Here is a 57,062-nt window from a genome sequence, read left to right as displayed (position 1 = left end):
CGCATGGCCGGCAGCAGCACGCGGTAAATCTGCAGGAACGCCGGCCCCATCAGCACGACCATCAGCGAGGGGAAGATGAAAAAGATCAGCGGGAACAACAGCTTGAGGGCGATCCTTGCCGCCGTTTCCTCGGCGCGCTGGCGCCGCTTGGTGCGCAGCTGGTCGGACTGCACGCGCAGCGACGCGGCGATGCTCGTGCCGAAGCGCTCGGCCTGGATCAGCAGGGTCACCAGCGCGTCCACATCCTCCACTCCCGTGCGCAGGGCCAGGTTGCGCAAGGCCTTGTCCTTGGCGCTGCCGGCGCGCAGCTCCAGCGTCACCAGTTGCAGCTCTTCGGCCAGGACGGCGCTTTTCAGGCCGATTTCCTGCGCCACGCGCGCCAGTGCCGCATCCATCGCCAGCCCCGCTTCGACACACACCGTCATCAGGTCCAATGCATCGGGAAAGGTCTCGAACACTTCGCGCTGACGCTGTTTCAGGCAGTGCGACAGCCAGACATTCGGCAGGTAGTAACCGAGGGTGGCCGCCGCGACCAGCCACAACAGCATATTGTGTCCGCCCTGGCGCAGCAGAAAATACGCCAGCAGCGGCAAGCCCACGAACAAGCCTGTCTTGGCCGCGTAAAACAGCGCGGGCGCGGCCTGGCTGCGCCAGCCGGCATGGACGAAGCGGCTGCGGATGGGCGAACTTTCCCAGCCTTCGTCCGGCAGCGACAGCCTGGCCAGCGGACGCGTCAGGCTGACGGCGTGCACCAGCCAGCGCCGCCTGGCATGGCGCCCGCCATCGCCGCCGGCGCCGGCATCGCCCAGCGCCTGCAGCCGCTCCTGCACCGCACTGCCAGTGAGCAGGCGCAACACCAGCAAGGCCAGCGCGAAGACAATCAGGAACAGCAGGCCCAGCAAAGCCAGCTGCGCCGCACTCATCGTGTTCATCGTATCTTTTCTTTCATCTTATACCCGGATATTGATAATTTTTCTGATGCAGATCACGCCCAGCATCAGCAAGCCCAGCGATACGCCGACCATCTTGCGCCCGCCCCCATCCGTGTACAGCACGGCAATAAACTGCGGATTCATCAAATGCATCATCAGCGCCGCGCCGAACGGCAGCAAGCCCAGGACCCAGGCCGACATGCGCCCTTCGGCCGACAGCACGCGCACCTGGCCCAGCAATTTCAGGCGGTCGCGGATGATGGCGCTGATGCTGCTCAGCAATTCAGTCAGGTTGCCGCCCGTTTCGCGCTGGATCAGCACGGCGATGACGAAATAGCGCAAGTCCGTGCTGGGCACGCGCGCGGCCAGGTTGCCCAGCGCATCGGCCATCGCGACGCCGAAACTGACTTCGTCGAACACGGCGCGGAACTCGTCGGCCAGCGGTCCCGTCATTTCCTCGCCCACCATTTTCAGCGCGGTGGGAAAGGCGTGGCCGGCGCGCATGGCGCGGCTCATCAGGTCGAGCGCGTCCGGCAGTTGCTGCTCGATGAGCACCAGCCGCTTGCTCCTGGCGCGGCGCACCAGCAGATACGGCAGCGCGGCGCCGCCCACGCCCAGCCCCAGGCGTACATACCATGGCAGGGGCAGCGCGCCGGACAGCAGCAGGCCGGCCGTCCCGCCAAGTGCGCAATAGCCGAGGAAGCCGGCCACCAGCCAGCGCATGCCCGCCTGCAGCAGCAGCCGATCGAGGCGCCGCGCGCCGGGCAAGCCTTCCAGCACGCCGTGCAGCAAGGAATGGGCGCTCAGCGGGCGCTGCTTGGTGATCGACAGCGCCTGTTCGCCATCGCTGGCCGTGTACATGCCCTGCAGGCGCCGCGCCACCCGCGCCGCGCCCGCCCCCCGCGCCGCTTGCCACGCCAGCCAGGCGCCAGCCACCAGCAGCAGCACGGCCAGGAAAAGGAACAGATAGACAAGGTAGGAAAGCATGGCCGGTCAGCGCCCCGCCGCAGTGGGTTCGAACAGGGCGGCAGACACGCCGATGCCAAAGCTGTTCAGGCGATCGAGGAAGCGCGGGCGGATGCCGCTGGCCGAGAAATGCCCGACCACCGCGCCGCCCTCGGCCACGCCCGTCTGCCGGAAACTGAAGATTTCCTGCATCGTGATGACCTCCCCTTCCATGCCCGTGATTTCCTGGATCGACGTGACCTTGCGCTTGCCGTCGATCAGGCGCGACACTTGCACCACCACCGACACGGCCGAGCTGATCTGCTGCCGGATGGCCTTGCTGGGCAGGTTGGCGGCCGCCATGCTGATCATATTTTCCAGCCGCGTGATGGCGTCGCGCGGCGTATTGGCGTGGATGGTGGCCATCGAGCCTTCATGGCCCGTGTTCATCGCGCCCAGCATGTCGAGCGCCTCGGCGCCGCGCACCTCGCCCAGGATGATGCGGTCCGGGCGCATGCGCAGCGCGTTGCGCACCAGCGCCCGCTGCGTCACTTCGCCCTTGCCTTCGATATTCGCGGGCCGCGTTTCCAGCCGTACCACGTGCGGCTGCTGCAATTGCAGCTCGGCCGCGTCTTCCACCGTGACGATGCGCTCCGTCTGGCCGATAAAGCCGGAAATCACGTTGAGCATGGTGGTCTTGCCGCTGCCCGTGCCGCCGGAAATGAGGATATTCATCTTCGCCTTGCCCAGGCCCTGCAGCACTTCGGCCATCTCGGCCGTCATGCTGTGGTAGGCGACCAGGTCGGCCAGGCGCAGCGGGTCGACGGAGAAGCGCCGGATCGACATCACGGGGCCGTCGATGGCCAGCGGCGGGATGATGGCGTTGACGCGCGACCCGTCGGGCAGGCGCGCATCGACCATGGGGCTCGATTCGTCGATGCGCCGTCCCACGCGCGAGACGATCTTGTCGATGATCTTCATCAGGTGGGCGTCATCGTCGAAGCTGACGTCGGTCAGCTCCAGGCGGCCGCCGCGCTCCACATACACCTGCTTGTGGCCGTTGACCAGGATGTCCGACACGCTGGCATCCGAGAGCAGCGTTTCGAGCGGCCCGAAGCCCAGCATCTCGTGCTGGATGTCGCGCGTCAGGCTACGGCGCTCGGCGTCGTTGATGACCACCGCCTCTTCCTCCAGCAAGCGCTCGACCAGGCCGCGCAATTCTTCGCGGATGCGCTCCTGCGACAGGCGCTGCATGCTTTCCAGGTCGACCCGTTCGAGCAGCAGCCCATGGATGCGCAGCTTGAGGTCGCGGTAGCCGTGGTTGTCGATGACGGCCATGCGTTGCGGCGCGAGCGCGGCGATCTTGGCGCTGCCGAGCCGTTCGCGGATGGACAAGGCGGCGATGGGGGAACTAGCCATGAAATGCTCCTGTTCTGGGATGGGGATCAGCGCGTGGATCAGGCGCGCCGCAGGACGCGGCCGAACCAGCCCTGGCGCGCCGTGCTGGCCGCGCCGCCGGCCAGGCTTGCGGCGAACTCCTGCAGCGAGCGGGTGATCGGGCTGGCCTTGTCGAGCTGCAGGATAGGCACGCCCTGGTTGACCGAGGCGGCCGCCGAGGCGTAGTGATTCGGCACCGTGCGGTAGACCGCCGTGCCGTACGCCGCTTCCAGGTCGCGCAGGCGGATTTCGCCGCCCTTGTCGTGGCGGTTGACGATGATGTGCACCTTCTCCTTCGCGTATTCGAGCGAGCGGAACATGCCCAGCAGGCGCTTGCCATCGCGGATGTACGGCAAGGTCGCCTGCAGGACGGGAAAGATCATGTCGGCGTGGTCCAGCGCGCGCACGCTGACGGCGTCGAGGTTGCGGCCCACGTCGAGCACGATGAAATCGTACTGGCGCCTGGCTTGCCGGATGATGGCGTCGATGTGCTCGGGCGCCACTTCGCTGGCGTGAGCCGGATCCTCGGGCGCGGCCAGCACGCTGTAGTTGGGCGTGATGTGCAGCATGCTCGATGCCAGGAACGAGGCGTCGAGCCGGTGGATGTCGCGCGTGACGTCGGACAGCGTGGCCAGCGGCTTGTTCTCGGACACGAAGAGCGAGGCGTCGCCAAAATGCAGGTTCATGTCGATCAGGGCAACGCGCTGCTGGCCGCCGGCGGCCAGCGCATAACCGAGGTTGCTGGCGATGAAGGTGGCGCCGCTGCCCCCCTTGCAGGAGATGAAGGCCAGCACCTTGCCGTTGCCATGCTCGCGCCGCTCCAGCTTTTCCTCGATGCGTTCGAGCGCCGCATACAGGCTGGCCGGCGCGGCGGGAAACGGCAGCACGTCGCGCACGCCTGCACGCATGGCCTGCAGCAGAAATTCAGGCGCCTGCTGGTGGCACAGCACGATGAAGGCCATGCGCGGATGCTGGTTGCTGAGGCGCTCGATGGCGGCCAGGTCTGCGCCGTCGTTCGACGGGCGGTCGAAGATCAGTACGTCGGGCAGCGATTGCGCCGCCTGCAGCGGTTCCAGCGTTTCGCCGCCCGCGTTGATCTCGTCGAGCCGGTTGCGGCTGCGCAGCAGCAGGCCCAGTTCGGACAGCGTTTTTTGATCAGTGGAATGGATGGCGATTTTCACGATATGCCTTGCTGGTTCTGTGGTGGCGATGCCAGGCTCACTGGCGCGCCCCGACGCCGATGGTCAAGGCGGCCCCTTGCGGTGCGGGCGCGGCAAAGCTTTTCTGGTACGCCATGTAGGCGGCCTGGGCGGCCTTGCCGTCCATGCCGGCCACGGGGTCGCGGTTCGCGCCCGCCTGCGGCGACAGCACTTGCCGCAGGCGCAGTTGCTGAACGCTGGCGCCAAACTGGCGGTCCAGGTTCGGCGTGGCGGCGCAGCCGCTGGCGGCCAGGGCGGCCAGCAGCACGGGGAATAAAAGGGGATGCTGCATGCTGTGCTCCTAGTGAGTGTCCGGACCGGCTGGCGGTGTCTGCCTGGCCGCTTCCTGCCGTGGCCGTGGCGCGGCAGCGCCTTCCATTTTTCCTTGCAAGAAGAACTCGCCGCGGCTGGGCGCCACATAGGCGTCGGTGGGCAAGACGATATCGCCGTCAAGCGTGCCGTCGAGCGGCTTGACCAAATGCGGCGTGATGATGAACACGAGTTCCGTGCGGTCGGTCTGGAAATCGCTGCTGCGGAACAGGGCGCCCAGCACGGGAATCTCGCCCAGGAAGGGCAATGCCTTGATATTGGTCGTCACATTGTTCTTGATCAAGCCGCCCACGGCAAAACTCTGGCCATCGAACAGCTGCACCGTGGTGGTGGTGCGCCGCGTGGTAAATGCCGGCAACACGGCATTGGCGGCGGCGCCACCGCCGGTGGTGATGCCGATGCCTTCGCGGTTCAGCTCCGACACTTCCGGCGCCACCTTCAGGTTGATGCGTCCACCCTCCAGCACGGTGGGCGTGAACTTGACGGCAATGCCGAATTCCTTTTCTTCCAGCGTGATCTTGTTGGTGGTGCTGTCTTGCGCGACCGGAATGAAAATCTTGCCGCCCGCCAGGAAACTGGCTTCCTGGCCACTGATGGCCATGATGTTCGGTTCGGCCAGCACCTTGACCAGGCCGTCGCGCTTTTGCGCATCGAGCGTCAGGCCGTTGCCATTCTTGCCGTGCACGGCGCCCAGCTGGCTGGGGTTACCGCTGAGCAGGTTCGACAGCAAGCCGTAGCTCCAGTTGCCGCGCGTGCCGCTGATGCCCACGCTGGCGCCCAGCTGGTCGACCAGGGTCTTCGACACTTCGGCGATTTTCACTTCCAGCATGACCTGTTGCGGCGCCGCAATCGACAGCATATTGATGACCTTGACGCCGCCGGCCGCGCTGGCCGCGCCTTCGGCCGGTGCGGCAGCTTCGGCGGCGCCGCGCTGCGCATAGGCCTGCGCCATCTCCAGGATCTGGCTGGCCTTGACGCTGTCGCTCACCTGCCCCGACAGCACAATGCTGCCGCCGGCCGCACCGGCCTTGACGGCGCGCTCGCCGGGGAAGACATAGGCCAGCTGCGCCTGCAAGCCTTCGACATCGACCTCGACTTCGATATCGACGATCACTGGGCGCTGCTGCCGGTCCCACAGGATCAGGTTGGTGCTGCCCGGCGCCAGACCCCAGACGAACAGCTGGCTGGACGAGCCCAGCATCCTGGCGCCGGCCACCCGGGGATCGTTGACGGCGATCTGCGACACAGGCAAGCTCAGGTTGCGCAAGGTGGACTTGCCCACGGCGATGCGCACGGGCGCGCCCAGGCGGGCGATATCGGCGCCCAGCGACATGGCCGGCGCCGCGACTGGCGACATGACGGCCTGCCTGGCCGGCGCCGCCGCGCTGGCGCTGACCGGCCAAGCCATGCCTGCCGCCGCGCTGCCCAGCATCAGGGCCAGGCGCATGCCCGCACCCGCAGCGTGCTTACGAAATTTGTTCATCGATCATCCTTGCTTGCCTGCTGATTTTTAAAATTGCTGGACGCTCGTATCCATGCCCTTGATGACGGTGATGCTGTCGCGCGCGGGAGCGCGTGCCGGGGCCGCCTGGCGCCGCGCCGCGCGCACCGGCGCGGCCGCCGGCGCCTTCAGTTCCAGCAGCGACTCCTTGGTGGCGCCGTCCGTGGTGACGGGCGCCGGATCGACCTGGTTGCGCAGCACCAGCGACAAGCTGCCCACGCTGCGCGCCAGGTCCAGCTTTTCCACCTGCTCCGGCGTCAGCTCCAGGGTCACGGCATTGACCACCTTGGGCTTGTTGTCGTCGCGGCCGGACTCTTGCGCCACGGCCAGCACCAGGATGCGTTCCAGCACGATCTTGGAAATGGCCAGCGGCCCGCCGCCCGCCGGCCTGGCCCGGTCATCCTGCGTATGCACGAGAATGTCGACGAAATTGCCCGGCAGGGCGAAGCCGGCCACGCCCACCACGTCATTGACGCGCACGGTCATGGCGCGCTTGCCGGCAGCCACGATGGCCGACAGGCCGCCGGTGGCGCCGGGCGGCGCGAGCTTGCTTTCCAGCACAGGCTCGCCCCTGCTGACGGCCGTGCGCGTGATGCGCCCGTCCAGCGCGCCGGCCTCGCCAAACGCCCCCGGCGGCATGGCGCCCGCCGGCCAGTCCATGCCGCGCAGCATGGCCGGCGTCACCTTCGCGCCCACGCCGATATCGACCAGCGCAACCATCACCGTCTGGCTGGCCGGCGCGCCTTGTCCTGACATCCAGCGCGCCGCCGCCAGCACGGCGCCCCCCGCCATCAGCAGCGCCAGCAGCAGCACGATCGCAACGCGGCTATTTCTCATGATTTTTCCTCTTGGTAAAACTTGGGTTTCCGGACGCGCACATCATGCATGGCCGCCCGCCGCCAGGGCCAGCCAGATGGCGGTGCCGGCGGCAATGGCGATCGCGTACGGCAGTTTGCCGCCCGGCACGGCTGGCGCGTCGACCCGCGGCACTTCGCCTGCCGCGGCGCGCAGCCAGCCTTGCAGCAGCAATTGCCGGGCATTGCTCATCGCCTGGCGCAGCGTGCCCTGGCACAGGGCGACGGCCAGCGCCAGCACGCCGCCAGCGAGCAGGCTGCACAGCACGGCAAACACGGCGGGACCGGGGCCGAGAAAAGCCCCCACCATCGCCATCAGCTTGACGTCGCCCGCGCCCAGCGCCTTCATCGCATACATGGGCAGCAGCAAGCCCAGGCCGACGGCCATGCCGCCCAGCGCCAGCCACGGCCCGGCCGGCGTCACCCCGGGCAAGGCCAGGCTGTTGAGCAGCACGCCGAGCAAGGCGCCGGAAAACACCAGCCGGTTGGGAATGCGCCGGCGGCGCACGTCATGCCAGACAGCCGCGGCAAGCAGCCCCCACAAGACCATGGCGGGGCTGAACGTCCAGAAAGAATGAGGGTCCATCGTGTACCTGATGCAAGCCGATGGCATGACGGCATGCGCATCGTTGGGCGGGAGGTCGACAGGCCGGTGCGCAAAGGCAGCCGGCCTGCCGGGGTGCAGCGCGGTGGGCAGGCGCCTTAGATCGCCGCGCCCGTCAGCTTGGTGCCGATCGCCTTGAAGGCGCCATCGAGGCCGGTGGTGAAATAGCCGACGGCCGTGACCAGCGCCGCAGCCACCAGCGCAGCGATCAGCGCATATTCGATGGCCGTCACGCCATCTTCTTCGGCGATAAAGTTTTTAATGAAATTCATATTATTCCCTTTCAGGTCAAGTTTTAAACATGATAAAAACTGAAAATACAGTCTGAAAATAAAAACATTATCCTTGTTTTTATTTGCCATTTTCTGATGCGTGTATTTTATATAAACAAACATTAAATCGAATCAGAGAAAAGTCATTTTGTGCGCAGTACAAAACATCTTAATTTTTTATCTATAATCAGGACATATGTACTGTCATTCCGCATGGACGGGCTCGGCCAGGCGGTTGCGGGTGGCGTACACATATAATTCCAGGCGGTTGGTGACATCGAGCTTGCTGTAGATCGATGTCAGATGATTACGCAAGGTTTGCTCCGAGATAAAAGCCCGCTGGGCTATCGCACGGTTCAGCGCGCCATTTCCTTCCACCATCATGGCCACGATCTTGCGCTCCTTCAGCGTCAGCCTGGCGATCCGCTGCTCTTCCGGGTCGGGCGCCGCTTCCGGCTTGTTCAGCACGCCCAGCATGCTGTCGAGCAGCGCCGGATCCAGGCACAATTCGCCTCGATACAGGCGGGCGATGGCGTCGATCAGTTGCTTGATGGACGTTTCCTTGCCCAGCACCGCGCGCGCGCCGCTGCGCACGGCCCGCCCGCGCTCTGCCTGGTCCTGCGTGCCGCTGAACAGCAGCATCCGCGAGACGCCATTGCCCAGCAGCTGCGGCAGATAATCGATGGCGCAGGCGCCGCCGCAGCCAAGATCGGCGTCGAGCACGATGACGTCGGGACACAGGGTGCGCGCCAGCAGCAGCGCGCTGTCGATCTCGGTGGAGCTGGCCACCACCTGCATCGCGGGCTGGGCACTGGCGAGCAACTGCTCCAGGCCCCACAGCCAGGTCTTGTGGTCCGACACCAGCATGACGCGTATGACATTGTTTGTTGACATGCTTTACCTCTTTACTTGTAGCCCACTCCCTTCAAGGGAAGGTGGTTGATCCGAATCGGGTTGCCTGCCTCGTCCGCGCGCGCCTTCTGCTGCCGCGCACGGGGGAAAGAAGTCACGGGGGCACGAAGGAAGAGGCGTTGGGCCGGCACGCGCAAACGCGGTGCGTGCCCCACGGCAGCGGTCGCAGCATGCCGGGCGTGTGCCGATGGATGGGCAGCGTGGCCAGGGCGGACGCGCCGCTGGCGCGCCATCGCTGCTGCCACCGCTGCTGTTGCTTACATTGCAGCATTTTTGTTGCATCACCTTGCAAAACAAGTCCTTGCCTGCACGCAGGACAATCCTGACACCAGGCCTGTTTTCATACCCGCGCATATTACTCCCGGCCCTGTAGCGACGGGGCCGGCACGTTTGAAATAACGCAGTTAATTGCGATTATCTTGACCTGTAATAATTTAAATGGCGGACACGCCATTGAAAATCGATATAGAATAATTGCCAGTCAAATGGCGCAATGCCATCCGCCCGACATTCGTCATCGCGGAACTTAACCGGATTATTCCCATGCGCTTAAAACAGGCCGATTTCCGCATATTCCGCAAGCACAGCGGACAGGCTGGCGCCACCCTGGTCGAATTGGCCCTGATAACACCGGTCTTTCTCATGCTGATAATCGGCATCATTGAATTGAGCATGGCTTATTTTGCCAATATGACCATGCAGCACGCGGTGCGCGAAGGGGCGCGCTATGCCGTCACGGGGGCCAAGGACCTCGACCCCGACAGCGCCAACCAGCAGCGCTACCACGCCGTCATGCAAAAGATACGCGACAGCTCCATGGGCATGTATGACAAGGTCAGCCCCGTGATCTCCGTCAACGGCAGCGATGCGGTGGGCGCCGCCATGTTCGGCCAGGCCGGCGATATCGTCGTCATTTCCGTCGATTGCCGCTGGGCATTTGCCACGCCTTTGATCAGGGCCCTGTTCCGCGACGGCCAGGCGCATTTCGTCGTGGCCGCCACCATGCGCAATGAAAGCTTTGGCGGCCTGTGATGCGCGCGCCCACTCCCCGTTTTCCGCGCCGCGCCGCGCGTGGCATCGCCGCCATCGAATTTGCCATCGTGCTGCCCTTGCTGGCCTTGCTGCTGTTCATGCTGGTTGACCTGTCGCGCGCCATCCAGGCCAAGACCATCCTGCTCAATATCAGCCGCGAAGGCGCCAACCTGTCCGCGCGCGCCACGTCCGACCTGAGCGGCTCGAGCCAGGGCATCATGAATGCGCTGGCCGCCAGCACACCGCCGCTGGACATGCACGGGCGCGGCATGATCTACATCACCAAGATCATGGGCTACACGGCGCAGAGCGGCTTGCGCAATATCGTGCTGGAACAGTACCGCTGGGACGCCGGCGCAAAGGCCAGCGGCTACCTGCCCGCCAGCCAGGTGTGGCAATGCGGCAGCTGGAGCAATGGCACGTGCACCGGCATCGCCAAGGACGAATACGCCCCTGCGGTGTCATTGATGCAGAGCCAGCTGGCCGATGGCGAACTGATTTACGCCGTGGAAACTTTCTACAATTTCGACATGCTGTTCGGCACATTGAAATTTGGCAACAGCACGACGCCCGTGCTGGCGCCCAACCTGACTTCGATGACGGTATTCTGATGCGCATTCCACACCAGCGGCAAGGCGGGCAAGTACTGGTCATGGTGGCGCTGTCGGCCGTCGTCCTGATCGCCTCCGTGGGGCTGGCCATCGATTCGGCCCTCGGCTACTTCGTCAAGGCCAAGCTCAACGCGGCCGTCGACTCGGCCAGCCTGGCGGCGGCGCGCGGCGTCACTGCGGGCAACTCGGAAGAAGAACAGCGGACCAGGGCGCGCCAGTCGGCAAGGGATTTTTTTGACGTCAATTATCCGGACCACTTCCTGCTGTCGACGCCGACCCTCCATCCCGTCGACGTCACGTTCGACAAGGGCACCGTCACCATCGACGTCTCCGCCAGCGCCTCGCTGCCCGTCTCGCTGATGGGCGTACTCGGCTTCAAGACCCTGGAGGTGGCCGCCAGCGCGCAAACCATCCGCAAGGACCTGGACATGGTGCTGGTGATGGATACGTCGGGGTCGCTGAAAAACAATGCGGACGCCGTGCGGGCGGCGGGCAAGTCCTTCCTGAACAAGTTCAACGCCACGGTCGACAGGGTCGGCTTGCTGCACTTCGCTTCGGAAGCCCAAATCGATGTCCCGATCAGGCAGATCGAGCGCGGCTTCGACCGCGGCGGCATGACCATGAAAGGTGGAAAGATCGATCAATTCGCCTTTGTCGGCGGCACCAACTCTTCCGCCGGCATGTTCCAGGCGCGCAAACAGCTGAACGACATCGAGCAGGTCAACCGCTCCAGCCTGCGCGTCATCGTGTTTTTCTCCGATGGTTCGCCGGCGGCGTTTTCTTCGTACTTTCCCAATGCCGGCGGCAAATGCCAGACGGCGGGCGGGCTCGCCACCTTTCCGAAACTGCAAAACCCGGCATTGGCGGGCCTGTACCGGACGAAAGTGAGCGACACGCTCCAGTACGGCGATTGCGCCGCCAGTCAGATCACCGCGCTTCCCGCATGGTATAACGCGACGAATGACGCCGCCCACGCCAACGACGCGGCGCTGCGCGAGTTTCCCATCGTCACCAACTCGCCACGCGTCGTGACCGCGTCCACCGCGACGGCGCAGGCACAATGGACGAATGTGCACCGCGCCTCGCGCAACCTGGTCGAAGCGATGGCGGCAAAGGCGCGCCAGGAAGGTATTTTCGTCTTTACCCTGGGCATGGGCGCATCGCTGAAAACCAAGGAAGGGCCGGACAACGAGCTGGGCGAAGACTTGCTGCGCTGCCTGGCCAATACCACCGATGCGAAAGCGACTTGCCGCAAGCCGGCCGAACCCGTGGGCCTGTACTGCTATGCGGCCAGCGACAGCGACCTGAGTCCCTGCTTCACCCGGCTCGCCTCGGCCATCCTGCGCATTTCCAAATAACGCCTGGCCAGCCGCTAAAAGGCAAAACAGCTGCAGCCCAAGGTGCCCCAGAAACCGGAAAAATCGCTGACCGGCACGGCCGACTTGCGCGCCCGGTCGTGGGCGTGGGCGTGCACGCCGCAGGCGCCCGCGCACTGGTGCGGCAGCATGGTTTGCGCTTGCGCCGGCCTGGCTGCGGGACGGTAGTGTCCCGGCACCGTGCGCACGGGCGACCATTCGGGCAGCACGGGAATCAAGGGCGGCGCAAGATGGGTAAATTCCGCCTGGCCGTAGACGATCTTGCCGCCCACCATGGTCAGCACGGATTCGATGGACTTGATCGCTTCTTCCGGCACGGCGAAGTAATCGGCCGACAGCACGCTCAAATCGGCCAGCATGCCCTCGCGGATGCGCCCCTTCTTGCCTTGCTCGCTCGAGAACCAGGCGCTGCCCGCCGTCCACAGTTCCAGCGCCGTATCGCGCGACAATCTGCCCGCCGCATCCGTCAGGGCCAGGCCGCCCACGGTGCGCCCCGATACCAGCCAGTACAGCGCCGTCCATGGGTTGTAGCTGGCCACCCGCGTGGCATCCGTGCCACCGCCCACTGGCACGCCCGCGTCCAGCATGCGCTGTACGGGCGGCGTGGCTTTCGCCGCGTCCGCGCCATAGCGTTCGACGAAGTACTCGCCCTGGAACGCCATGCGGTGCTGGATGGCCAGGCCGCCGCCCAGCGCCCTGACCCGGTCGATATTACGGGGGCTGATGGTTTCCGCGTGGTCGAACAGCCAGTGCAGGCCGCCGAACGGCGTGTCGCGGTTGACCTTTTCAAACACGTCGAGCATGCGGCTGATCGATTCGTCATAGGTGGCGTGCAGGCGGAACGGCCAGCGCCGCTCGACCAGGTGGCGCACGACCTTTTCCAGCTCGTCTTCCATGCCGGCCGCCAGCTCGGGACGCGGTTCGAGGAAATCCTCGAAGTCGGCGGCGGAAAACACCAGCATTTCGCCGGCGCCGTTATGCCGGTAAAAGTCCGTGCCGTCGCCCGGCTTGATCATGCCCGTCCACTTCTGGAAGTCCTGCAATTCCGCGCCCTTGTTTTGCGTAAACAGGTTGTAGGCGATGCGGATGGTCAGTTGCTCTTTTTGCGCCAGTTCGTCGACGACGGCGTAATCCTCGGGATAATTCTGGAAGCCGCCGCCCGCGTCGATGGCGCTGGTCAGCCCCAAGCGGTTCAGTTCGCGCATGAACTGGCGCGTGGAGTTCACTTGCAATTCCAGCGGCAGCTTCGGGCCTTGCGCCAGGGTCGCATACAGGATCATGGCGTTCGGGCGGGCGATCAGCAAGCCGGTGGGGTTGCCGGCCCCGTCGCGCACGATTTCGCCACCGGGCGGGTTCGGCGTGTTCTTGTCGTAGCCGACGGCGCGCAGGGCGGCGCGGTTCAGCAGGGTGCTGTCGTACAGGTGCAGGATGAAGACGGGTGTGTCCGGCGCTGCCGCGTTGATTTCATCAAGCGTGGGCATGCGCTTTTCCGCGAACTGGAATTCCGTCCAGCCGCCCACCACGCGCACCCATCGCGGGTTCGGCGTGCGCAGCGCCTGTTCCTTGAGCATGCGCAAGGCGTCGGCCAGCGAAGGCACGCCTTCCCAGCGCAATTCCAGGTTGTAGTTCAAGCCGCCGCGGATCAGGTGCAGGTGCGAGTCGTTCAGGCCGGGAATCACCGTGCGGCCAGCCAGGTCGATCACCTGCGTGGCGGGGCCGCGATGGCGCATCACGTCTTCAACGTCGCCCACGGCGAGAAATTTGCCATCGGCGATGGCGACGGCGGACGCCAGCGGCTGCGTCCTGTCGACCGTATGAAAACGGCCATTGAGCAAGATCGTGTTTGCGTGCATGGGAACTCCCGAATCAGGTGAAAACACGGTCCCGCCGGCAGGCGGCGGAACCGGGGTCAGCGAACAATCAATGGCCTTCGCTGGCGTTGAACATGGATTTGGCGTAGATCAGGCCCAGGCCATAGCCGCCGCCGTGCGCCACGGCCGTCGCCACCGTCTCGTTGTAGGTCTCGCCACGGGCCCAGTCGCGCTGCAGTTCCAGCAAGTATTGCACGGACGTCATCGGCTGCGCACCCGCCTGTATCATGCGCTGCATGGCCATCGCATGCGCTTCGTCGGAGACGTCGCCGCTGGCGTCGGCGATCACGTAGACCTCGAAGCCCTGCTCCAGCGCCGACAGCGCGGGGCCGACGATGCAGACGGAGGTCCACAGGCCGGCCAGCACGATCTTGCCCTTGCCGTAGCCATTCACCTTGTCGGCGATGCGCGCATCTTCCCAGGTATTCATGCTGGTGCGGTCGATCGGCGCCTGTTCGGGGAAGACGGACTGGATTTCATCGAAGATCGGGCCGGAGAACGATTTGGCTGCCACCGTCGTCAGGATCGTCGGCACCTTGAATTCCGCCGCCGCCTTGGCCACCAGGGCCGCATTGTTGCGCAGCAGGGCCAGGTCGATGGAACGGGTGGCGAACGCCATCTGTGACTGGTGGTCGATCATGATCAGGGTATGATCGTTAGGGGTCAGCAGTTTTTGTGCGGCTTGGGCGGTGGCGATAGGCACGATGTTTTCCTTAGTGAAAATAATTGAACATGAAAAAAGATGTCGTTGCATGGTGTTTCTGCTCCTGCCCTTGCGTCACGCTGTGTGTGCCGGGCCAGTGCTATGCAGTATGGACGAGATACTTTGAAAACAAAAACGGAAAGAATGCGAAGTTATATTCGATTTTTTCGATGATGAAAAATAACCGCGGCGGCAGCCCGCGCATCCAGGAGAAAACATGGGATTTGAATTCAGGGTCACGGCCAGCCTGACGCCGGAACAGCGCCAGCACATCGCACCGCTGCTGGCGGCGCTGCCGCCGGCATCAGGCGCCATGCCGGACACAGACGCCAGGCTGACGGACGCCGGCCTGTATATATGCCAGCACCTGCGACCGGACCCGTGGCACGGCCTTGAAGCCCTGCGCGCCTGGCTCGATGCGCAGGGCGTGCGCTACACCGTCGACGAGATCGACGACTAGGCACCCTTTTCTTTACTTGCGGCATTGCAATGCTGAAACAAAACAGGCGCGTTTTTGCCAGGCTGTTATACTTCGCGTGTGCGGCACATATGACCAGTCCCCTTGCCGCTGTCTTTCGACCCCTAATCTGATTGCCTGCGACTGGCGCCCCACGATGGCGACAGGCCGATCTCACAATAAAGTTACCATGTCCTTTTCCTCCCTCGGATTGTCCGACGCTATCGTACGTGCCGTTACCGAACACGGCTACACCGTGCCGACCCCGATCCAGTCGCAGGCGATTCCCGCCGTGCTGGCTGGCGGCGACTTGCTGGCCGGTGCACAAACCGGTACCGGCAAGACGGCCGGCTTTACCCTGCCCGTACTGCACCGCCTGTCGACGGACGCCAATGGCGCGTCCATCACCAGCAACACCTCGACGCGCCCGATCCGCGCCCTGATCCTGGCCCCGACGCGCGAACTCGCCGCGCAGGTCGAGGAAAGCGTGCGCGCCTACAGCAAGTACACCAAATTGAACTCGACCGTGATCTTCGGCGGCGTCGGCATCAACCCGCAAATCAAGCAGCTCAAGCATGGCGTCGACATCCTCGTCGCCACGCCGGGCCGTTTGCTGGACCATATGGGCCAGGGCACCGTCGACCTGTCGAAAGTGGAAATCCTGATCCTGGACGAAGCCGACCGCATGCTGGACATGGGCTTCATCCGCGACATCAAGAAAGTGCTGGCCGTGCTGCCGCCAAAACGCCAGAACCTGCTGTTCTCGGCCACGTTCTCGGAAGAGATCAAGGCCCTGGCCGACGGCTTGCTGAACAAGCCAGCCATGATCGAAGTGGCGCGCCGCAATTCGACCGTGGAAGTGATCAAGCAAAAGATCCATCCGGTCGACCGCGACAAGAAGCACCCGATGCTGTCCTACCTAATCAAGTCGAACAACTGGACGCAAGTGCTGGTATTTACGCGCACCAAGCATGGCGCCAATAAACTGGTCGAGCAACTGGGCGCGGACGGCATCGGCGCCCTGGCCATCCACGGCAACAAGAGCCAGTCGGCACGCACGCGCGCGCTGTCCGAGTTCAAGGATGGCACCTTGCAAGTGCTGGTCGCCACCGACATCGCCGCACGCGGCATCGATATCGACCAGTTGCCGCACGTCGTCAACTACGACTTGCCGAACATTCCGGAAGACTATGTGCACCGTATCGGCCGCACGGGCCGTGCCGGCGCCAAGGGCGAAGCCGTGTCGCTGGTCTGCGTGGATGAGCACGAAATGTTGAAAGACATCGAAAAGCTGATCAAGCAAACCCTGCCGCGCGAAGTCATCCCGGGCTTCGAGCCTGACCTGAACGCCCGCGCCCAGCCTGTGCAATTGCGCAGCGGCACCGGCGGCCACCGCAACAACAGCCGCGCGCCAGCCGGCGCCGTCGTGCGCGTGAAAACCGGCGGCAGCGGCGCCAAGCCACGCAGCGCCGGCCCATCGGGCGGCGGTGGCGGCGGCAACCGTTCGGGCAATGCGCCGCGTTCCGCGGCGAACCACAGATCCGGCGGCCGCGGCCGCTAAAACGCGGCCTGAAAGCTACTGCGCGGGGCGCTATTGCGTTTGCGTTGCTCGCCGTACTCTTGTACGGCTGCGCGACTCGACGCAATATCACTCCCGCTCGCTACGCTTTCAGGCAGCGTTTGTCTTTATCAAAAAGACGATAAAAACCGTTCCAGGACTTGCTTCTGGAACGGTTTTTTCATGCACGCCACCATTTGCCGATTTGGGCTAGGATAGTATCCATCGTCCTCACCTGCGTGCTGCCATGCCGAACTTCGCTGCCAACCTCAGCATGATGTTTACCGAACTGCCCTTCCTCGACCGCTTTGCCGCCGCCAGGGAAGCGGGCTTCGATGCCGTCGAATTCCTGTTCCCCTATGCCGTCGAGGCGCGGCAGATCGCCATGCGGCTGGAACGCCACCAGCTGCAGCTGGCCGTCTTCAACTTCCCGCCAGGCGACTGGGAGCACGGCGAGCGGGGCATTGCCTGCGATCCGCGCCGGGGCGAGGAATTTCGCGGCAACGTGCAACTGGCGCTCAACTATGCGCTGGCGCTCGGGGCGAAGCAGTTGCACTGCATGGCCGGCATCGTGCCGCCCGGCATGAGCCTGGAGCGGGCGCGGCAAAGCCTGATCGGCAACCTGCAATTTGCGGCCGACGCCTGCCGTCCGCATGGCATCAACGTGTTGATCGAGCCCATCAACCGCTACGACATGCCCGGTTACTTTCTGAACCATAGCCAGCAGGCGGCCGACATCATCGCCGACTGCCAGCGCAGCAATATCTTCCTGCAATACGACGTTTATCACATGCAGCGCATGGAGGGCGAGCTGAGCAACACCATCCGCGCCATGCTGCCCCTGATCCGCCACATCCAGATCGCCGATACGCCGGGCCGCCACGAACCGGGCACGGGCGAGATCAACTACCGCCATGTGTTCAAGCTGCTCGACCAGGTCGGCTACGCAGGCTGGGTCGGCTGCGAATACCGACCCGCCAGCGATACCGTCGCGGGACTGGGCTGGCGCGAGCAATTAACGGGCACGGCGGGCACGCTGGGCGCCTGATCGCAGCGCGCTTGCGCCCGCACAAGGCGGCCGGCGCAGGCCGGCACGACAATACCTTTCCATACAGTATTTCCTGTCGAGAGGTGCCGTGTCAAACCTGCCCGCCCGCCATCGCCGCGCCCTTTGCCTGAAGCTGTACCTGAGCCTCTTCCTGGCTGCCGTGCTGTGCGGCTGCACCACTTCGCGCCCCGAGCTGGCGCAAGTGCGCGCGCTGGCCGCCGGCACCGATGCCTTGACCGCCTTCAACGAACTGTCGCAGCGCCACGTGGACACTTACCAGCGCGCCCGCCCCTATCTGTCGCCCGCGGAAGACGCGCGCGAGCGCCTGCTCGATGCGCAGCGCCGCGCCGCGCAGGCGGACGTGGCGCGCCTGGCGCAGGCCGTGCGCCTGTACCTGCAGGCGCTGGGCCGGCTGGCCGATGCCGATGCGTATGACGTGCAGTCCGAACTGGCTGGCGCCGGCGCCGCCATCCGCGCCTGGCCAGGCAGCGGCATCGACGACCGCCATGTCAGCGCCTACACCTTGCTGCTGCAGCAACTGTCGCGCCTGGGCGGCGCGGCCAGCCAGCAGGCGCACCTGGCGCAAGTGCTGCACGAGGGCGACGCGCCGCTGCAAGCCCTGCTGGCCGCGCTCGACAGCTTGCTGGCGCTGTACGACAAAAGCGGCGATAACGAGCGCGACATGGTGCTCGGCTTGCTCGACGTGGAAATCGCCTATGCGGACACGCCGCAGCAGCGCCTGCTGGCCGTGCTGGCGAAAAACATGCAGCAAAGCAAAACCGAGGAATACCGCCTGGTTGGCCTGCGCCATACCCTGGCGCGCCGGCAACTGGCGGCACTGGGTCGCGAACACGCGCAGCTCGCTGCCACCCTCACCACCACGGAGGCAAGATGGACGGATCGGTAGGCAGCAGCAGCGAACGCCGCGAAGCGGCTCTCAGCAGCGCCATGCGCGTCGAACAACTGGCTGACAGCCTGTCGCAGGCGGCCGTCACCTTGCACGGCGCCGTCATGCGCGCCATCCGCAAGCGCGCCAGCCAGGGCGCCAATGGCATCAGCCACAGCCAGGCGCAAGCCGTCTTCGCCCTGGAAGTGGCCTTGCGCCAGCAAGCCAACCAGCTGTATGCCGATGCCGCAGGACACACCGTGGCGGGTCTGGAAACGGCGCAGCGCCAGCTCAGCGGCCTGCTCGACACGGTGCGCCTGCGCATCGCCCGCAACGATGACGTGCGGCACTGGATCAGCCTGGCGACGAGCTTGTTGCACCTGGGCAGCGCCGTCCTCGCCGGCAATCCCGAGCGCATCCTCGCCACCCTGGGCAGGGTGCGTGAGCGGCTGCAAGAGATGGCGCCGGACTGATTGAAATCGGCCGGCAAGCGCCTATACTGGGACGGCCCCGCCTGGCAATCGTGCCTGCGGGGCGATGACCAGAGGAGACCAACATGCGTATCGAACCGTATTTGCAATTCGATGGAAACTGCGCGCAAGCGCTGGAATACTACCGCCAGCACCTGCATGGCACGGACCTGTGCCTGATGCCGTATCGGGGCAGCCCGGGCCAGGACCAGGTCAAGGAAGACTGGTATGACAAGATCATGCACGGCTCCGTGCAGCTGGGACCCACCATGCTGATGGGCTCGGACGGCGGCTGCAGCGAAGATGGCGCCAAGGGCATGAGCGGCAGCGCGATCTGCCTGACCGTCGATACGCCGGAAGAGGCGGAACGGGTCTTCGACGCGCTGGCGCGTGACGGCAACATCCAGATGCCCCTGGAAGTAACGTTCTGGGCCAAACGCTTCGGCATGCTGAAAGACCAGTTCGGCGTGGCCTGGATGGTCAACTGCCTCAAGGAACCAGCATAGAACGGCCGCTGCCAGCCTGCGCCGCGTCAAACGCGGCGCGGGTGGTAGCGCAAGCAGAGTCGCCAATCTTGGACTACCATGATGGAAGTAACCTCTACCGGGTGACAACCATGAATGGATTGCCGCAAGACCAGTTGCAGCGTCTGCAGGGCGTGCTGGAGCAACGCAAGCTGGCGTTGCTGGAACAGATCGAGAATGAAACGGCGGAAGCGGATGCGCGCGCCTCGCTGCTCAATGAAATCGAAGCCTCGCCGGCCGACAACGCCAGCGTGCGCACCTTGAACGCCCTCGTCAGCGAAGCGGCCGAACACAACCTGGCGCAGCTGGCCATCATCAAGCACGCGCTGGCCAAGTTTGCCGATGGCAGCTACGGCCTGTGCGACAACTGCGGCGAAGCCATCGGCCTGTCGCGCCTGAACGCGCGCCCCGAAGCGCGCCTGTGCATCGATTGCCAGACGCGGCTGGAAAAAACCCAGCGCTGAGTAGCGTGGCAGTGCCATGACGGCTGCGCCACGACAAAGGGCAAGGCATCGCTGCCCTGCCCCCTGTTTTCCAGCGTGACGACCATGCTGCCAGCCGCCCCCGCCAGCGTCTGTGCGCCGGCTGGATGGACGGGTCTCCTCTACTGCCATTGCCCTGCTTCACGTATCCAGCTGCACGCGGGATCAACTCATGTGCTGTCCGCCATTGATGGCGATATTCGCGCCCGTGACGAAGGCCGCCTCGTCGGACGCCAGATAAGCGACCAGGGCCGCCACCTCGTCCGGTTCGCCCAATCGGCCCAGGGGAATCTGCGGCAATATCTTCGTTTCCAGGATCTCGGCCGGCACGGCCGTCACCATCTGCGTGCGCAGATAGCCGGGCGACACCGTGTTGACGGTGATGCCGTGGCGCGCCACTTCCAGCGCCAGCGCCTTGCTGAAGCCATGCACGCCCGCCTTGGCCGCCGCGTAGTTGCACTGGCCAAACGCGCCTTTCTGACCATTGACGGACGAGATATTGATGATGCGGCCCCACCGGTTGGCCAGCATTGGCTCGAGCACCTGCTTGCTCATGTTGAACAGGCTGTCGAGATTGGTGCGCATGACCTCGGCCCAGTGCGGCAATTCCATCTTGCGCATGCTCTGGTCGCGCGTGATGCCGGCGTTATTGACCAGCACGTCAACGCGGCCGAACTGCGCCAGCACGCTTGCCACGGCGTCGCTGCAGGCATCGAAATCGCCCACGTCGAGGGCCAGCGGATGAAAATAATAACCTTGCCCATGCTGTTCGCCGAGCCAGCTTTCCACGCGGGCATTGCCCGGCGTATGCGCCGCCACGACGGCAAAGCCAGCCGCATGCAGGCGGCGGCACAAGGCCGTGCCCAGGCCGCCCATGCCACCCGTGACCAGCGCTACTTTTTGCTCATTCATTGCTGTCTCTCCCGCTTGTTATGGTTGTTCTGCGTGGGATCAAGTGTAAGTGGCACTTTTGAAAGCAGCATTGCGCCATATCAAAGGCTGAGCCCGCATATTGCAGCGTCTGCCTGCGCTGCATCCATGCATGAAAAATTGTCAAAATTATACTCAGCCGTGAGGTGATGGCACCTCGACAGGCAAGCCGTGCAGACTTTGCTTGAAGGTAAGACTCACATGGAGAACGCGATGGAAATCCAGGACGACACAGAAGCATTGAGGGACTTGTTCAACGACATCAATCCCGGCATGAGCGACGTGGAATCGGTGCATCAGGCGGAGCTCGATCCACAGCATGCGCTGGCCCTGATGGCCAATCCGAAAGCGGCGCTGAAAGCCATGGGCATCCCCGTCAGCGATGCCTCGCAAGTGCAGGTAACGATGAAGAACCGCGCCAGCCGCGCCATGGCGGAGGTGGCGCAAAAGGCGGCGCAATTGCGGCGCATCATCGTCATCGTGATTCACTACCGTAACTGCGACGCCGACATCATCATCATCGCCATGAGCTGAGGCGGCAAGCACCGGCCGCAGTCGTGCGCGGCCGGCCCCCCGGACTGTGCCAGAATGATCCCTACTGCACAGCGAGAGGACAGGCCATGACATACAAGACCGTATTGCTCCACATCGACGACAGCGCCGGGCGCGCCGCCCGCATCGAGGCGGCCGCCAGCATCGCCCAGGCCTGTGGCGGCCACCTGACGGGCGTGGCGCTGACGGGCGTGTCGCGCCTGCTGTACCAGAACCAGCCCGACCTCGATGCGGATCCGAACCTGAGCTTGCATTTGAATTTCCTGCGGGAACGGGCGACGCGCGCCCTCGACGGTTTCGAGGCGCAGGTGCGCGCGGCCGGCGTCGCCTCGTTCGAGCAGCGCGTGCTCGACGACGAGGCGGCGGGCGGCATCAGCCTGCTGGCCCGCTATGCGGACCTGGTCGTCATCAGCCAATACAATGCCAAGGATAAATCGCCGTCCGTGATGCGTGACTTTCCCGCCTATGTGCTGCTGCATTCGGGCCGTCCCGTGCTGATCGTGCCGTATGCGCCGCCGCTGCCCCTGCTGGCGCCGCCGGCAGCGGCGCGCAATGTGCTCATTTCCTGGAACGCCAGCAAGGAAGCGAGCCGCGCCGTGAGCGCCGCCCTGCCCCTGCTGCAACGCGCCGGACAAGTCCACGTGGCCATCTTCGATGCCCAGGTGCACGCGGCCGAACATGGCGAGCAGCCGGGCGCGGAACTGACGCAGTACCTGGCGCGACACGGCGTGGAAGCACGGCTGCATTTGCTCGATGGCGGGGGCGTGCGGCGCGGCGATATCGGCGAAGCGCTGCTGTCGCAGGCAGCCGACCTATCGGCCGACTTGCTGGTGATGGGAGCGTATGGCCATTCGCGCCTGCGCGAAACGATTCTCGGCGGCGTCACGCGCACGATCCTGCAAAGCATGACCATCCCCGTGCTGATGGCGCACTAGGGACGAGTGAAAGCGGCGGGCGGACTAGCCGCCCTGCCATGGCAGGCTGCGGATCTTCGCCACCTGGCGCTGCGCCAGCCACTGCCACAGCTGCAGGGCGTCGTCTTGCGGCAGGGCCGACATGTGGCGCGGACTGGCGAGGGCGATTTCGCAATCGCGGTCCGACCATTCCTCGAAAGTGACTTCTCCTCCGCTAGCGACTTCGACCTGATACATCAAGCCATCGTCGTAGCCAAAGCGCAACAGGACGGCGGCCGGGCTGCCGTCCGGCGCGACGCCGCCACCGCGGTAGACCTCGGCCAGCGCATCGGCCAACTGTGCCGGCGAGGGCGCACAGATGTCGCGCCCATCGGCCCGTGTCAGAATGAACCATGCCTGTGTCATGACGCGACCTCCTATCCATACTCGTTAGCATGCGAGGCAAGTACTACAGGCAGTCACCTTGGTCCAGTGTCACTTCGGGCGCGCGGAAACTATCCCTGTCGGCATTGTTTACCAATAATTACGAATACTAACAAGGATCATACCTAAATTTCATGCAGCGCGGCATTTATGCATATTGCACGGCTGGCGCGCCGATTCACGCCACCAGCACGGGAATGCTGAGCGGATCGAAATCATGCCAGTCGCCATTGGCGATCGTGCCTTCCGCTTCCTCGATATGCTCGGCGCCGAGCCGGTGCAGCGCCTCGAGCGCCCGTTCACGCTCGTCGAGGCCGCCCAGCGCCACGGCGATCAGCATGCCCGGATGGCGTGGCTGGCGGCGGTTTTCGCCATTGCTTTCGCCATTCTTTTCGGCTTCGCCCGCGTCCTTCATCTTATTGAAACTGTAGAGCGAACCCACGTGGGCGCCCACCAGCGCCCCCACCACAGGGCCCAGCGGCCCCGTCGCCAGGGTGGTGACCGCGCCGATGCCCGCGCCCACGGCGGCCCCGACGGCCACGCCTTCCACCACGCCCTCCGGCGTCTCTTTGGCGCCCGGCGACATGTCGCGGTCGCCGCCAAGCGCATGCAGATCATGCTGCCCCGGCTGGTTGACAAAAAAGGCGCTGATGCGGCTGTCGGAAAAGCCCGCCTGGTTCAGCGCGGCGCGCGCGACGTCGATCTGCTCCTGCAACTGAAAATGACCTGCGATGATGCGTGACATGATACGGCCCTCCTCGTCGGCTGCTGGCGCACCATGCGCCGCCTCGATAGCGTGCGCCAGACAACGCCAGGATACCGTTCGCTTACGCACACAGCCGCTTACTCCCATGCCCAATCATATGCTCACTCAAGCAGACGCGCTGAAGGGGCTGCGGATGTCGGACAGGAATTGCTGTGCGCGCGCATGTTGCGGCCGCGCAAAGAATTCGCCGGGCGTGGCCCGTTCCAGCACTTGCCCATGGTCCATGAACCAGACCCGGTCCGCCACTTCGCGCGCAAAACCCATTTCATGCGTCACGCACACCATCGTCATGCCGCCCTGCGCCAGGTCGCGCATCACTTGCAGCACCTCGCCCACCATTTCCGGGTCCAGCGCGCTGGTCGGTTCGTCGAACAGCATCAGCGGCGGCTGCATGGCCAGCGCGCGGGCGATGGCCACCCGCTGCTGCTGCCCGCCCGACAAGGCAGACGGCATGGCGCGCGCCTTGTGCGCCAGGCCCACCCGTTCCAGCAGGGCCAGCGCCCGCTCTTCCGCTTCGCGCCGGGTCAGGCCGCGCAAGCGCCGCGGCGCCAGCGCGCAATTGTCCAGCACGGAAAGATGGGGAAACAGGTTGAATTGCTGGAAAACAAATCCGATATGCGAACGGAAGGCATTCACGTCCAGCCCCGGCGCATAAATGTCCTGGCCCGCCACCGTGATGCGGCCCGAAGCGATCGGTTCCAGGCGGTTGATGGTGCGGATCAGGGTCGACTTGCCGGAGCCGGACGGCCCGCACACGACCAGCACCTCGCCCTTGGCGACGTGCTCATTGATGCCGCTCAAGGCGTGATAGTCGCCATAGTATTTGTTGACGTTGTCAAAGGTGATCATGCAGCCGCTTTCAAGAGACGCGCCTGGCGCCGCTCGAGCCAGAAGGCGGCGCGCGACAGGCTGAAACACAAGACAAAATAGGTCATGCCCAGCAGGAAATACACTTGCACGGGTTTCGTCAGCACCAGGCCGTTCACTTGCGAAGCGATGAACGACACTTCGGCCAGGCCGATGATGTATCCCAGCGAAGTTTCCTTGATGGTCGAGACGAACTGGTTGACCAATGACGGCAGCATGTGGCGCAGCGCCTGCGGCAGGACGACCTGGCGCATGCTGTCCAGGTATGTCAAGCCCAGGGAACGGGCCGCCTCCACTTGCCCCTTGGGCACGGCTTGCACGCCGGCGCGCACGATTTCCGCCAGATAAATGCCGTCAAAGATGACGAGGGCCGCCAGCATGGTGCCGAACTGTCCGCTTTCGTGACCCGTGATGCTGGGCAGGAAGAAATATGCCCAGAAGATCACCAGCAGCAAGGGAATGCCCCGCACCACGTGGATCAGCGCGGCGACGGGCCAGCGCAGCAGCCGCCAGGGACTCAGGCGCGCCAGCCCCAGCAGCAAGCCGAACGGCAAGCTGAGCACCAGCGCCAGGCTGGCCAGCAGCACCGTCAGCGCCAGGCCGCCCAGCGGTCCCTCGGGATAGCGGCCGACGAGGAAATACAGCCAGTAATCGTGGATCAGTTCCAGCATCAGGACACCTTCTTTTGCAGCAAGGCCGCCAGGCCCGCGATCACCAGCGAAACGGCAAGATACGCCGCGCTGGCGAAGACAAATGCTTCCACGCTGCGGAACGAGGCCGCTTCCACGCGCTGCGTCTGGTACATCAGCTCGGCCACGCCGATGACGGTGGCGATGCTGGTGTTTTGCCACAGGTTCAGGGTTTGCGACAACAGCGGCGGCGCGGCCAGCCGCAGCGCCTGCGGCACGATGCACAGGCGCATGGTGGCGAGAAAGCTGAAACCCAGCGCCCTGCCCGCCTCGAATTGCTGGGCGGGTATGGCGCGGATGCCGCTGCGGATGTCTTCCGCCATGTAGGCGGCCGTATATAAAGTCAGGGCCGTGACGGCGCTGACGGCTTCGATATTGCCGGCATACAAGCGCTCCTTCCAGGAGTCCGGCAACAATTCGGGCGCGCCGAAATACCAGAACAGGAAGTGGGCCAGCAAGGGCACGTTGCGGATCAGCTCGACATACGCGGCGCCCAGCCCATTGAGCACGCGCGACGGCGCCAGGCGCAGCATGGCTACGCCGCACGCCAGCGGCAGGGAAAAGAGCAAGGTAATGCCCATCAGTTGCAATGACAACAGCAGGCCGGACAGCAACCAGTCGCGGTAGTCGCCAGCCAGCAAAAAGTTCAGATCAAATTGGAGCATGATGGTGAAATATCATTGATGCCTAAGAAAACCGTAGCGAGCGGCAGTGATTTGCGGCTAAGAAGCGCAACCGTGCTGGAGCACGGTGAGCATCGCAGGCCGCAAAGCGAGCCGCGCAGTAGGTTTGCTTAGGCGTCGATCTTGTCCGATTCAATTTTAAATGTGCGCTTCTGGAATTTCACATTGCTCGTCGGGCCATACCATTTGAAGAACAGTTTTTCTGCCTCGCCCGACTTTTCCAGGCCGCGCAGCACCTGGTCGACGGCTGTTTTCACGCCCGTCTCGCCCTTGCGGATGCCGAAGGCAAACACTTCCTGGCTGATGTTTTGCGGCAGCACAATGTAATCCTTTTGCGCGGCGCCCAGCTTGGCGTAGTTATTCAGCAAGGAGACTTCATCGTCGACATAGCCGACGCCCTTGCCCTGCTGCAAGCCCAAGTAAGCCTGGCCCGCCGTCTCGAACGTCACCACATCCACACCAGGCACGGCCTTGCGGATATTCGGTTCCTGCGTGCCGCCCTTGACGGTCAGCACTTTCTTGCCGGCCAGGCCAGCAACCGTCGTGATATTGCTGCTTATTTTGACCAGCACGCGCTGGCCTGTGTAAAACGTGGACAGGGAAAAATCGATCAGCGCTTCGCGTTCCTTGTTGTGCGTCAGGGATGCCGTCAGGATATCGATGCGGCCCTGCTGCAATTCAGGAATGCGGGCGGCCACGGCCAGCTGCTTGATCACCGGTTTGACGCCCAGGCCCTGGGCGATGGCGCGGCACAGGTCCACTTCATAGCCGACCAGCTGGCGCGATTTGGCGTCGATAAAACTGTTCGGTTCATCCGTACCCAGAGTGCCGCAGACCAGCTCGCCCTTCGCCTTGATACTGGCCAACTGGTCCGCTTGCGCCACCTGGGTGAAGGCGATGGAGGTGAAAAGAAGCGCGGCGAAGTGAAGACGGGTCTGCATGGAATTCCTCTGGTGGACAATGAATGCCGCCATTAGACCGCGGCACGCTTATTTCCAAAAAGGAATCTTTTCACCCATGTTTATGCAGAATTCATCTAAGGCATCAGCGAAGACATCATCTAAGGCGCCAGCGCCTTCGTCTCGCCGCCCAAGCGAATGATCGCCGCTTTTGCCCCCACGGCACCCGGATAGCGGGGGTCGAGCTGCAGCGCCTGGCGATAGGCGGCCACCGCCTGCGGGCGCAAGCCTTGCTCCATATAAAACTCGGCCAGGCTGTCCTGCAGATTCGCGTCGCGCGGATGCAGGCTGACGGCCGCCTGCAGCACGGCCATGCCTTGCGACACGGCGCCGCCACCTTTCAAACGGTAGGCTTCCAGGTTCAGCGCCGCAGGACTGGCCGCGCCCAGCGGGTCGCGGTCCAGCGCCAGGCGCAGGGCGGCGAGGGCAGGCTCCGTCTTGCCGGCGCGCAGCAGGGTCAAGCCTTGCAACGCATGCGCACGGTCGCTAAGCGGATACAGCTCCACGGCCAGGCGGCTGGCCGCCAGCGACGTATCCGTCTCGCCGCGCGCGGACGGCGCTTGCGCCAGTTCCTGCAGTTCGGGCACGAAATCGGGATAGGCGCGCTGGCCGCGGAAAGCCGTGCGCAGCTGGCTATCGAGTGCGGCGATGGAGGCGGAGGCGGGTGCGGCCGGCCAGGCGATGGCGGCCGTGCGGTCCCAGCTGCTCGCCAGGGCCACGATGGTCTGTTCGAAGGCGGCATCGAAGCGGGGCAAGGTGCCGGCCTTTGTACCTTGCGACAACAGGATATAGTCGCGCGCAAATGCCAGCGCGCCGCCGCGCGAGTATTTGCTCAGGTCGACGCCCGACTGAAGCAATGCCCCGGCCATGCTGGCGCCAGCCGTGAGAAACACGCGGCCGCCTGCGGGATGGCGGGCCGCATCGATATAAGCGCGCGCCGCCTTGGCATCGGGCGCCAGCGCTTGCAGATTGATTTGCGTAAATGCCTCGCGCGTGGAGGCCGCATCGGCATATGCTTGATCCGTGCGCTCGGCATGCGCCCTGCCTTCCTCGAACAGGCCTTGCGCTACCCGGTAAGCGCGCTGCGCGCCCGCATCGGCAATATACGTGTTCAGCTGCCACGGTTCGCCCGTGACCACTTCGAACAGGCGCTGCACGAAGGCCTCGGGATTGACGCGCTCGAGATTGGCGGCGACGGCGATGGTGAGCTTGCGCGAAGGAAAGCTGTACAGGTAGGTGACGGTTTCCGGCTGCTGGCCACTGTGGGCAATGGCGTAGCGCCCGCCCGTCGGCAGGATTTCCCAGCCCATTCCATAGTTCGTCAAGCGGCCCGCGCGCGTGGCCATCGGCTGCACCATGGCGGCCACGCTGGCCGCCGACAGGATCTTGCCGTCGTGGACGCCCCGGCCGAAGGCCAGCATGTCGGGCACGCTGGCGCGCGTGCCGCCGGCGGAAAAGCGGCTGCTGATGTCGACGAATTCGGAATTCTTCAACTCCTTGCCGGCCAGCCGGTAGCCGCGCACGCGGTGCGCGATCACGACGTCCGGGTCATCCAGCACGGTGGCGTCCATGCCCAGCGGCCCCCACACGTGGCGCCGCATGTAGCCGCCATAGCTTTCGCCCGAAGCGCCCTCGATGACGGCGCCCAGCAAGTTGTAGCCATAGCTGGTGTAGCGGAAGCGCGTGCCCGGTTCGGCGATCAGGTCGAACTGTTCGAAGACGGCGATGGACTGGCGCGTATCCTTGTGTTCCTTGAAATGCTGTTCCACTTTGCTGTCGCGGTAGGCGTCGATGCCGCCCAGGTGGCCCAGCAGCTGGCGCACCGTCACGGGAAACGGCTTGACGGGGAAATACGGCACATAGGTTTGCACGGGTACATCCAGGTCGATCTTGCCCTGTTCCACCAGTTGCAAAATGGCCACCGCCGTCATGGGCTTGGTGACGGACGCCAGCCGGTAGCTGGACTGGGCCGTGGCCGGCACGCGGTTTTCCAGGTCGGCATAACCGTAACCCTTCACCCATTCCACGTCGCCCTGGCTGAAACCGACGGTCACGCCCGGAATGCGTTCCGCGCCCATGCGCCGGGCCGCCCAGCCATCGAAATCCGCCAGGCGCGCGGCCAGCCCAGCGGAGGGAGCGGAGGCGGCTTGCGCCATGCCGCAGAACAGCGCCAGCGCGCCGGCGAAACCGTAGTATTTGCTGCTTTGCATAGTCATGATTCCATGGTGAGGGCCGTGTGCACAGCACGGCGCTGATGCATGGTAAATGTCTTTCACACACCGTTGGCGGGCCGTGCACGAAATGCACGCAGCCCGCACGAACGGCACCGGCGTTGATGAAAATGTTGCAAAGGGGTAGCAACGGGGTAGCACATGAGCAGCTACAATGCCCGCCATGCCCTCCTTCTTCCGCTCCCTGCTGCGGTACTGCCTTGCTTGCTGCCTGGCCGTGCCCTCTTTCGCCTGCGCCATGCATCCGCTCTGGCTGGACGAAGGCTGGCGCACCTGCGGCAACACCCCGTCCGCACCCACCTCGCTGCAGCAGCTGGTCCAGCCGGGCCTGTTGCTGTGCGTGGAGCGCGAGGTCACCCTGGCCGCCACGCCGTCGTCGACGCAGTTGCTGGTGCTGTCGGCGCTGGCTTCCAGCGAACTGTGGCTGGATGGTGTCTTGATCGGCAGCAATGGCCAGCCGGCCCGCCAGGCCAGCGGGGAACGCGCGGGCGACATCGATTTCGCCATCCACCTGACGCCACAACAATTGGCCATGGGCAAGCACCACCTGCGCCTGCTGCTGTCGACGCAACACGTGCCGGCCCACCTGGCGTCGCCATTTTATGCGCTGTACCTGGTCGACCGGCAAGATTACCGCTCGGGCCTGGCCTGGTACCGGCTGCCGCCACTGCTGCTGGCCGGGGCGTTGGGCGCCGTCGCAGCGCTCTTCCTGGCCCTCACGGCGCTGTACCAGCGGCAGCGTCACTGGGCCATGTTTGCCGCGCTGTGCCTGGTGGCGGCGCTGCTGCTGGTGGTGGAACTCTGGCGCAGCTTGACCGGCTATGCCTATCCCTGGCACATGCCGCGCCTGTATGCCGTCAGCGCCCTGACGTGGCTGTTTTCCGCCTTGCTGCCCCTGTATTTTTATACGGCTTACCGCCTGCCGCGCTGGCCGCTGGCGGCGGCGGTACTGCTGGCGGGCATCGCGCTGGCTGGCGCGCTGCACGTGCATTTCGACGCGCGCTGCTGGCTGATGTTCCTGACGGGCCTGGCAGCGAGCCTGGCGCTCAACCTGGGCGCCCTGTGGAACCGCCTGCCGGGCAGCCGCGGCGGCACCTTGATCGCGCTGGCCTCGTGCGCGCTGTTCCTGCTGACGGGCAGCCAGTTTGCCGAAGGCGGCTTCGCCCTCGTCGTGTGCTTCCTGCTGCTGCCTTTATGCGCGCAATTGCTGGCGCAGCTATTGCGCGAACGCAGCAAGGCGGCGCGTGCCCAGCAGCTGGAAAACCAGCTCCTGCGTAAAAGCATGCAACCGCATTTCCTGATGAATTCCCTCAGCCTGATCAGCGAACTCAATGCGCAATCACCGCAGTCAGCCGAAACCTTCATCGAGGCGCTGGGCGCCGAGCTGCGCATGCTCAACGAATTCGCGCAGCAGCCCAGCATTGCCCTGACGCAGGAACTGGCCCTGTGCGAGAATTACCTGAGCATCATGGGCACGCGGCTGCAGCAGCCGTGCAGCCTGCAACTCGATGGCGAGGCGGCGGGCATCACCGTGCCGCCCGCCATGTTGCTGACGGCACTGGAAAATGCGTTCAGCCACAACCGCTACCGCCACGGCGCCCTGTTTGTCCTGCGCATCGCACAACATGCGCAAACGCAGGTGCTTACCCTGATCCTGCCCGCAGGCGAGGCGCGCCCGCACGCGGGCGGCGGCGTGGGCGAACAATACATCCGCGCCAGCCTGCACGCCGTGTTCGGCGATATGGCCCGCTATGCGAGCGAACAGCAGCCAACGGGCTGGCGCCTCACCTTTACCTTGCCGGCGGCGCCATGAATGTCTTGATACTGGAAGATGAACCGCTGATCGCGCAGGGCCTCGAACGCGAGGTGCGCGCGCATTTCGGCGCGCGCCTGACGGCGCTGGCGCTGCATGACAATGTGCCGCAAGCCCTGGCCACCCTGGCGCAAGAGCAGGGGCAGGACCGGATCGACTTGCTGCTGCTGGACTTGAACCTGCATGGCGCGGACGGCTATGACCTGCTGCGCCTGGCCCAAAATGCTTCGTTCCAGACCATCATCGTCTCGGCCCACGCGGAACGCTCGATCACGGCGTTCGAGTTCGGTGTGCTCGACTTCGTCGCCAAGCCTTTCAGCCGCGAACGCCTGCACAAGGCGCTGCAACGCTATACGGGAAGGCACACAGAGGCGGCCTCGCTGGCCGTCAAGAAGCGCGGTTCCCTGGAATGGATCGCCATGGCCGACATCGACCACGTGCAAGCCGACGGCCACTACAGCAATATCGTGCTGCGCAACGGCGAACAGTGTTTTCATGACTTGCCTATCGACAAGCTCATGGCCCTGCTGCCGCCCCACTTCCTGCGCGTGCACCGCTCCTACATCGTCAACAGCCTGGGTTTCAAGCGGCTGCAGATCGCGGCAGGCGGCAAATACGCGCTCGACACGCAGACCAGCACGGGCATCCCCGTGTCGCGCAGCAGCTATCCCGCGCTGAAACAGCGGCTGCTGGGCTGATGTTGTTGAGTTAAAGCCAAACTTACCAGTGCGGCGCGTAGTTGGGGAACGGCGGGGCCATGTGCTCGGCTTCCACGGGCGGCGCCATCCAGTCGCGCGGGTCGACCTTGTAGTACTGCAAGAATTGCGCGTACAGCTCCTCGTGGTGCTCGGCCATCTGATACGGCTTTTCAAAGAAGGTTTCCGTGGCCACGGCAAAGAATTCCGCGGGATTGGTGGCGCCGTAATGGTCCATCACGCTTTGCTGCTGGACCATGGCATCGTGGCGCAGGTTGTCGAAGTCGCGCGACAGCACGGTGGCCCAGCTGCGATAGCTCGACACGCTGGGCAGGTAGGGCGCGCCATTCGCGGCGCCCGATTCGCTGTCGAGCTGGTGCGCAAATTCATGCAGCACGACATTGTGGCCATCGCTCCAGTCGGCCGCGCCCCGCTGCACGTGGTCCCAGGCCAGCACCACGCGGCCGTCGCCCCAGGATTCGCCCAATAGCCCGTTCGCCGAGGGCGTCACCACGCCGCCCGGCCCTACTTCATCGCGCGTGACGATAAATTCCGTGGGATACACGAGGATGGTGTCGAGTTCCGGATATACCTGCGTCTGGCGGTTCAGCAGCAGCAAGCAAGCCTGGCCGGCGATCGTATAGCGCATCTCGTCCGTGATCTCCAGGCCGCCGCAACCGACGAATTTCTTTTGATACAGGAATTGCACGACGAGACGGCGCAATTGCTCCTGCAGCGGCGCCGGCATATGCCGGTAGACGGGAATATTATTTTCCAGCACAGCCAAGCCTTCTGCCGGCAAGGGTTTCGCCAGGGCCCGCTTCAAGCGCCAGCGGGGAAACCACAGCGACAGCACGATGGCGGCCGTGACGAGGGCGATCCACAGCAGCGGATTCATGCGGCGGCCCGTTTCAGGCAAGGCAGGGGCGGGCACGATAACAAGGCGGCGTAGGCAGACAAGGACAAGCTCCTTCGAATGAACCCCGCATCGGGACGGGCGGGCAGTCCAGCCCACATGGGGTTGATTAACATCTTTTCAATCCGCCAAGATCAAAGGGCCGGCTCCAACGCCAAAAGCCGGGTTGCAACCCGGCTTTCGACATGCATATGAGAATCAAAACCACAAGCATTACGCCCGCCAGCCGCCAGGCGGCCGTTCAGGCGCAATATTGTTTACTCCGCGGCCTTTTGCTGTGGCGCACCAAACAGAGCGGCAACCAGGGGATCGCGCGTCACGGGACCGCGGTTGACGCGGATGGCGTAATGCGTGTCATCGGCCAAGATGTGGAAGTGACGGCCGCTGCCTGCCATGCTTTGCTCGCGCAGGCCTGGACGGTCCTTGCGCGGTGGCGCGCCTTCGCGTTTTGGCTGAACGATGGCGGCCAGGAAGGCGCGCACGCGCTCAGGATCCGGCGTCAGCTGGTACACTGCCTTGCCCAGGTAGGTGGCGGTGCCTTCGATGTAGCGGGCCAGTTCGATCACGCCCGCTTCGCGCAGGTCGCGGATGTATTTGCGGGCGCCCGATGGCGAAAACTTGAGGAACCAGGCGATTTCGTCGGCCAGCATCTCGTGCAGCGACAATTCGCCGATCAGCTTTTGCATGTTTTCAATGCGGCGCAGGGTGGCCGACGTCGAACGCACGCGCTCGATCGGTGCCATGGAAATGGGATTCATGCGTTCCGGGGGGATGGGTGCTGCGCGTTCTACCATTTGCGAGCCTTTTTCGGGGCTACGAAGTTCCTGGTGCGCTGCCTTTAATTCGCTCTTCACGTGAGACTGAGTCATTGCATGCATTTGAATACTCCTTTTAAACGATTGCCGGTAGCCCGGATTGTTAAGTTCTTGGCAATTTTTATACCAGAACACCACGAATCCTGAGCGTCTGGACACAGAATGCCTGTGCCGGCGGCTACGGTCTGTGCGTTAACGAACATTAGAAGCAAGAAAGTGAAAAATATTGCCCTGCTGAATTCTTTCTCTCATGGCATTTCAAAAAAACATCTAAAAACTCTGCACTCCCGCTCTGTGCTCCCATTCATGGCACAAAGTGAAATAGCGAACAGAAGCGGAACCACCATTGCAATAAATTTAAGCTTCGCACGCGGCGCCCGCCGCCCGCATCGCGCACCTTCGACTCTTGCAAAGGAAATATCATGAAAATACCTGCCCTGTTGGCCGCCGCCTTGCTTGTCAGCCTGTCCGCCTGCAAAAAACCGGCCGAGCCGCCCCTGCCCGAAACGGCACCCAATCCCGCTTCCACCCCGCAAGTGATGCCGGCCCCCGTCATGCCAGCCACGCCGGAGACGGGTCCAGGCAGCACGACGCCGCCTGCGCCGCTGACCGACCCGGCCACCGCGCCCGCGCTGCCGCCCGCCACGGCGCCGAAGTAAAGCCTGAAGACGAGGCCGCCGGACGGCGATCGATCAGGCGCCCGCGCGGCGCCGCCCCTACTCCACGGGGGAGTTACGCGTTGCCAGCCTGTCTGCAACGCGTTTTTTTACGATTGGAGTCGGCCACGCCATGAAGGTTCACCTGCAATGAACCCGCAAGCGGACATCGGGCCCGTCCGCCAAAAATGCGGCAATCCGCACAGCCTTTCCCCTCCCCGTGCGGAAAGGCGGAATCTCGCCATTTCCCATCTTCACTAGATTCAAATTAAACCTTTATAAACAATCACTTGCAATAAACGCCAAAATGCGCTCCACTGGCACGGAAGATGCTTTTATATTTTCATAACCGCCATCAGAGCGGCAGCCTGACCCACTATATAAAACCATCTACCTTTTGGAGACAACAGCATGGCACGCACCTTCCGCATCGCATCCTTCCTGAACACCAAGGCACTGGCCGTCGCCGTCGCACTGGCCGCGCAATTCCCGCTGGCCGTCCACGCAGCCGATACCGTACGCCTGGGCAACCTGAAATTCGCCCATTACGGCGCCGTCGCCTACATGAAGGAAATCGCGCCCAAATACGACCTGAAAATTGAAGAACGCATCTTCGCCAAGGGCCTCGACATCGTGCCGGCCATGATCGCCGGCGAAATCGACGTGTCCGCCAGCGCGCTGGAAGCGGCCATCACGGGCCGCGCCACGGGCTTGCCCGTGTACCTGGTGGGCGGCTTCGCCAAGGGCGGCGTGCAGATCGTCGGCCGTCCCGACCTGAACATCAAGGGCATCGCCGACCTGAAAGGCAAGAAAGTCGGCGTCACGCGCGGCGGCCCGCAGGAAATCCTGCTGTTTGCCGAACTGACCAAGGCCAAGCTGACCTGGTCCGACAAGCCGGGCAAGGACGTGCAGATCCTGTACATGGGCTACCCTGACTTGAACCAGGCGCTCTTGACCAAGGATATCGACGTCATGAGCCAGTCCGAGCCGTACTCGACCCAGGCGATCCACAAGAAATACGGCGCGGCCATCCTCAAGCCTTACGACACGCCGCTGGGCGAGCCCGTGCGCGCGCTCGTGATGACGGAAAAAATGTACAAGGAAAAGCCGGCCGTGGCCCAGCGCTTCATGGATTGCTTCGTCGCTGCCACGCGCGCCTTCCTGGCCGACCCGAAACTGGCGGAAAAATACGTGCGCGAATCGATGTTCAAGAACCAGATCACCACCGAGGATTACCGCGATGCCATCGACAATGCCATCTTCACGGAAGACATCACGCAAAGCCACGTGCAGCTGACCACCGACTACATGGTGAAATTCGGCGTGGGCCGCATGGCCAAAGCGCCTGTCGCCAAGGATTGGGTCAAGCTGGACCTGCTGGAAAAAGCCAAGAAGTCCTACGCACCTCGCTAATCTGAAAGTGTCACGATGAATATTCAAATGATGAAACGCTTCGCGCACGGCGCCGCCGTGCCCGTCGCCGTGCTGCTGTTGTGGCAAGCCATGTCGACGTTTGGCTGGATCAACCCGCAGATCCTGCCGTCGCCCGTCGCCGTGGTGGTGAAATGGTATGAATACCTGATCCCCATGGAAGCCTACACGCCCGAAGCGGGCAATTACCTGGTGTGGATGTTCTCCGGCGAACTGCCGCATGACGCCTGGGCCAGCCTGTCGCGCGTGCTGGGCGGCTTTGCCATCGGCGCCGGCCTGGCCTTGCCGCTGGGCCTGCTGATGGGCACCAACAAGACCATCTATAAACTGTTCGACCCGCTGGTGCAGGTGCTGCGCCCGATTCCGCCGATCGCCTACATTCCGCTGGCGATCCTTTGGTTCGGCCTGGGCAACCCGCCCGCCTTCTTCCTGATCAGCATCGGTTCCTTCTTCCCCGTGCTGATGAATACCATCGCCGGCGTGCGCCAGGTCGACGGCATCTACATCCGTGCCGCGCGCAACCTGGGCGCCAGCCAGATGACCATGTTCCGCCGCGTCATCCTGCCGGCGGCCACGCCGTATATCCTGGCCGGCGCGCGCATCGGCATGGGCACGGCCTTCATCGTCGTGATCGTGGCCGAGATGATCGCCGTAAATAGCGGCCTCGGCTTCCGCATCCTGGAAGCGCGCGAGTACTTCTGGTCCGACAAGATTATCGCCGGCATGTTCACCATCGGCCTGTTCGGCCTGGCCATCGATATCGCCATGAATGCCCTGAATAATCATTTGCTGCAGTGGCACCGCGGCCTGGAACACTGAGAGGAACGGCCATGACCACGATCAATATCAACGCAGTCAATAAAATCTTCACCACGGGCGGCGCGGACGTCATCGCCCTGAAGGATATCAATCTGGAAATCGCCAGCGGCGAGTTCATCTGCCTGCTGGGCCCCTCCGGCTGCGGCAAGTCGACCCTGCTCAACGCCATCGCCGGCTTTTCGCAGCCGACCTCGGGCCAGATCCTGGCCGGCGGCAAGCTGATCACCGAACCCGGTCCCGACCGCGGCATGGTGTTCCAGGAATACGCGCTGTTCCCATGGATGACCATCGAGAGCAATATCGCTTTCGGCCTGGAAATCGCCGGCAAGACGCCGGCCGAGATCAAGGAACGGGTCGACATGCTGCTGAGCATGCTGGGATTGACGGAATTCCGTGCCCGCTACCCGAAAGACTTGTCGGGCGGCATGCGCCAGCGCGTGGCCATCGCCCGCGTGCTGGCCCTCGATTCGCCGATCATGCTGATGGATGAACCGTTCGGCGCGCTGGACGCCTTGACGCGACGCAACCTGCAAGATGAATTGCTGAAAATCTGGAAAGTCTTCGGCACCACCATCGTCTTCGTGACCCACTCGATCGAGGAATCGATCTACCTGGCCGACCGCACCATCGTCATGACCTACCGTCCCGGCACCATCAAGCGCGACGTGGCCATCGACCTGCCCCGCCCGCGCGACCCGAGCGACCCCGAGTTCAACCGTCTGAAACGCATGCTGGGCGAGATGGTGATGGAAGAGCAACAGCGCCATCACAACGCCGAGACAATGGCAAGTACGGCAGACTGATAGTATGTCTGATTAGTTAGCACCGGGGCAGTGCCGTCTGGCCTGCCCCATCAACCCGACACACGGAGCACCATGGCATTCGGCAAATGGCCCCTGAGACCCGCGCTCGCCCCCCTGCTGGCCGTGGGCTCGCTGGTCGTGCTGACGTGGGCGTCGTATGCCTGGGTCAAGCAGCGCCAGCTCGATGAATTGCACCGCACCCTCGATTCGCGCGCGGAACTGTATGCGGCGTCCATCGGCGGCGCCCTCAACAAGTACGAATTCCTGCCCCTGGCCGTGGCCCAGAGCGATGCCGTCGCGCAATTGCTGGAACAGCCCAGCGCCGACAAGGTCACGCAGATCAACGCCTACCTGGTCGACATGAACCGCCGCGCGGGCGCCTTTGCCGTCTACGTGCTCGACGACAAGGGCACGACCCTGGCGTCGAGCAACTGGCAAGACCGCAGCTCCTACGTGGGCGTCAACTACGGTTTCCGGCCCTACTTCAAGGATGCGATCGCGGGCGGCATCGGCCGCTTCTACGGCATCGGCGCCTCCACCTTCGAAGCCGGTTATTTCATTTCGCAGCCCGTGCAACGCAACGGACGCATCATCGGCATCGTCGCCGCCAAGGTCAACCTGGACTGGATCGAGCAATCGTGGCGCACGCCCGGCGCGGGCGAACAGATCTGGGTCAAGGATGCAAATGGCGTGCTGATCCTGGCGACCACACCCGCGTTCAAGTTCAAGACCCTGGCCCCGCTGTCGGCGGACGCCAAGAAAGACATCAGCGAACAGCGCCAGTTCCTGCAAGAAAACCTACCCATCCTGCCGCACCGCGTGCGGCGCCAGTTTGCCGATGGCGCCAGCGTGATGACACTGGAGCGTCCGCAGACGGGCGACACGCCTGCCCTGTCCGGCAGCGCAGACTACCTGGCCGTGAACCGCGCCCTGGGTCCGCTGCAATGGCAGATCACCGTATTAGCCGAGCTCGACCAGGTCAACGAGGCGGCGCGCAATGCAGCCATCGCCGCCGCGCTGGGCTGGGCCCTGCTGCTGCTGGCCCTGATGTATGCGCGCCAGCGCCGGCGCCGCATCGCCGACAAGCTCAATGCGCAACAGACCCTGGCGCGCGCCTATGAACAGCTGGAAATCAAGGTCGAACAGCGCACGGCCGACCTGGTCCATGCGAATGGCCGCCTGCAGGCCGAGGTGGCCGAGCGCGAACGGGCCGAGCAGACCCTGCGCTATGCCCAGGCGGAACTGGTACAAAGCGGCAAGCTGGCGGCCATCGGCCAGATGGCGGCCGGCGTCACGCACGAGCTGAACCAGCCACTGGCCGCCCTGCAAACGTTTTCCGACAATGCCAAGGTGTTCCTGGCGCGCGGGCGCATCGAGGATGCGCTCGATAACCTGTCGACCATTTCCGACCTCGTCAAGCGGCTCGGCTACGTGACGTCGCAACTGAAAGGCTTTGCGCGGCGCAGCGACGATGCGCGCAAACCCGTCAGCGTGCGCCAGGCATTTGCGCAAACCATGCTGCAAATCCGCACGCGCAAGCATTCTCAGCGCCTGACCCTGCATGAAAGCTGGCTTGAGGACGATATCATCGTGCTGTGCAACGCCATCGGCCTGGAACAGGTGTTTACCAACCTGATCACGAACGCCATGGATGCCGTGGCGGAAAACGAGCCCGTGCACATCTGGTTCCAGGTGCGCCGCGAAGGCGACCTCGCCGTGCTGCATATCACCGATAATGGTCCCGGCATCCCGCTCGCTTCGCTCGACAAGATCTTCGACCCCTTCTATACCACCAAGGAACACGGGCTGGGCTTGGGATTATCGATCAGCGCAGGCATACTGCGCGCGGCCGGCAGCGCCCTGGCCGTGCGCAACCGCAGCGCGCAGGAAGGGGGCGGCGCACAATTTACCATCACCCTGAGCTGCGCCCCGGGGGGAAAAGAATAAAGAGACAGAGGAAACACCCGATGCACGAGAATAATTTTGAAGGCATGCAAGTGCTGCTGGTGGAAGACGATGCCGTCGTGCGCAAGGGCGCCCGGCAATCGCTGGAACTGGCGGGCTTGCAAGTGACGGCCGTCGCCACGGCTGAGGAAGCGCTGCCCCACCTGGTGCCGGAATTTGCGGGCATTTTATTGAGCGATATCAAGCTGCCCGGCATGGATGGATTGAAACTGCTCGATATCGCCGTGGCGCAGGATGCCAGCCTGCCCGTCATCCTCGTCACGGGCCACGGCGACGTGTCGATGGCCGTGGGCGCCATGCGCCGTGGCGCCTACGATTTCATCGAAAAACCGTTTTCCGCCGACTTGCTGGTGGAAGTGTGCCGCCGCGCGCTCGACAAGCGCCACCTGGTGCTGGAAAACATGAACTTGCGTCGCCAGCTCGAGCAGCGCGTCGGCATCGAGGCGCGCATCGTGGGCCGCAGCGCGGCCATGGCCAAGGTACGCCAGCTGGTGCTGAACCTGGCGCCGAAATCGGCCGACATCATTATCCTCGGCGAAACGGGCACCGGCAAGGAACTGATCGCCCGCTGCCTGCACGACTTCAGCGAACGGCGCGACCATCCGTTCGTCGCCATCAACTGCGGCGCCCTGCCCGAGTCGATCTTCGAGTCGGAACTGTTCGGCCACGAGGAAGGCGCGTTTACAGGCGCGCAGCGCCAGCGCATCGGCAAGATCGAATATGCGAACGGCGGCACCCTGTTCCTGGACGAAATCGAAAGCATGCCGCTGGCCCTGCAAGTGAAACTGCTGCGCGTGCTGCAGGAACGCCAGGTGGAACGGCTCGGTTCCAATAAACTCATTTCCGTCAATTTCCGCGTCATCGCCGCCGCCAAGGAGGATTTGAATGTCCTGGCGGAACAAGGGAAATTCCGTCCCGACCTGTATTACCGCCTGAACGTGGCCAGCCTGACCCTGCCCGCCCTGCGCAACCGGCGCGAGGATATCCCGCTGCTGTTCGAGTTTTTCGTGCTGCAGGCAGCCCTGCGCTACGGCCAGCCGGCCGCCCTCGTCAGCGGCGAACTGATCTCCTCGCTGATGGCGCAGCGCTGGGCCGGCAATGTGCGCGAGCTGCACAATGTAGCGGACCGCTTCGTGCTGGGCTTGCTGGACGACACCCTGAGCCCGGCCGGCTGCCGCGAAGCCTCGCTGGCCGAGCAGGTCGACACGTTCGAGATTTCCATCATCGAAGAAGCCTTGCGCCGCCACAACGGCAACGTCATCGACGCGGCCGCCAGCCTGAATATTCCAAAGAAAACCCTGTACGACAAGCTCAAGCGCTTCGATATCTCGACGGAACAATTCCGATAATCAGTAGCAAGTAGCCGACACAGCCATGAGGCGGCGTCCTACCCGTGCCGCCGGTATCCTGTGTGAGAATGCAAGCTCTTCCTCATTTCTGCACAGGACACTGCCATGAAAACCGCCGCTCTCTTGCTGGCCGCCACCCTGATGACCGTCGGCGGCGCCTGGGTGCAAGCCCAGTCGACGACGAATCTGAACCAGACGGGCAACCACACCAACAATCCCAACGATCCGGGCCAGAAATCGGACCAGTCCGACAAGCTCGACAATAAAGGCAAGCCGATCCACGACGCCAAGCCCGCCAAGACGCGCACGGACAAACGCACGCGGCGCGGCAAGCCCGTAGCCGCGCCGGACACTCCGGCCGCCAGCGGACCGGCCACCACGCCGCCAGCGACGCCAGTCGCGCCGGCCCGCTAAGTCTGCCTCCAGCGCTGCGCCACATTGCTCCAAGGCACGTTATCATCGCGCCTTTGCAATATATTCAGGATGACAATGAAAGCAGCATGGTGTGGAATGGCGGCGGCCAGCGTATTCGCGGCCGCGAGCGTGCAGGCGGCGCCCACGGTGGGCGAATGCATGGAGCTGACGACAGGCATCAAGTTCAGCAAGAACAATGGCGATGCGCAAGTCAACATCGAAGAGATGTTCGAAGGCAAGAAACAGAAAGGCACGCAGTTGATCCTCGACGGCGGCGTGCTGCTGGCCACGTCTTACCAGGATATCCGCGACGGCCAGGTCTTCCTGACGGGCGCCATCCACTACAACGAAGACGGCACCGTGCGCAGCAAGAACGTCTACACGCCGCAGTCCGCCATCCCCTCCACCATGCGCCCCGGCCAGGAAGTGCGCGTGCAGTTCACGGACACGCAAACGAGCACCCACTACCCGCTGGCGGGCCTGTCCGACAAGATCACCACCTCCACGCGCACGGACAAACGCGATTTCTCCATCACCTTCCTGGGCTGGGAACGCCTGGAACTGGGCGGCCGCCGCTTCCCCGACGCCTGCAAGTTCGAACTGCGCGACGTCGGTGGCAAGAGCAAAGGCAAGAGCGGCGAATACGTGTGGTACGCGCAAGGCTACGGCGTGATCATGACGGACAAGCTGGACAAGGATGGCGACGTGCAGCCCGCGTATCGCATCGCGCTGACGAAGATCATCAGTGCGCCGTAAGGCCCCCTTCTTTTCCGCAATGCTTGCGTAAACGCAATTAATCCGCCATCCCGCCCCTCTACACTGGCCTGTCTGGTCAGCATGGAGCGGCGATGGCCTATCCCAAACTTCCCTACACCAGCGGCAAGAACACCGCCCTGCTCCATTGCGGCCGCCTCAACGACGCCATCGTGCGCATCCGCCCTGAGCTGCCGGGCAACGTCATCGTCATCCATGGCGTCAACGATGTGGGTACGAGTTTCAGTGCCGTGGAAAAAGGACTCTGCCAGGGACTCGATGCGCGCATGTATGGCGGTGGCCACGTGTTCACCCCAGCCACCTACCGCCTGCCGCAGGAGTCCGACAAGCGTGAAACCATAGCCGACCCGGACGACGTGTATTTCAAGCGCAAGCCGGATGACGCGACATACAGCCCCGTCATCCCGTTTTACTGGGGCTTTCGCGAACGCAGCAACGCCAGCAAAATGGTCAACGGCCAGAATACGGACCGCTATGGCAACCGCCTGGACAAGGACATGTCGAAGAACGGCGGCCCGTTCGGCAATGCCACCAATACCCTGCCCGACATGTGGAACAAGGGATTATTCTCTCCATACGACGTGGGCGGCGACCCCGTGCGTCCGCTGATGACGGCGCCGGGCCGCATGTACATGGTGTTGGCCGCCAAGCGCCTGGCCGCGCTCATCGCCATGATCCGCGACTACGACAGCAATGACGTGGTGTCCATCGTCGCGCACAGCCAGGGCTGTCTGATCTCGCTGCTGGCACAGGCCTTTCTGCTCGACGAAGGCAAGCGGCCGGCCGACACGCTGATCCTTACGCATCCGCCCTACAGCCTGGTGGAAGACACGACCATGTTTTTCGGCGCGGCGGAAACCAGCCGCATCTTCGGTGGCGGCCGGGATGCGGCGATGGAAGACCAGTACGACGCCATCAGCAATCGCCAGACCCTGCATGCGCGCCTGCAAACGCTGGTGCAGATCGTGCAGGGCGTGGTGGCAAAAAAGCACGCCACGCCCGCCTTCGCGCAGATCAAGGATCACACCGTCTGCCATGGGATGGCGGGCGCGGCATGGCGCGCGGAAGCGGACCGCGACAACCGGGGCAAGGTCTACCTGTACTTTTGTCCCGAAGACATGACGGTGGCGCTGGATAATATGCAAGGCATCGGCTGGCAGGGGGATACCCGACCACATAGACGGCCATGGCCTGTCAAAGACCAGGGGCAAGACGGACAAAAGCATCTGGGGCGACGGCCCCACCTATTGGGAAAAGGAATTCCAGCGCCGCCAGCCGCTGGTGGAACTGGGTAAAGGATTTTACCAGCGCGTCTTTACCAATAAGCAACGCCTGGATGCCACTGGCAAGAACAGCGGACCGGTGCTGGTGGGCCTGCCGCCGCACGACTTCGCCCTGCGCCTGGAAGGCGAGGATGACCATGCCCATGTGGCGGGCGCCAACCGGGGTCATCGGGGCAACCATGCCGAGACACAATGGCCGCCCGTCAAACCCGCAAAATGGAATATCTTTTCAACGGAAGCTGGACGGCGCGAAGGCTTGCGCACGATCAATGGCGAAGCACTGCGCGCTCCCAGGGCGCCCGTGCTGGACGGTGGCGAGATCCGCCCTGGTAAGTTCCCGAGGGATTCCGACCAAGCCAGGCTGCCGCGCGACCAGCAAGGACCGTGCGAGGAGGTCGACCCGATCGATGCGGCCATCGCGGTAACCAGCAAGCAAGGTTTGCGCATGCGCAGGCAGGAAATCATCGCCGATCCCCGGCCACTCAAGCATCGTATTCCCGAATACGGCGCCGGCATGTTTGGCGCGGGCGAGCGCGAGCAAGTGGAAAAGGCCCTGAACATGGGCAAGGAAGCGGGCGACCAATGCAAGCTCGACCGCGTCTCGCGCCATCCGGGCGGCGGCGACATGCTACTTGTGAATCGCGAAGAAACCCCGAACGAGGCGCGCCAGCGCTGGCAGAACGAGGTCAGCCCCAAATCCTTCCACGGCGCCATCATCGGCAACGCGGAAAACCACCGCAACGTGACGGCGTATGACGTGGCCATCGGCGGTGGCAAGGCGAGCAGCGATCCGAAGTTTTATGAATATTTGTGCGCCGTTGCCGACTGGCGCTTGCAGAACGACCTACGTAGTCCAGTAAGAAAATCCATCCTAAGATGGAATGATTTCATGAAAAAATTTGCTATTTATTTGGCTGCAGAACCAACGCAGCGCAGGCAAATTATCGAAGGCAATGCCGACTACTACAGCTCGGGAGTGTTACCGGCCTTCGTGCCGGCCTTGCCGGCTGGCCTACCTTCCACCGTCGTGTGCGAAATAGTCAACGGCAGGCGCACTGAATCGGTCATCTCTCCTGTCGTTCATAAAGCCAGCGACGACATCCCAAAATGAAAAGCCCATTTCCACGCTTGCGATATCCGCTCGGTGCAGCCCTCATCGCGCTGGCACTGCTTGGATCCTTGTTGATCAGCCCATCACCCTTCTTACTGGAGCCTACGATGAGCAGCAAAATATGGCGGCACCTGCAGTGGCTATTGCTCATCCCACCCATCGTGGCAGCTACATTGCTCGGCTCTCGCTGGCTGCATTCATCCAAGCCTGTGGCCGTCGCTAAGCCGCAAGTGCAGCAGGTGGTGCCCACCGAGCAGGACAAACGGGAATATGTGCTGGAAGTTATCGGTCTCGGCGTCACTCTGGACAAATACCGGCAGGGAAAATTGTGGGAAGCGCTACAGAAGGGAAACGCCTACGCCAGCATCCGCGAACAGGACAAGGAAAAATACGCTTGGAGTGCCATGGAGCGAGCGGGAATGGCAGGTGGTCGTGGTGGCGACACGCTGGAAAATGGGGCGAGGGATATTCCCATGTACTTCGGCGTCCCCGTTTTCAATGCTGAACCACCGATCTATAATTCGAGCATGCTGGACAGTCCCGACTCGCCAGCCATAGGTCTGGCCGGTGGAGCCGCACCCTCCGGCCTGCACTGGCATCTGTTCGCCAGCGGTCCGCGCCTCCTGAACGAACATCCGGACCGCATTTTGGAACAGGTGTTCTCCTTTTTCGATACCAATCCCGACGTACCCTACATCGTGCTCAATTCAGAAGACAGCATGCCCACGCGCGACCTGTACAGCCCGGACAACTCGCCACCGCTCACACAAGACGGCCGCTACATCCCCGAAATGCCCGACGCCTCCGCCCTCTTCGTATTGGCACGGCGCGAGCGCATTGATGCCGTGCGGAAGTTCGCCTATGACGATGCCCCACCCGAGGACAGCGTCGATGACTTGAATACCTACGGTGTGGCGCGGCGCCTGTATCTGGCGTATGACGAATTGATGCGGGCCGTGCCGCACCCGCGCAAGAAGGTAGACCCCACTGCCTTCACCCAGCGCCAGCCCACGATCGCCGAATGGCTCCCCGTCGCCGCGCAATTTGCGCAGCGCTCCGATATCCGCGGCACGGGCAGCTTCAGCATGCTCGACAAGCTCCAGCACAAGACTTATCACCCACCGAAAGACTGGCAACCCACGCCCTGGTTTCCCTTGCCGTTCAACAAGGAGCAACTGGCGCAGCTGGACCGCCTGCCCACCTTCGGCTTCATCCACAGGCCCACGTTCGTCAGGATGCTCGACAAGGATGGCAAACCCTTGACGCGCAAGGACCAGCGCGAACAGGCATTGCAGGCGGGCTGGCAGGAAGCCTTGCGCAGCCTGCCGGAAGCCGAGCGTCCCGCCGCACCGGCACGCCTGGTCGCCGCCACGGGCGGCAATCAGGCGCAGCTGGTGGCGTTGCACAAGACCTTGCTGAAACATGCGGAAGATGGCGGCACGGAACTCGACAGCGGCAACACGGCGCAGTGGATCGACACGGATCAGCGACTGGGCAACACGGGCGCGGCCACCCTGTTCGTGCAGATGGCCATCGGCGTGATGGGCAGCTACCGCGATGGGGGGATCAGCGCCGTGGTAAACCTGCGCAATCCGGACGAAGCGACCATCGTGCTGGTCAGCCCGCCATCGGAAGAAAAACGCCGCACGCAAAAGCATCCGCACGGCGGCGATGTATTGCGGCACTACGTCACGCCAGCCATCGACCCGGCGAATTATCCATCGAACTGATTATTTGCCCTGTGCGGCAAGCTGCGCCAGCGCATTGCCCCGCACCTGGAACGCCACCTGCGCCACCGTCTTGCCGGCGCCGTCGACGAGCGCCAGCGCATGCTTGCCTGGCACGGGACGCCAGCTGATGCTCTCCGCTGCGCCGCCCATGTCCTTGCCATCGAGCACCCAGCGCAAGGCGTGGCTGCCCTGGGCCTGGAAGAACACGCGCTGCAAGGCGGGCGGGATGTCGGGATCGATGGCGAGGATGCTGTCCTCGGCCGGATACACGATGGCGGGTGGCTTCACGGTGTCGCCCAATACGGCGATGACGGGGCTTTCCGTGCCGGCGATAAACCATTCGCGGCGCGGCGCTTCCAGCGCGGGCTGGTACGCCACCATCTGCTGCAATACGCCCGGCGGCGCTTTCGGGGCATGGCTGGGCACGTTCTTGTGCAGGTAATCCATCACGTCGCGCCACACGGGCGCGGCGCCCGTCACGCCCGACACGTCCCACATGGGCTTGCCGTCGAAGTTGCCCACCCACACGCCCACCGTGTAGCGCGCCGAGTAGCCCATGCACCAGTTGTCGCGCATGTCCTTGCTCGTGCCCGTCTTGACGGCGCTCCAGAAATTCGTCCCTAGCTCATTGCGCAAGCCAAAGGTCATGCTGCGCGCGGCGCGGTCGGCCAGGATGTCGCCGACGATGAAGGCAGCGCCCGGCTCCATCACGCGGCGCCGGTCCTTGCCCGCCTGGCCCGGCTGCAGGCTGGCCGTGCTGTACAGCCCGCCATTGGCCAGCGCGCGATAGGCGTTGGCCAGTTCCAGCAGGCTTACTTCGGACGAACCCAGCGCCAGCGAAGGGCCGTAGTATTCGGCCGGTTCCGTCAGGCTGGACAGGCCCACGTCCTTGAGGCGGTTATAGAAGCCGTCCTGCCCCGTCAGCAACACCGTGCGCACGGCGGGAATATTGAGGGAACTGGCCAGGCTGGTGCGGGCGCTGACATACCCTTTGAAATTGCGGTCATAATTTTGCGGCGCATACATGCCGGACGCCGTGGCGACGTCGAGCGGCGAGTCGTCCATGACGGACGCGGCCGTCATCAGCCGGCGCTCGATGGCCAGTTCATACAAGAACGGTTTCAAGGTGGAACCGGCCTGGCGCAGGGCCGCCACGCCATCGACATGGCTGCCGCCCGCATTGCCCACATAGGCGAGAATGTCGCCGCTGCGGTTGTCCAGCACGATGATGGCGCCATCGTTGACATTGCGCTCGCGCAAGGACGCCAGTTGCTGGCGCAGGTTTTCCTGCGCAAAACGCTGCAAGGGGCCGTCCAGGGTGCTGGCGACCTGCGCGCCCGGCTGTTTCAACAGTTGCTGCGCCACTTGCGGCGCCGGCGCCAGCTCCGCATACAGGGCGTTGCGCTGCAAGGCCGTCTGCACGCGCTGGCCGATCAGCTGGCAGCTGCTGTCCATGCGCCATTCCTTCGCCAGCGCGCAGGCGCGGCGCGTGACGGCGGCCGGCGGCGCGTTCGGCGCCCGCACGAGGCTGGCCAAAATGATGCCGTCCGTCTGGTTCAGGCCCGACGGCGCCTTGCCGAACAGACTGTACGAGGCGGAGGCGATGCCCTGCAGCTCGCCGCGAAACGACACGAGGTTCAAATACGCTTCGAAAATCTGCGCCTTGCTCCAGCTATCCTCGATAGCCTGGGCCGCACGCATCTGGTCCCATTTCTGGCGCAGGCTGCGTCCGCCCGAAGACGCCTGCAAGTCCGCGTCCAGCTGGCCTGCCAGCTGCATGGTGATGGTCGAAGCGCCCCGAGGTTTCTTGGAAAACAGATTGTCCCAGGCGGCCGTGGCCAGCGCAGACACATCCACGCCGCCATGCCGCATGAAGCGCTGGTCTTCCGCCAGCAGCACGGCCTGCTGCACGGCGGGAGAGATGTCGGCCAGCGGCACCCACGGCAAGCGGCGCACTTTCATGTCCACGCGCAAGGATTGCAGCGGCACGCCGCTGCGGTCCAGCAGCTGCGCTTCCGAACTGCGGTACGCGGCCTGCACCTGGGCCGGCGTCAATATCGCTTCAGCGAAGACCGGGCCGGCCAGCAGACCGCCCATCAGTAAAACAAACCCTTTCACTGCCCCACCTTCACATTCGCGTTCGGCGACTCGCCAAACATCTCGGGCGAATACATGGCTTCGATGCGCGTGGCCGGCAGGCTGAAATCCCCTGCATTATTCAGGCGCACCGTGTATTCCACGCTCCAGTTACCCTTTGGCACGAAGGCGTAATACGCGCGGAAAGCGTCGAACGCCCGCTCTTCGAACGTGGGCCAGACCCAGCCCGTGGATTTTTCGCCCGCCGTGAGCAGCTGCGAATCGCGCCCCAGGCCATTGCCCAGCACCGTGGCGCTGGCGGGGATCGGGTCGTCGACCACTACCCAGCTCATGTCCGCCTGCGCCGACAAGTCCAGGCGCACGCGGTAGACGTCGCCGCGCGACCACGTGCCCGCCGTCTTCTGTTCCACCGGCATAATGGTTTTCTTGATCGTGTAGCCGCTGGAGACGGGCGCCTTGAGCGGGATGGCCGCCAGGCTTTGCACAGTGGCCCAGGGCTTGCCCGTGCCGCTGTGCGCCAGGCCCAGGGTGTCCGTGCCCTTCGGCCACGCTTGCAGCACGGGGCCGACCTTCGCCGCGCCATTCCACACGAGGGCTTGCGTATCGCTGCCCAGCTTGACGGCGCTGGCGCCCGTCACGGGCGTGGCTTCGAACTTGGCCGAGAACTTGGCGATGGCCAGCGTGCCCCAGGCGTTGGCCACCGTCGTATCCCAGCGGCCCTTCTTCTGCCGGCCCATGCTGCCGCGCACCAGGCGGCCGATGTCGTCCTTCCACGCCGGATTGCCCATCACGGCCAGCAGCAGCCGGTTGGCATTGACGTCGCCGGAGACCATCAGCCACCACCAGTTATCCTTGCGCTCGGTGGAAAAGCCCATGGTCGTGCCCTGGAAATTCAGGCGCGAGCGCAATATCTGCTGCGCCTCGGCCAGCAGGACATCGCGGCGCGCCAGGCTTGGCGTGCGTTGCAGCAACAAGCTCCAGTCGATGACGGCGGAAGTGGGCCACAGGTTCGGGCTGATGCTGATGCTCTCCAGGGCGTCGGGCGGCACCTTGTTCGAACGCGACAGCGCTTCCAGCGCGGCCAGCTTGCGCACGGCCAGGTCGGTCGTATCCAGCGCGGAACGGCGCACGATGCGGCCCTGCACGAAGGCCGTCAAAGCTGCTTCCATGCGATTTTTCGTCTGTTCGGGAATCGCATAGCCCGCCTCTTTCGTTGCCGACAGCACATACGCCGTCAGGCTGTCGCTGCCCTGCTCCATGATGGGGAAGTATTTCAGCAGGCCGTCGCTGTCCAGGTAGGCGGGCAGGCTGGCGGCCAGCTTGTTCCACGCATCCTGGTCTTGCAGGGCGATGGCCTTCGACGTGTTTTGCTCGAAGCAGGTGTACGGATAGGCCGCCATGTACTCGCGCACGCCGGGCAGCTCGCTGCCCAGCCTGGCGACAAAGCTGGTCTGGATGCCGCCCCGGCCCGGCAAGGCGCCAGCCGGCATCTGCACGGACATATTGATGGGCTTGTCGATCTGCTGCAAGGTGGCTTGATACGTGCGCACGGGCGTCGCCTGGCCCACCTTTTGCGTGATTTTGAGTTTATCCGTATGGCTGCCCGCCTTGGCGACTATCTCCCACACAATGCTGGTCGCGCCGAGCGGCACCTGATAATCCCAGCCCGTTTCGCGCGCTTCGCCCGCCGCCAAGGTCAAGCTCTGGCGCGGCAAGGCTTTGCCGGCCGCGCTGGCGTTGAGGTCCACGCTCAAGGATGCGGCCGAGGTGTTGCGCACGGTAAATCCGGCGCGCAACTGGTCGCCTTCGCGCACGAGGGTCGGCAAGCCCGACATCAAGATCAAGTCTTGCGAACTGCGGATATCCGTGCTGCCCGTGCCAAACAATTCCTTGCCGGCGCTGGCGATGGCGACGATGCGAAACGCCGTCAGCGAGTCGTTCAGCGGCACTTGCACGGTCGCTTCGCCCTTGGCGTCGAGCTTGACGGAACCCTTCCAGAACAGCAGGGTGTCGAACAGCTCGCGGCTCGCCCCCTTGCCGCCGCCACCGCCGGCCGGGAAGGCCTTGCGGCCGAAGTGGCGCTTGCCGATCACCTGCATCTGCGCCGTCGCCGTTTCCACCTGCAGGCTGCGCTGCGCCATCATGGTGTCAAGCAGCTTCCAGCTATCGTTGGGCATCAGTTCCAGCAAGCCCGTGTCGACGGCTGCCAGCGCCACTTCCGCGCCGGCCGGCAGCGGTTTGCCATCGGCGCGGCGCACGCGCACGGACACTTCCGCCTTGTCGCGTGTTTTATATACTTCCTTGTCGGACACCACCATGACGTTCAGTTCATGCGCCTGCCAACCCACGTTCAGCGGTGCAATGCCCATCTTGTAAGCCGGCTTGCCCAGGTCCACCAGGGCCGTCGGCTGCACGCCATCGACCCGGCCCCGCACGACAAACACGGAGACATACACATTCGGTGCGTAGTTCGGTTTGACCGGGATATTCACCACCGGTTCCCGCCCATTGAGCTGGCGCACATAGGTGTCGAGGATGCCTTCGCGCTCGACCGTGATCAGCGCCGTGCCCGAGCGGAACGGCATGCGCACCTGCAAGCTTGCTTCCTGGCCTGGTTCATAGCGTTTCTTTTCCGGCAAGACGTCGATGCGGTCATTGTCGCTGGCGTTGAACCACCAGTCGCCGCTGCCGGCCACCCAGGTTTCGCGGTTGGCCACCGCCGCGTTGCCGGACGTATCCTGCGTGCGCGCGCGCAAAATCAGATTGCCGCTGGCGGGCACCTTCACGTCGCACATCAACAGGCCCTTGGCGTCCGTCTTGCCTGAGCATGCAGGGCCCAGCTTGACCACTTCGCTGCTGTTTTCATATGCATAGAAGCCGCCGATCAGCCGACGGCGGTGCGAATAGCTGTTGCGCTGGAAGAAGTCGACGGCGACCGGGGCGTTCGCCACCGGCTTGCCATTGGTACCGAGCACGGCCACCGTGAATTTGAAGGCATCCTTGCTCAGGGCCCAGGCGTCGGGCTTGATGCCGATCACGACGTTCGATGGCCACAGCGGCACTCTTGTCGCCACGGAAGCCGTCTCGCCATTCGCATCCTGGAAAGCCATTTCCGCCACCAGGTCGCGCGGCGTGGACAGCTGCGGCAGCTGGTCGATGACGATGCGCGCGCCGCCCGCCTTGTCCAGGGTCAAGCTTTGCGTGCGCGCGGCCGTGGCGCCGGGGCCGGCACGCCCGCCATTGCCCTCGTCCTGCCACTCGCCCTCATCGTCGTCGTAGCCTGTGCCCTGCTTGACGAGGCCTTCCTTCACGTCGCCATTGCTGAAGCTATAGTCGGGATAGTCGGCAAAGGAAACACTCTTGTCTTGCAGCACCGTGCGCAGCTTGACGGGCGCATTCGTGGCGGCGCCGCCAGCCAGATACGTGAGTTGCGCGTCGAGGGCCAGCTGCTTCGCCTGCACGGCGGGCGCCTTCGGTCCCTGCAGCACGGCCTTCATGGTCGGCACGCGGAACGCTTCCACACGGAAACTGCCGGACGGGCGTCCCGCCATCGTCACGCTGTATTCTCCCTGCTTGGCATCCGCGGGAATGCTCCAATCGCTTTCCGCCGTGCCGCTGGCGGACCAGCGCAGGGGCAGCTGGTAGTTCTGGTCGCTGCCCTTGTGCGTGATGACGATGGAGGTGGCACTGCCGGGGCCGTTGTTCTTGTCGACCAGGCTCATGCCTTCGCCCGTGTGCTTGCGGATGAAATGCTTCATGTGCACGGTTTCGCCGGCGCGCAGCAAGGTGCGATCGAATACCGTGGCCAGCAAGGTGTTGTCGGCGCGCGTGTCGTCCGTGGGCAGATTGAAACGCCAGGCTTCGATGCCGCCCACCCAGTCCGACAGGGTGAACGTCATGTCGCCGCCGCTGCGCGCACTGATAAAGTAGCGGCCATTGTTCTTGCACGAGGAATTGGCCAGCTCGCCGGGGATGTGCGCCACGCCGTCCGCGCCCGTGGCGCCTTGCCACAGCAGCTTGCCGGCGCAGTCGCGCACGGCCACTTGCGCCTTCGCGACAGGCGCGCCCTTGTCCAGCGACGTCACCCACACGAGCGACGATTGCGCGCCATGCTTGAAGTGGGCCGCCAGATTCGTCACCAGCGCGGCCGTGCGGATGTAGGCCGTCGTCGGTTTGCCCAGCAAGGCCTTGCCGAGGATGGGGCTGGCCAGCTCGACCACATAAAAGCCCGGTTTCTGCAGCGGGATGCCGATCACTTCAAAGGTTTTCTTGCCGTCCGGACGAGGCAAGCTGATGGGGCGCGTGCCGGCCGCGTCGGCCAGCACGGATTTGCTCATGTTGCCCGCATATTGCGCATATGGCTGCCAGTATTCGCCCCCATCGCCATTGCCGGCCAGGCGCCGCATCCACTCGATGATGAACTTGTCGTCATTGTCGGGCACGCGCAAGGTGGCGCCCGTGGCGGCGGCTGGCTGGGCGACTTCCTTGCCGGAGAGCACAGATTCGATATTGCGCACGGTGACCGGCAGCAAGCCGTCGCCCTTGGCTTCGATGATGCCGAACGGCGCCGGGAACTTCAGCAGCGGCGGCTGTTCGCCCGTGCGCACCGTCATGGGGAAGCGCGCGCGGTTGAGCAAGGCGCGGCCCGCGTCATCTGTCAGCTTCGGCGGCAGGGCCAGCACGAAACTGGCCTGCACGGGAAACGGGCCATTGAAGGTGGCGCCATACAGGAATTCCGCCTTTTCTTCTTCTTTTGCAATCGTCGGCGCATACGTCTTGCCGCCGCCCTTCAGGGTCATGGCGCGCACCTGCGCCGCGCTCACGGGCGCGGAAAACTGCACGCGCATGGGCAGGAAGGGAATGCACTGCTCTTTCGGATTGCTGCGCTCGCAGCTGAACTTGGCCGTGAAATCGGGACGCGTCTTGAACTGCAGCGTTTGCGCCTTGTCCGTGGCGATGCCGCTGGCGCTGGCGATGCCTTCACCCCACACGAGCGATACCTTGGCGTTGGCGGGAAAACTGCGCTTGCATTGCAACACGGTCACAGGCAGCGGCGGCGCACCCTTGCTGGCGACGGGCATGCCCACTTTCCACAGCGTGCCCCGCTTCTTGAAATACACGGTCAGGTAGCGGTCGAGAAAACTCTTGCGCAGGGCCAGTACCTGCTCGAGTTCCTTGCCCACAAGCTGCCGCACTGGAATCTTTTCATTGATGCCATCGGCGCGGCAATACGCGTTGGCGGCCACGCTGGCCTCGTTCGGCACCGCGTCGAGGCCCAGCACGAAGATCTGGTTTTCATCGATATACGGCTGACCGTCATACGGCACGGCCTCGACGATGGCCGGGCCGCCCGTGGAAAAGCGGTAGGACGCCGTCCCCTGCAAGGGCTTGCCTGCCTGGTCCTTCAGCCCCGCTTTCAAGGTAAAGCTGCACGCCACGCCGGCCGGCAAGTCGCGCTCGAAATCGTAGTTCCAGTTGCGCTCGTCGGCCCAGCGCCCCGCGCCCGCCACGACGGCAGGTTCGGCCTTGCCGCAATCGGTGGCGAACGGCGCGGGCAAGCCCATGTCGCCGAACGGCACCATCGGCGTGGAGAACTGGGCCCGTACCTGGCGCACGGCCTTGACCGTGCCGCTCGGTGAAAACAGGGACACGCCGCTATCGGCCCAGGCCGGCATAGCCATGCCCAGCGACAGCAGCACAGCCAGCAGACCCAGCGGGGCCAGTTTGCCGGACAGCGGGGAAGAAACAGCACGGGGGTGGTCAGGCACGGGTAACTCCTTGATGAAAAGTGGCGGAGCTGACTGCGGCGCACGATAGTTGCCCGAGAGAAGCCCGGAAAAACAACAGAACGCGGCAGGAATACAACATCAATGTAATATTAGTTATCAAGCTCATCATTGTTGCTAATATACAGTGGCATGCTGGTAACAAGTCGTACGATTGCCTCCAGTTACGGCGCCAGGATATGGCCGTGATTGCAAAATTTTCCGGAGGCGAATTAGTTTTTTTCAACACCGAAGTAGTTGTCGTGAATCTGCAACACCATTGATATACAACAATGCTTTGTGCGCTAACGCACCGACCATGTGAACCTGCAACCGTATTCTCTACTCCAACAGCAGTGCATTTATCGCAAGAAAGCGCACCTGGAATTGTTGTCTATCTCTAGCAATAGCATGTCTGGCAGTTGTCGCATTGATGCATTAGAGAAAATCTCTTATCAACGTTGGGAGTTACTTGTGAATAATCTAAAAAAAATCGCCGTTGCCGCCGCAGTACTGTGCTCCGCCCTCGGCGCACAGGCCCAGGAAATCAATCCTTCCTGGTACATTCAACCTAGCCTCAACGCACTCAAGCCAGATTCCGACTTCGCTACGGATAAAACCGGGTATGGCGCAGGCTTGCGTTTCGGTAAACCTGTTTCCCAGGACTGGGATATCCAGCTGGGCACCACGTATGCCCGCTCCAAGGATGGCCAACAGCGCTACCAGCAAAATACGCTGGGCGTAGACGGTCTGTACATGTTCTCGCGTAAAGCCTTCCGCCCCTTCCTGCTGGTCGGTGCCGGCATGCAGCGCGACAAGGACACCAGCTTCGCTTTCGGCGAACGCAAAAAGAGCTCGCCGTACGCCAGCGTCGGTCTGGGCTTCCAGTCCACGATCAACGATCAACTGTCGTTCCAGGCTGACGTGCGCAACGTGCACGGCTTCCTGCGCGGCAATACGTTCGACCCGAGCAGCAAGGCCAACAACTACTACGTCACCGTGGGCCTGAACTTCGCGTTCGACAAACCACCTGCACCGCCGCCACCACCGCCACCGCCGCCAGTGCGTGAAGAAGTCGTCGTGGTCGTGCCGCCACCACCGCCGCCACCGCCAGCACGCTTTGAGAAAGTGACGATGGCAGCAACGGAACTGTTCGCGTTCGACAGCGCCAAGCTGGGCCCGACACAGACCAAGCTTGACGAAATCGCCCGCGTGCTGAACGCAGCGCCGGACGTCAACAACGTCGTCATCAGCGGTTATGCCGACCGCATCGGTTCGGCCAAGTACAACCTGAAACTGTCGCAGCAGCGCGCTGATGCAGTCAAGGAATACCTGGTCGCCCACGGTGTCGCCGCCAACCGCCTGACGGCCGAAGGCAAGGGCTCCACCAATCCTGTCGTCACCTGCGATAACAAGAAGCGTGCCGACCTGATCAAGTGCCTGGAACCAAACCGCCGCGTTGAAGTGGAACAAATCACCATCGAACGCCGCGTGCAGTAAGCTAAACAGTGGTACGCCACTTGTGAATAAAAAAAGGGGCTCGCGCCCCTTTTTTGCATTGAAAGCCACCATGAATATTTCTACCCGCTATCCCAGACTGGCCGGCCTGGCGCCGTTCAGCAAGCAGATGCGCAGTGTCATCGTCTGTTCCGTCACCGAATGGCTGGAACACCGCGCCTCGAGCAAGGGCGCGGCCCTCGCCTATTACACCCTGTTTTCCATCGCCCCCATCCTCGTGCTGGTGATCGCCATCGCCGGCTTTTTCTATGGCCCGGCCGCCGCGCGCGGCGAACTGATGGGGCAACTGCAGGGATTGCTGGGCACGCAGGGCGCCGAAGCCATCCAGCTGGTGCTGGCCGGCGCGAAGAACCATGAGCAGGGACGCATCGCCACCCTCATCGCCAGCGCCCTGCTGCTGTTCGGCGCCACCAGCGTATTTGCCGAACTGAAAGCCAGCCTCGATGAAATCTGGCAAGTACCGCCGCTGAAGGAAGCGGGCGCCTGGGACATGCTGCGCACGCGCTTGCTGTCCTTCGGCCTGGTGCTGGTGCTGGCCTTCCTGCTGATGGTGTCGCTGGTGGTCAACGCGGCCATGGCCATCCTCGCCAACTTCTGGGAAGGCGTGTGGAAGGACACGGCCGTGCTGTTTACCATCCTGTCGAACCTGATCGGCTTTGCCGTCATCGCCAGCCTGTTTGCCGTCATCTATAAAATGCTGCCGCGCGTGCGCCTGTCCTGGCGCGACGTGCTGATCGGCGCCATCGGCACGGCCTTCATGTTTTCACTGGGGAAATACGCCATTGGCGTATATATCGGCAACAGCGGCGTGGCCAGCAGCTATGGCGCGGCCGGTTCGCTGGTGGCCCTGCTGCTGTGGGTATATTATTCAGCGCAAATCTTCTTCCTGGGCGCCGAATTCACGCGCCAGTTCGCCCTGCAGCTGGGCAGCATGAAGGATATGCCGAAGACGGACGATGGCGATGTGCAAATCAAGATACTGAAACGCCACCAGTCCTAAACGATAAGTCTGCATGCAACAACGGCGCCCGCGGGCGCCGTTTTCTTTACGTTGCCGCAAGCTATTCGCCCAGCAGCTCGGCCACCACTTCCATGCCCTGCACGCGCTCGGCCACGACCTTCACGATGACGATGATGGGCACGCCCAGCAGCAAGCCCCAGACGCCCCACAGCCAGCCCCAGAACAGCAGGCTGATGAACACGGCCGTGGGATTCATCCGGGCGATGCGCCCCGTCATCCAGGTGGTGACAAAGGTGCCCACCAGGGTGGCGATGGCCATCGACGTGCCCGTCACCAGCAAGACCATTTCCAGCGATTCGAACTGCAGGAAGGCAACGAGGCCCGTGGCGATGGTGATGAGCAAGGGGCCGAAATACGGCATGATGTGCAGCAAGCCGGCCACGATGGCCCAGGCGCCCGCGTTTTCCAGGCCGATCACGCGCAGGGCGATCCACATCAGGACCGCCAGCAAGCCATTCGTGACGAGCAGCATGAACATATAGTTCTGGATCGACGTATTGATATCTTCCAGGATGTGCACGGTGACCTTCTTGCGGCTCAGCGACGGCCCCGTCAGCTTGACGAGCTTGCGCTTGAAGGTGTCGCCCGACAGCAGCAGGAAAAACACGAGGAAGATGACCATGGTGGCCTGGCTGAGGAAGCCCACCAGGCCCAGCGAGCCGGCCCAGACCCAGTCCATGATCTTGAAGTTGGGCGTCTCGGCGGCGGCCGCGCGGCGGTTGTTGCGGCGCGCTTCGGCGCCGGCGGCCACTTGCTCGATTTCATTGGCCACGGCCTGCATCTTCTGGAAGGTGCTGTTCTTGCCGCCCGTACTGGCGGCGATCAGGCGCGACAGCTTGTGCGTGGCGGCCGGCAATTCTTCAACGATGGATTCGAATTCGCCCTGCACGCGCTCGACCACGACGATGGAGCCGAACAGGATCAGGGCCGTGACGGCCGTGGCGCCGATGGCGCGCGGCAGGCGCAGCTTTTCCAGCCAGGCGACGACGGGATTGAGGGTGTAGGCGATGAAAATGCCGAAGATGACGGGAATGAGGAATTTCTGTGCCCACTGCAGCGCATAAATGAA

General features: G+C 63.7%; 52 protein-coding genes (2 of these 52 cut by a window edge). 27 read left to right on the top strand and 25 right to left on the bottom strand.

The window, feature by feature from the left end:
* The 10 genes from BLT98_RS25030 to BLT98_RS24985 form a co-directional block, all read right to left on the bottom strand.
* Positions 1-932: the 5' portion of a type II secretion system F family protein gene (locus BLT98_RS25030; RefSeq protein ID WP_244517687.1), read on the bottom strand. It extends 10 nt beyond the left edge of the window; 932 of the gene's 942 nt are visible here — the first part of the coding sequence; its start codon is at positions 930-932; the stop codon falls past the left edge of the window.
* Positions 933-950: 18 nt separating this feature from the next.
* Positions 951-1,919: a type II secretion system F family protein gene (locus BLT98_RS25025; protein ID WP_092612561.1), complete on the bottom strand. Its 969-nt coding sequence runs from the start codon at positions 1,917-1,919 to the stop codon at positions 951-953.
* A gap of 6 nt (positions 1,920-1,925) precedes the next feature.
* Positions 1,926-3,215 carry a TadA family conjugal transfer-associated ATPase gene (locus BLT98_RS25020; protein ID WP_244517699.1) on the bottom strand — a complete coding sequence of 430 codons (1,290 nt, stop codon included), beginning with the start codon at positions 3,213-3,215 and terminating at the stop codon, positions 1,926-1,928.
* A 119-nt stretch (positions 3,216-3,334) separates the two neighbouring features.
* A complete protein-coding gene (locus BLT98_RS25015; RefSeq protein WP_092612555.1) occupies positions 3,335-4,495 on the bottom strand; it encodes a CpaE/TadZ family protein in 1,161 nt (386 codons plus the stop codon).
* Positions 4,496-4,532: 37 nt separating this feature from the next.
* Positions 4,533-4,805: a hypothetical protein gene (locus BLT98_RS25010; RefSeq protein WP_092612552.1), complete on the bottom strand. Its 273-nt coding sequence runs from the start codon at positions 4,803-4,805 to the stop codon at positions 4,533-4,535.
* Positions 4,806-4,814: 9 nt separating this feature from the next.
* Positions 4,815-6,326 carry a type II and III secretion system protein family protein gene (locus BLT98_RS25005; protein WP_092612549.1) on the bottom strand — a complete coding sequence of 504 codons (1,512 nt, stop codon included), beginning with the start codon at positions 6,324-6,326 and terminating at the stop codon, positions 4,815-4,817.
* 27 nt (positions 6,327-6,353) lie between these two features.
* Complete coding sequence (gene cpaB, locus BLT98_RS25000; RefSeq protein ID WP_092612546.1) at positions 6,354-7,181, bottom strand: Flp pilus assembly protein CpaB; 828 nt, start codon at positions 7,179-7,181, stop codon at positions 6,354-6,356.
* Between the two features lie 42 nt (positions 7,182-7,223).
* The gene (locus BLT98_RS24995; RefSeq protein WP_092612543.1) at positions 7,224-7,784 is read right to left on the bottom strand and encodes an A24 family peptidase; all 561 of its coding nucleotides are present in this window, start codon (positions 7,782-7,784) and stop codon (positions 7,224-7,226) included.
* A 116-nt stretch (positions 7,785-7,900) separates the two neighbouring features.
* The gene (locus BLT98_RS24990; protein WP_071650303.1) at positions 7,901-8,074 is read right to left on the bottom strand and encodes a Flp family type IVb pilin; all 174 of its coding nucleotides are present in this window, start codon (positions 8,072-8,074) and stop codon (positions 7,901-7,903) included.
* 204 nt (positions 8,075-8,278) lie between these two features.
* Positions 8,279-8,968 (bottom strand): LuxR C-terminal-related transcriptional regulator, encoded by a 690-nt coding sequence (locus tag BLT98_RS24985; RefSeq protein ID WP_244517686.1) that lies wholly within the window; start codon positions 8,966-8,968, stop codon positions 8,279-8,281.
* 561 nt (positions 8,969-9,529) lie between these two features.
* On the opposite strand from BLT98_RS24985, the gene BLT98_RS24980 reads away from it, so the two are divergent.
* The 3 genes from BLT98_RS24980 to BLT98_RS24970 are packed head-to-tail and all read left to right on the top strand — an operon-like array spanning position 9,530 to position 11,987.
* Entirely contained in the window at positions 9,530-10,018 is a 489-nt protein-coding gene (locus BLT98_RS24980) for a TadE/TadG family type IV pilus assembly protein (RefSeq protein ID WP_092612677.1), read from the top strand.
* Positions 10,018-10,629, top strand: a complete 612-nt coding sequence (locus tag BLT98_RS24975; protein ID WP_092612540.1) for a TadE/TadG family type IV pilus assembly protein — start codon at positions 10,018-10,020, stop codon at positions 10,627-10,629. Before BLT98_RS24980 ends, BLT98_RS24975 begins: the two co-directional genes overlap by 1 nt.
* Complete coding sequence (locus tag BLT98_RS24970) at positions 10,629-11,987, top strand: vWA domain-containing protein (RefSeq protein WP_092612537.1); 1,359 nt, start codon at positions 10,629-10,631, stop codon at positions 11,985-11,987. Before BLT98_RS24975 ends, BLT98_RS24970 begins: the two co-directional genes overlap by 1 nt.
* Before the next feature lie 14 nt (positions 11,988-12,001).
* On the opposite strand, the gene BLT98_RS24965 is transcribed toward BLT98_RS24970, so the two are convergent.
* Positions 12,002-13,858, bottom strand: coding sequence for an amidohydrolase (locus tag BLT98_RS24965; protein ID WP_092612534.1), 1,857 nt, complete (start codon positions 13,856-13,858; stop codon positions 12,002-12,004).
* A gap of 67 nt (positions 13,859-13,925) precedes the next feature.
* Positions 13,926-14,630 (bottom strand): hydrolase, encoded by a 705-nt coding sequence (locus BLT98_RS24960; RefSeq protein ID WP_092612530.1) that lies wholly within the window; start codon positions 14,628-14,630, stop codon positions 13,926-13,928.
* Positions 14,631-14,796: 166 nt separating this feature from the next.
* Here BLT98_RS24960 and BLT98_RS24955 point away from each other — a divergent pair, with 166 nt between their 5' ends.
* From BLT98_RS24955 to BLT98_RS24925, 7 genes are all read left to right on the top strand, one after another.
* Positions 14,797-15,039, top strand: a complete 243-nt coding sequence (locus BLT98_RS24955; protein WP_070278636.1) for a hypothetical protein — start codon at positions 14,797-14,799, stop codon at positions 15,037-15,039.
* 187 nt (positions 15,040-15,226) lie between these two features.
* Positions 15,227-16,597, top strand: coding sequence for a DEAD/DEAH box helicase (locus BLT98_RS24950; protein WP_034786262.1), 1,371 nt, complete (start codon positions 15,227-15,229; stop codon positions 16,595-16,597).
* Between the two features lie 244 nt (positions 16,598-16,841).
* Positions 16,842-17,642, top strand: coding sequence for a 2-oxo-tetronate isomerase (gene otnI / locus BLT98_RS24945; protein ID WP_070278634.1), 801 nt, complete (start codon positions 16,842-16,844; stop codon positions 17,640-17,642).
* Between the two features lie 88 nt (positions 17,643-17,730).
* Positions 17,731-18,549, top strand: coding sequence for a hypothetical protein (locus BLT98_RS24940; RefSeq protein WP_092612527.1), 819 nt, complete (start codon positions 17,731-17,733; stop codon positions 18,547-18,549).
* Complete coding sequence (locus tag BLT98_RS24935) at positions 18,534-19,001, top strand: hypothetical protein (protein WP_052140479.1); 468 nt, start codon at positions 18,534-18,536, stop codon at positions 18,999-19,001. The genes BLT98_RS24940 and BLT98_RS24935 overlap by 16 nt, the downstream gene beginning before the upstream one ends.
* An 83-nt stretch (positions 19,002-19,084) precedes the next feature.
* Positions 19,085-19,504: a VOC family protein gene (locus tag BLT98_RS24930; protein WP_034786265.1), complete on the top strand. Its 420-nt coding sequence runs from the start codon at positions 19,085-19,087 to the stop codon at positions 19,502-19,504.
* Between the two features lie 110 nt (positions 19,505-19,614).
* Positions 19,615-19,986, top strand: a complete 372-nt coding sequence (locus BLT98_RS24925) for a TraR/DksA family transcriptional regulator (protein ID WP_070278630.1) — start codon at positions 19,615-19,617, stop codon at positions 19,984-19,986.
* A 183-nt stretch (positions 19,987-20,169) separates the two neighbouring features.
* Here the strand turns inward: BLT98_RS24925 and phbB are convergent, their stop codons facing one another.
* Complete coding sequence (phbB, locus tag BLT98_RS24920) at positions 20,170-20,916, bottom strand: acetoacetyl-CoA reductase (protein ID WP_092612524.1); 747 nt, start codon at positions 20,914-20,916, stop codon at positions 20,170-20,172.
* 219 nt (positions 20,917-21,135) lie between these two features.
* Between phbB and BLT98_RS24915 the strand changes: the two genes are divergently transcribed.
* Entirely contained in the window at positions 21,136-21,468 is a 333-nt protein-coding gene (locus tag BLT98_RS24915; RefSeq protein ID WP_070278626.1) for a hypothetical protein, read from the top strand.
* 86 nt (positions 21,469-21,554) lie between these two features.
* Positions 21,555-22,421: a universal stress protein gene (locus BLT98_RS24910; protein WP_092612521.1), complete on the top strand. Its 867-nt coding sequence runs from the start codon at positions 21,555-21,557 to the stop codon at positions 22,419-22,421.
* A gap of 24 nt (positions 22,422-22,445) precedes the next feature.
* Here BLT98_RS24910 and BLT98_RS24905 read toward each other — a convergent pair whose 3' ends face one another.
* The 7 genes from BLT98_RS24905 to BLT98_RS24875 form a co-directional block, all read right to left on the bottom strand.
* The gene (locus BLT98_RS24905) at positions 22,446-22,805 is read right to left on the bottom strand and encodes a hypothetical protein (protein WP_092612518.1); all 360 of its coding nucleotides are present in this window, start codon (positions 22,803-22,805) and stop codon (positions 22,446-22,448) included.
* 196 nt (positions 22,806-23,001) lie between these two features.
* Positions 23,002-23,568 (bottom strand): glycine zipper domain-containing protein, encoded by a 567-nt coding sequence (locus BLT98_RS24900; protein ID WP_070278622.1) that lies wholly within the window; start codon positions 23,566-23,568, stop codon positions 23,002-23,004.
* A gap of 126 nt (positions 23,569-23,694) precedes the next feature.
* On the bottom strand, positions 23,695-24,438 hold the full coding sequence (locus BLT98_RS24895) for an amino acid ABC transporter ATP-binding protein (protein WP_092612515.1): 744 nt from the start codon (positions 24,436-24,438) through the stop codon (positions 23,695-23,697).
* Entirely contained in the window at positions 24,435-25,127 is a 693-nt protein-coding gene (locus tag BLT98_RS24890; RefSeq protein ID WP_034786282.1) for an amino acid ABC transporter permease, read from the bottom strand. The genes BLT98_RS24895 and BLT98_RS24890 overlap by 4 nt, the downstream gene beginning before the upstream one ends.
* The gene (locus BLT98_RS24885; protein WP_092612512.1) at positions 25,127-25,810 is read right to left on the bottom strand and encodes an amino acid ABC transporter permease; all 684 of its coding nucleotides are present in this window, start codon (positions 25,808-25,810) and stop codon (positions 25,127-25,129) included. Before BLT98_RS24885 ends, BLT98_RS24890 begins: the two co-directional genes overlap by 1 nt.
* Positions 25,811-25,938: 128 nt before the next feature.
* Positions 25,939-26,769: a transporter substrate-binding domain-containing protein gene (locus BLT98_RS24880; protein WP_092612674.1), complete on the bottom strand. Its 831-nt coding sequence runs from the start codon at positions 26,767-26,769 to the stop codon at positions 25,939-25,941.
* Between the two features lie 119 nt (positions 26,770-26,888).
* On the bottom strand, positions 26,889-28,997 hold the full coding sequence (locus BLT98_RS24875) for a serine hydrolase (protein WP_211615108.1): 2,109 nt from the start codon (positions 28,995-28,997) through the stop codon (positions 26,889-26,891).
* A 175-nt stretch (positions 28,998-29,172) separates the two neighbouring features.
* On the opposite strand from BLT98_RS24875, the gene BLT98_RS24870 reads away from it, so the two are divergent.
* Positions 29,173-30,831 carry a histidine kinase gene (locus tag BLT98_RS24870; protein WP_092612671.1) on the top strand — a complete coding sequence of 553 codons (1,659 nt, stop codon included), beginning with the start codon at positions 29,173-29,175 and terminating at the stop codon, positions 30,829-30,831.
* Complete coding sequence (locus BLT98_RS24865; protein WP_092612506.1) at positions 30,828-31,529, top strand: LytR/AlgR family response regulator transcription factor; 702 nt, start codon at positions 30,828-30,830, stop codon at positions 31,527-31,529. Before BLT98_RS24870 ends, BLT98_RS24865 begins: the two co-directional genes overlap by 4 nt.
* A gap of 22 nt (positions 31,530-31,551) precedes the next feature.
* On the opposite strand, the gene BLT98_RS24860 is transcribed toward BLT98_RS24865, so the two are convergent.
* Both BLT98_RS24860 and BLT98_RS24855 read right to left on the bottom strand, forming a co-directional pair.
* On the bottom strand, positions 31,552-32,424 hold the full coding sequence (locus tag BLT98_RS24860) for a M90 family metallopeptidase (protein ID WP_092612503.1): 873 nt from the start codon (positions 32,422-32,424) through the stop codon (positions 31,552-31,554).
* A gap of 275 nt (positions 32,425-32,699) precedes the next feature.
* On the bottom strand, positions 32,700-33,200 hold the full coding sequence (locus BLT98_RS24855; protein WP_010396453.1) for a winged helix-turn-helix domain-containing protein: 501 nt from the start codon (positions 33,198-33,200) through the stop codon (positions 32,700-32,702).
* A 479-nt stretch (positions 33,201-33,679) separates the two neighbouring features.
* On the opposite strand from BLT98_RS24855, the gene BLT98_RS24850 reads away from it, so the two are divergent.
* From BLT98_RS24850 to BLT98_RS24805, 11 genes are all read left to right on the top strand, one after another.
* A complete protein-coding gene (locus BLT98_RS24850; protein ID WP_070255060.1) occupies positions 33,680-33,916 on the top strand; it encodes a hypothetical protein in 237 nt (78 codons plus the stop codon).
* A gap of 408 nt (positions 33,917-34,324) precedes the next feature.
* Complete coding sequence (locus BLT98_RS24845) at positions 34,325-35,326, top strand: ABC transporter substrate-binding protein (RefSeq protein WP_034786304.1); 1,002 nt, start codon at positions 34,325-34,327, stop codon at positions 35,324-35,326.
* Positions 35,327-35,341: 15 nt separating this feature from the next.
* Positions 35,342-36,163 carry an ABC transporter permease gene (locus BLT98_RS24840; protein WP_034758877.1) on the top strand — a complete coding sequence of 274 codons (822 nt, stop codon included), beginning with the start codon at positions 35,342-35,344 and terminating at the stop codon, positions 36,161-36,163.
* 11 nt (positions 36,164-36,174) lie between these two features.
* Positions 36,175-36,966, top strand: coding sequence for an ABC transporter ATP-binding protein (locus BLT98_RS24835; protein WP_034786306.1), 792 nt, complete (start codon positions 36,175-36,177; stop codon positions 36,964-36,966).
* A 72-nt stretch (positions 36,967-37,038) separates the two neighbouring features.
* Entirely contained in the window at positions 37,039-38,913 is a 1,875-nt protein-coding gene (locus tag BLT98_RS24830; RefSeq protein ID WP_092612500.1) for a sensor histidine kinase, read from the top strand.
* 20 nt (positions 38,914-38,933) lie between these two features.
* Positions 38,934-40,280 (top strand): sigma-54-dependent transcriptional regulator, encoded by a 1,347-nt coding sequence (locus BLT98_RS24825; RefSeq protein WP_092612497.1) that lies wholly within the window; start codon positions 38,934-38,936, stop codon positions 40,278-40,280.
* Positions 40,281-40,385: 105 nt separating this feature from the next.
* On the top strand, positions 40,386-40,694 hold the full coding sequence (locus BLT98_RS24820) for a hypothetical protein (protein WP_070278600.1): 309 nt from the start codon (positions 40,386-40,388) through the stop codon (positions 40,692-40,694).
* Between the two features lie 75 nt (positions 40,695-40,769).
* Complete coding sequence (locus BLT98_RS24815; protein WP_139179374.1) at positions 40,770-41,450, top strand: hypothetical protein; 681 nt, start codon at positions 40,770-40,772, stop codon at positions 41,448-41,450.
* Between the two features lie 92 nt (positions 41,451-41,542).
* Positions 41,543-42,763, top strand: a complete 1,221-nt coding sequence (locus BLT98_RS29295; protein WP_170846491.1) for a T6SS effector phospholipase Tle3 domain-containing protein — start codon at positions 41,543-41,545, stop codon at positions 42,761-42,763.
* Positions 42,750-43,862 carry an effector protein Tle3 domain-containing protein gene (locus tag BLT98_RS24810; protein ID WP_170846490.1) on the top strand — a complete coding sequence of 371 codons (1,113 nt, stop codon included), beginning with the start codon at positions 42,750-42,752 and terminating at the stop codon, positions 43,860-43,862. Before BLT98_RS29295 ends, BLT98_RS24810 begins: the two co-directional genes overlap by 14 nt.
* Positions 43,863-43,969: 107 nt before the next feature.
* The gene (locus BLT98_RS24805) at positions 43,970-45,592 is read left to right on the top strand and encodes a type VI lipase adapter Tla3 domain-containing protein (RefSeq protein WP_170846489.1); all 1,623 of its coding nucleotides are present in this window, start codon (positions 43,970-43,972) and stop codon (positions 45,590-45,592) included.
* Here BLT98_RS24805 and pbpC read toward each other — a convergent pair whose 3' ends face one another.
* Together pbpC and BLT98_RS24795 are read right to left on the bottom strand one after the other, a co-directional pair.
* Positions 45,593-47,689, bottom strand: coding sequence for a penicillin-binding protein 1C (gene pbpC / locus BLT98_RS24800; RefSeq protein WP_070278591.1), 2,097 nt, complete (start codon positions 47,687-47,689; stop codon positions 45,593-45,595). It lies immediately after the preceding gene.
* A 17-nt stretch (positions 47,690-47,706) separates the two neighbouring features.
* A complete protein-coding gene (locus BLT98_RS24795; protein WP_244517683.1) occupies positions 47,707-53,457 on the bottom strand; it encodes an alpha-2-macroglobulin family protein in 5,751 nt (1,916 codons plus the stop codon).
* Positions 53,458-53,928: 471 nt separating this feature from the next.
* Between BLT98_RS24795 and BLT98_RS24785 the strand changes: the two genes are divergently transcribed.
* Positions 53,929-54,954, top strand: coding sequence for an OmpA family protein (locus BLT98_RS24785; RefSeq protein WP_034786319.1), 1,026 nt, complete (start codon positions 53,929-53,931; stop codon positions 54,952-54,954).
* A gap of 70 nt (positions 54,955-55,024) precedes the next feature.
* Positions 55,025-55,972 (top strand): YihY/virulence factor BrkB family protein, encoded by a 948-nt coding sequence (locus BLT98_RS24780; RefSeq protein ID WP_092612482.1) that lies wholly within the window; start codon positions 55,025-55,027, stop codon positions 55,970-55,972.
* A 61-nt stretch (positions 55,973-56,033) separates the two neighbouring features.
* Here BLT98_RS24780 and BLT98_RS24775 read toward each other — a convergent pair whose 3' ends face one another.
* A protein-coding gene (locus BLT98_RS24775) for an AI-2E family transporter (protein WP_092612479.1) crosses the window boundary here: on the bottom strand, positions 56,034-57,062 show its 3' portion. It continues 63 nt past the right edge of the window; 1,029 of the gene's 1,092 nt are visible here — the last part of the coding sequence; its start codon lies beyond the right edge, outside the window; it ends in the stop codon at positions 56,034-56,036.

The organism is Janthinobacterium sp. YR213, assembly GCF_900099875.1.
In the GTDB taxonomy this organism is placed as follows: Bacteria; Pseudomonadota; Gammaproteobacteria; order Burkholderiales; family Burkholderiaceae_D; genus Janthinobacterium; species Janthinobacterium lividum.
Note: the sequence above shows the minus strand (reverse complement) of the source record. Positions and strands in the feature narration are given on the sequence as shown.

Coding starts and splice junctions, on each gene's coding strand:
- BLT98_RS24890 (WP_034786282.1), bottom strand. CDS start 25,127: ATGCTGGAACTGATCCACGATTACTGGCTGTATTTCCTCGTCGGCCGC.
- BLT98_RS24820 (WP_070278600.1), top strand. CDS start 40,386: ATGAAAACCGCCGCTCTCTTGCTGGCCGCCACCCTGATGACCGTCGGC.
- BLT98_RS24990 (WP_071650303.1), bottom strand. CDS start 8,074: ATGAATTTCATTAAAAACTTTATCGCCGAAGAAGATGGCGTGACGGCC.
- BLT98_RS24975 (WP_092612540.1), top strand. CDS start 10,018: ATGCGCGCGCCCACTCCCCGTTTTCCGCGCCGCGCCGCGCGTGGCATC.
- BLT98_RS24950 (WP_034786262.1), top strand. CDS start 15,227: ATGTCCTTTTCCTCCCTCGGATTGTCCGACGCTATCGTACGTGCCGTT.
- phbB (WP_092612524.1), bottom strand. CDS start 20,916: ATGAATGAGCAAAAAGTAGCGCTGGTCACGGGTGGCATGGGCGGCCTG.
- pbpC (WP_070278591.1), bottom strand. CDS start 47,689: ATGGGCGGTCTGCTGGCCGGCCCGGTCTTCGCTGAAGCGATATTGACG.
- BLT98_RS24845 (WP_034786304.1), top strand. CDS start 34,325: ATGGCACGCACCTTCCGCATCGCATCCTTCCTGAACACCAAGGCACTG.
- BLT98_RS24930 (WP_034786265.1), top strand. CDS start 19,085: ATGCGTATCGAACCGTATTTGCAATTCGATGGAAACTGCGCGCAAGCG.
- BLT98_RS24875 (WP_211615108.1), bottom strand. CDS start 28,997: ATGCAAAGCAGCAAATACTACGGTTTCGCCGGCGCGCTGGCGCTGTTC.
- BLT98_RS24850 (WP_070255060.1), top strand. CDS start 33,680: ATGAAAATACCTGCCCTGTTGGCCGCCGCCTTGCTTGTCAGCCTGTCC.
- BLT98_RS24780 (WP_092612482.1), top strand. CDS start 55,025: ATGAATATTTCTACCCGCTATCCCAGACTGGCCGGCCTGGCGCCGTTC.
- BLT98_RS25010 (WP_092612552.1), bottom strand. CDS start 4,805: ATGCAGCATCCCCTTTTATTCCCCGTGCTGCTGGCCGCCCTGGCCGCC.
- BLT98_RS24880 (WP_092612674.1), bottom strand. CDS start 26,769: ATGCAGACCCGTCTTCACTTCGCCGCGCTTCTTTTCACCTCCATCGCC.
- BLT98_RS24825 (WP_092612497.1), top strand. CDS start 38,934: ATGCACGAGAATAATTTTGAAGGCATGCAAGTGCTGCTGGTGGAAGAC.
- BLT98_RS24830 (WP_092612500.1), top strand. CDS start 37,039: ATGGCATTCGGCAAATGGCCCCTGAGACCCGCGCTCGCCCCCCTGCTG.
- BLT98_RS24925 (WP_070278630.1), top strand. CDS start 19,615: ATGAATGGATTGCCGCAAGACCAGTTGCAGCGTCTGCAGGGCGTGCTG.
- BLT98_RS24865 (WP_092612506.1), top strand. CDS start 30,828: ATGAATGTCTTGATACTGGAAGATGAACCGCTGATCGCGCAGGGCCTC.
- BLT98_RS25020 (WP_244517699.1), bottom strand. CDS start 3,215: ATGGCCGTCATCGACAACCACGGCTACCGCGACCTCAAGCTGCGCATC.
- BLT98_RS24910 (WP_092612521.1), top strand. CDS start 21,555: ATGACATACAAGACCGTATTGCTCCACATCGACGACAGCGCCGGGCGC.
- BLT98_RS24840 (WP_034758877.1), top strand. CDS start 35,342: ATGAATATTCAAATGATGAAACGCTTCGCGCACGGCGCCGCCGTGCCC.
- BLT98_RS24935 (WP_052140479.1), top strand. CDS start 18,534: ATGGACGGATCGGTAGGCAGCAGCAGCGAACGCCGCGAAGCGGCTCTC.
- BLT98_RS24980 (WP_092612677.1), top strand. CDS start 9,530: ATGCGCTTAAAACAGGCCGATTTCCGCATATTCCGCAAGCACAGCGGA.
- BLT98_RS24805 (WP_170846489.1), top strand. CDS start 43,970: ATGAGCAGCAAAATATGGCGGCACCTGCAGTGGCTATTGCTCATCCCA.
- BLT98_RS24855 (WP_010396453.1), bottom strand. CDS start 33,200: ATGAATCCCATTTCCATGGCACCGATCGAGCGCGTGCGTTCGACGTCG.
- BLT98_RS24885 (WP_092612512.1), bottom strand. CDS start 25,810: ATGCTCCAATTTGATCTGAACTTTTTGCTGGCTGGCGACTACCGCGAC.
- BLT98_RS24860 (WP_092612503.1), bottom strand. CDS start 32,424: ATGAATCCGCTGCTGTGGATCGCCCTCGTCACGGCCGCCATCGTGCTG.
- BLT98_RS25005 (WP_092612549.1), bottom strand. CDS start 6,326: ATGAACAAATTTCGTAAGCACGCTGCGGGTGCGGGCATGCGCCTGGCC.
- otnI (WP_070278634.1), top strand. CDS start 16,842: ATGCCGAACTTCGCTGCCAACCTCAGCATGATGTTTACCGAACTGCCC.
- BLT98_RS24835 (WP_034786306.1), top strand. CDS start 36,175: ATGACCACGATCAATATCAACGCAGTCAATAAAATCTTCACCACGGGC.
- BLT98_RS24985 (WP_244517686.1), bottom strand. CDS start 8,968: ATGTCAACAAACAATGTCATACGCGTCATGCTGGTGTCGGACCACAAG.
- BLT98_RS24905 (WP_092612518.1), bottom strand. CDS start 22,805: ATGACACAGGCATGGTTCATTCTGACACGGGCCGATGGGCGCGACATC.
- BLT98_RS24915 (WP_070278626.1), top strand. CDS start 21,136: ATGGAGAACGCGATGGAAATCCAGGACGACACAGAAGCATTGAGGGAC.
- BLT98_RS24815 (WP_139179374.1), top strand. CDS start 40,770: ATGAAAGCAGCATGGTGTGGAATGGCGGCGGCCAGCGTATTCGCGGCC.
- BLT98_RS29295 (WP_170846491.1), top strand. CDS start 41,543: ATGGCCTATCCCAAACTTCCCTACACCAGCGGCAAGAACACCGCCCTG.
- BLT98_RS24900 (WP_070278622.1), bottom strand. CDS start 23,568: ATGTCACGCATCATCGCAGGTCATTTTCAGTTGCAGGAGCAGATCGAC.
- BLT98_RS25025 (WP_092612561.1), bottom strand. CDS start 1,919: ATGCTTTCCTACCTTGTCTATCTGTTCCTTTTCCTGGCCGTGCTGCTG.
- BLT98_RS24870 (WP_092612671.1), top strand. CDS start 29,173: ATGCCCGCCATGCCCTCCTTCTTCCGCTCCCTGCTGCGGTACTGCCTT.
- BLT98_RS24970 (WP_092612537.1), top strand. CDS start 10,629: ATGCGCATTCCACACCAGCGGCAAGGCGGGCAAGTACTGGTCATGGTG.
- BLT98_RS24955 (WP_070278636.1), top strand. CDS start 14,797: ATGGGATTTGAATTCAGGGTCACGGCCAGCCTGACGCCGGAACAGCGC.
- BLT98_RS24965 (WP_092612534.1), bottom strand. CDS start 13,858: ATGCACGCAAACACGATCTTGCTCAATGGCCGTTTTCATACGGTCGAC.
- cpaB (WP_092612546.1), bottom strand. CDS start 7,181: ATGAGAAATAGCCGCGTTGCGATCGTGCTGCTGCTGGCGCTGCTGATG.
- BLT98_RS24960 (WP_092612530.1), bottom strand. CDS start 14,630: ATGCAACGACATCTTTTTTCATGTTCAATTATTTTCACTAAGGAAAAC.
- BLT98_RS24995 (WP_092612543.1), bottom strand. CDS start 7,784: ATGGACCCTCATTCTTTCTGGACGTTCAGCCCCGCCATGGTCTTGTGG.
- BLT98_RS24895 (WP_092612515.1), bottom strand. CDS start 24,438: ATGATCACCTTTGACAACGTCAACAAATACTATGGCGACTATCACGCC.